Below are 56,679 nucleotides of genomic sequence, written 5' to 3' on the forward strand. Positions count from 1 at the left end.
GAGAAGGCCAAGGATCACTACCTGACCGCCGTCGCGCTCTTCGACAAGCTGAAACTGACCTGGCTGACCGAGGCGATCCGGTCGGACCTCGGTACGAAGCTCGGGCTGGTCAGCTAGGGAACGGGATCGGGGCGACAGCCCCGCCGCGCGTCAAGGGATCGCGCGGGATCTAGAGAGGGGAGTCCCGCATTCCCCTCCTCCCAAGGGTTTAGAGCTGGTCGCGCGGAGAGACCGGAAGCGCCGGCAGAAACATCGAGCTACACCCCCGAACACGGCCCGTCCACCGGCGTATTTAATCGAGGCGAATTCTCGTCAGAAAACAGGGCGGGATATACGCCCTGTATCCGTACGTGCAAGTGCGCACGAAAATCGGTTTTCTGTAATCGGTGATCTCGATCCGAAAGGCGCTCGTTCCTCGAGGATATCGCGAGAAAACACCGTCCCCTGCCCGCGCACCGGGTGCGCGTCGTTCACCCGCGTACGAACGCGTTCGGACGTGCGTTTCCACGCTGCTCGAGTTGCCCCGTGCCTCCCGGAGTCCGGGCCCTCGGTCCCGGACGAACTGCTCGTTCCGTAACCACCGAAGAGATTTGTAAACCTATCGTTGGCCCGCGAGCCCCCGGCGGAACGCGGAGGCCGGGCGACCGCGATTTCGGCCTAGCCGGGACCCTTTCGGATCCGTACCTGGTCGCCGGACCAGTCAAAGCGAAGCCGGGTGCGGGGTCGCCAGCGCTTGCGGCGGTCCCAGAGCGCGCCCACGAGCAGGGGCAGCCCGATCGACGCCTCCACATGCGCCATCGCGCGCGTGGCGGTCGCCGAGATCTTGCCCCAGGACTGGGCCTCGTCCAGCGTGCTCCCCGAGAGGCCCCCCCAGTGGGGCACGTCCGTGGTGATCTGGAGGGCGTAGTGGTGGCCCTCTCCCTCCCGACCGAAGGCGTAGTTGGCCATCACGATGCCGTCATTGATCCAGTTCTTGGGCGTCCCGCCCCCGATGTAGATCACGGCGGTGCGCGGCGAGTGGGCCAGGATCTGCACGAGCTCGTAGTTGTCGCGGACCGCGTCCAGGATGAAGCGGTCGGCGCGCTCCCGGTTCGCCTGATAGTACAGCGTCAGCCCGATCCCGATCGAGCTGTCGATCAGCGCGGGTGAGAAGACCGGGACACCCCGCCGCGCCGCGGTCGACAGGATCGACGCCCGGTCCGGGAACTTCGCCCCCAGGAACCCGAGGAACTCGCGCGAGGAGGCAGGGCGGCGCGGAAATCGCTCGGTGATCTTGCCGATCACACGGTCGGTGTCCTCGAATTTGAGCTCGTCCACGTAGGTGTCGTAGATCCGGTCGAGGTAGAGCTCCCGCAGCCGGACGTCGTTCGCGGTCGGCGTCCCGATCCAGTGCCGGCCGCCGATCGACTGGTACAGGTCCTGGTAGAGCACCGCGCCGGTCGAGACCACGACATCGACGAGCCCCCAGTCGACCAGGTCGCGCAGGACCTTGCGCAGGCCGGCCGCGATGAGGGGCCCGGAGAGTCCGAGCAGGATCGTGGGCCGCTTGGGATCGGACAGCGCGTTCTCCCAGACCTCGAGGCAGCGCGCGAGGTTCCGGGCCTGGATCGAGGTCGTGCGGAACTGTTCGAGGAGGCCGCCGAGGCCCCGGATCCGGGCCACGTCGACCGGTGCGACCGAGCGCTTCAGGAACTGCCGGCGCCCCGCGGCCAGGGACCGCGCCACGGCCGGCCGACGCCCGTCGGGCTCTTAACCGCTCGCGCGCGCGACCGGCCCGGCTGGGCGAGGATTAAATCCCGGTGCGCCAACGTTCTCTCGGGAGACGCCGGGTGTCTTCGCTTCCGTCGCCCGTGCTGCGGGCACTGCAGGGTCTGTCCGACCAGTCCGGCCGGACGGTCGTGATCGCCGGCCCGCCAGCGAGCGGCAAGTCCGCCCTCCTCGCCGAGTTCCGTCGGCTGGCGGGCGAGAAGGGTGCCCGCGTCATCGAGCTGCGCGGCAGCTACCGGGCGAGATCGACGCCCTTCGGGGCGCTCGACGGTCTGGACCCGGCCCCACCGATCGGCCCGACGAACGGCGCGTCCGCCGAACCGGAGGAACACGGCGACGCCGATCCGATGCCGGCGACGCCGGTGGCGCCGTTCGCCTATCTGCCGGAACGGATGCCGCGCAGCCGTCGCGGCCGGGGGGACCGCCCACGCGGCTCGCTGCGGGGTCCCCCGATGCGCGAGCGCTCGGCGAACGAGGGAGACCCCGAGGCGTTCTGGCAGCGGCTGCTCGTCGACTTCCGGTCCTCGCCCCCCCGGGCGGTGGCGATCCTCGTCGAGGACGGTTCGCTCTTCGACCCCGACAGCCGGGAGTTCCTCGTGGCGCTGAGCCGCAAGGCGCGGCTGCGACCGCTCCTGATCGTCTGCGCGCTCGATTCCTCGGTGCCGGGGTTCATGGCGTGGGAGGACTCGTTCCTCGGGCGGGGCGACGTGGACTGGATCCGCTTCGCCCAGTCGACCCCGGACGCCCGAGAGGCGCACCGGCTCAAGGGGATCTTCGACGACCTGCCGTCGGTCACGCAACGGGTCGTCGGGTACGTCGCGCTCCTGGGCGGCAACGTAGGGGAGGTCGTCCTCTCCCGCGTCGCCCGCCTGACCTACTCGCAGCTCGCCGAGGCGCTGCTACCGGCGACAGGCGTGGGCGTCGTCAAGGTCCAGGAAGGGCGCGTCGTCATCCCCCACCTCCCGTGGATCATGCTCGCGCGGGATCTGCTGCCCCCCAAGCAGCTGGCCGAGATGCACCTCGAGATCGCGAACGCTCTCGCCGCCCTCTCGCCCGAACCGTCGCTCGCCCGGCGCATCGAGGTGGCGCAGCACTACCTCGCCTGGTACCCCGGCCCGATGGCGCTCCGCCACCTGCTCGAGGCCGGTGAGCTGAGCCTGCACCTGCTCGCGTACGATTCCGCGGAGGAACTGTTCGCCCAGGCGATCCAGTGCCTCCCGTCCCTTCCCGCCGCCGAACGGGGCTCCAGCGAGGCCGAGCTGAGGCTGCTGCACGCGCAGGCCCTGTTCTGCGCGGGCCGACCCGACGAGGCCGTCGACGAGATGCGGGAGGGGCTCACCCGGGCGCTGGGCGCGGGCGTGCCGATCGAGATCGTCGGCGAGTGGATGGAGTTCCTCGTGCTGACGATGCGGCTGGTCGGACCTCGGCCGAACCTCGTGCAGACCCTCGGCGAGATCGCGGACCGGTGCCACGACGCCCAGTGGGTCGAGATCGAGATCCTGTTGCAGTCGCTCCTGGTCGAGTTCTACTGGGAGCGGGGCCAGACCGAGCGGGCCCGCGAGGAGTCCCGACGCTCCGGCGCGCTGGCCCAGGCGCTCCCCGCCGGACACCTGCAGGCGACCGCGCTGCTCGCCGTCGGACTCGCCCGCATCGACGGGACGCCGGAGGAGCAGGAGGTCGCGCGCCGGTTCCTCGCCTCGGGCCGACTCCTCCTCGGGCGCGCACGGCGCTGGGAGCTCGATCACATGGCCGGCGATGTCGAGGCCCGGCTGCTCGAGGCGCAGGAGGAGTGGGCGAAGGCGCTCCAGCTGCGCGAGCAGGCGATCCCGAGCCTGCAGCGGCAGAAGCTGCACAGCGTGGAGCTGTACCACCAGCTGGCGATCGCGAGCCTGCTCCTCGACCACCGCAACGGCAAGGGCGTCGAGGCCGTCCTCGCGCGGGCGACCGCGCTCGTCGAGTCGCTCCACCTCGATCCCCCGTCGCCGTCGCTCTTCCGCCTGTGGATGCTCGAGGCCCGGGTCCGGGCCCTCAACGGCGAGACGAGCGCGGCGCGCGACCGCTGGGAGGCCATCGCGGAGTCCCCGGCGAGCGCGCTGCTCCCGCGACAGCGCGCCGAGAGCCTGCTCCGCCTGGCCCTGCTCGAGCGCTCGGTCGACCGGGCGGACGTCGCCGAGGCCCGGGAGCGCGTCCTGCGGGCGCCCGACCTCCGCTCGGCGATCCCGACGGCCTGGGTCGCCCAGCTCGGCGAGCTCGCCAGCCTCGCATCCCAGAGCGATCACGGCGGCGCGCCGCTGCCGATCGTCGCCGTGTCAGGTCGGCGACGCGACGCTCAGGGCCGGGAACGCGCTCGGCGCGAGCCCGTAGGCGATCGTCAGCGCCCCGACGACCAGTAGGATCACGACCACGATCCGGTGCAGGAGCATCGGCTCGACGCGGGCCCCGAGGCGGCCCCCCAGCCAGGCGGCCCACGCGGCCACGCTCGCCAGGGCGAGCGCGCCGGCGGCGAAGACGACGAGCCAGCCGTACGTCGTCACGAACAGCACCTCGATGATCATCGTCGTGTCGCCGAGCTCGAGCAGGAGCACGGTGGCGAAGGCCGCGAGCAGCGCGGTCCGCGCGCTCGTGGCCCCCTCCGCGCCTTCCTCCGGACCGCGGTACCAGAGCCAGAGGGCGTAGCCGATCAGGAACGTGCCGGCGCCCGCACGGACCAGGCCGACGCGGCCGGGGCCGAGCAGGGCGACCAGCGTAGCCCCCACGCTGACCGCGATCGCGGTCGACACGACGAACGCCACGGCCGCGCCCGCCCACGACGCTACCGGCGGATGGCGGGAGGCCAGCGCGATGATCGCGAAGCTGGTCCGGTCGAACAGCTCGAAGCCGCCGGTGACGGCGAAGACGACGAGGAACCCGCTGAGGAAGGCGAGGTCCATCGCCCGGCCCGGCTACGAGAGGTGGTGGAGGAAGTCGTCCACCCGCCGCTCGCAGAAGACGCAGGTGAGCACGATCGGGCGGCGGGTCGTCACCTCGAACTCGCTCTCGATCGGCTCCGACTGGTTCGTGATGCAGTTCAGGTTCGGGCACACGAGCACCCCGAGGATCCGCTCGGGCAGGTCGACCGGGCGCTTCTCGCGGACCTTGAAGTCCCGGATGATCGAGATCGTCGCGGTGGGCGCGATGAGCGCGATGGCGTTGACCTTGCGGGGCGACAGCTCCATGTTCTCGACCTTGACGATGTCCTTCCAGCCGAGCTTGCCGGAGCGGACGTGCAGCGCGATGCTGACCGTCGAGTCCTTGTCGAGGCTCTGGACGCCCACGATCCGCAGCACGTCGAGCGCGAGACCGTTCGCGATGTGGTCGATGACGGTCCCGTTCTTGATCGGGGTGATCTTCAGCTCGCGCATCGCCTCACCGACCGCGGCGCGCCTTCGGCGGCGCGAGGATGGCGTTGAGCAGCGCCATCCGGACCGGGACCGCGAGGAACGCCTGCCGGAAGTAGGCCGCGTGCGGGGTCGAATCGACCTCCGGCGCGATCTCGCCGGCCCGGGGCAGCGGATGGAGGACGATGAGGCGCGACTTCGCCCCGGCGAGGACGGCGTTGTCGATGCGGTAGGAGCCCGCGACCTTCTGGTACTCGCTCTCGTCCGGGAACCGCTCCTTCTGGATGCGCGTGACGTAGAGCACGTCCGCGTCGCGGATCGCTCGATGGAGCTGGTCCTCCTCGGTCAGATGGACCCCCATGTGCTCGAGCTGGTCGCGAACCTCCTCCGGGAGCCGCAGCGTCGGGGGCGACGAGAGCACGAGCTCGGCCCCGAAGAGCGCCAGCGCGTAGGCGAGCGAGTGGACGGTGCGTCCGTACTTCAGATCCCCGAGCAGGACGACCCGGAGGCCGGACAGCGTCCCGAAGGCCTCCTCCATCGTCGCGAGATCGAGCAGCGTTTGCGTGGGATGCTGGCCCGCGCCGTCCCCGGCGTTGAGGACCGGTTTGTCGGAGGCGCGGGCGGCCAGCCGGGCCGATCCCTCGTTCGGATGCCGCAGCACGATCGCGTCGGCGTAGGCCGTCAGCATCCGGACCGTGTCGTACAGGCTCTCGCCCTTGCGCACCGACGACGAGCCCGGGTCCGCGATCGTCAGGCATCGGCCGCCCAGCCGGTGTACCGCCGACTCGAACGACAGCCGCGTTCGCGTCGAGGGCTCGAAGAAGGCCATCGCGACGATCTTGTCTTCCAGCGTGCGCGCGACCTTCGTTCCCTCGGCGTAGGGGATCATGCGACGCGCGTCGGCGACCAGGGATTCGATCTCCTCGCGCGAGAGGTCGCGGATGGAGATCACGTCGCGACCGTGGAGCGACATCCGCTGCGCCACGGAGGTCCCTTCCTTAAGTCCTTCTCGAGACGACCCGCGCCGGACCGCCCGCGCTCGTAACGGCTAAGCGAGCCGACCCGTGCTCCGCGCCATGGAGGCGGCGCCCTGGTCGTGGGGCTCCCGGCTCACGTTCCTGCTGGTCGTCGTCTTCTGGGGCCTCAACTACCCGTTCGTGAACCTGGGGCTCACGGCGGCCTCGCCGCTCTGGCTCGCGTCCCTGCGGGCGGGGATCGGCGCGCTCGCGACGCTGGGCGTCGTGAGCGCCCGGCACGCGTGGGGCTCCCTGGACCGGGCCGCGCGCCGGGATGCGATCGTGCTGGGGCTTCTCAATACCGGCGCGTTCTTCGGCCTGTGGTTCTGGGCGGCCCGGGAGGTCACTCCGGGCCTGGCGGCCGTGATCATCTACACCTTCCCGCTGTGGGTAGCGCTGCTGTCGCTCCCAGTGCTCGGACGGGGGCTCCACGGATGCCAGTGGGCCTCGGTCGGAGTCGGCTTCGCCGGGGTCGCCCTGATCTCGCAGCTCGGCGAGACGGGTGGCTCAAGCGTGAGCGTGCCGGCGGCCGTCGCCCTGCTGCTCGCCGCGCTCGCTTGGGCACTCGGCACGGTCCTTTTCCAGCGCCGATTTCGACCCTCGCAGCTGATGGAAGCGAACGCCTGGCAGCTGTTGGGTGGCACGTCCGGCCTCTTGGCCGCGACTCTCGCCATCGCGCCCCGGCCCCTGCCGACCGCGACCCCGAGCCTGGTGGCGTCGCTCCTCTGGATGGGACTGCTCGGAACGGCGGCCGCCTACCTGATCTGGTTCTCGCTGCTGGCGCGGACTCCAGCCTCGACCCTGAGCGCCTATACGTTCCTCGTGCCCGTCGTCGCGCTCGCGTTCTCAGCCGCGTTCCTGGGCGAGCGGCTGGATTACCTGCAACTGGTCGGTGTGGCGTTGGTGCTCGCGAGCATCTACGGAATCGGGCGTGCCTATGGGAACCGGTCCGAGCACGATGGCCCCCGACCTCAAGCGACGTGACCTCGAGCTGTCCTCAGCGCGTTGGCCTTCGGAGGGCGGGCCACCGGTCGGGGCGACCGTTTTTGCGGGTTGCCGGCGCCGATACGTCGAGCTGGGCCTCCCCGAGTGGGGGCGGCTGAGCCGTCGGCCGCGCCGGGACCACGTTCGCCCGGAGCCCCCGGGAGATCACCGAGGAGGGTCCCGGCGGTCCTCGCGAACGCCCCGCGCGAACCCGGACGCGTAGCACAGCGGAGCCAGCGCCGCGGTGGCCACGATGGCGCCGAGTCCCGCCTCCGCCAACGATGCGGTGGTCTCGGCCGAGCCCAGACCATACGCGAGCAACCCCGCCCCGGCAACCAGGAGGACCGCCGCCTCGACCCGAGCGTAAGCGACTATCCGACTCTGAGCTGCGTTGAGCGCAGGCGGGCGCCAGGACGCCGACACGGGCTTTTACCCGCCTTCCCACGTAGGAACGGCACCCGCCCACCCGACGACAGTCGGCGGGAGGGTTCTCCGTTGGGTCATTGGTCGTCGGGCGTACGAGTAACGCCCCGACGGTCACCCGCCGGGGCGGCCAGGTCGTGGTAGTAAGCCCCATTAGTGCGCTCACGTCAGAGAAAGTGCCCGGAATGAGCCAAAACCAGGCCGCGACTCGTCGCATCCATCGTCGAAGTGTGCCTTCGGACACCCCCTCCTCCACCGCCCAAAGCATAGTCCAACCCATTCGGGCCCCGGGAAACCGGGGCCGCCCATCTCTTGAGGGGGAACCACCTCGCCCGAGCGAATCGCGCTCACATGTCGAAGCGTCGCCGTCAGTCGCAACCTGGGGGTCCACCAGCAGTCGCGGCGCCATTCTCACCCCCGTCAGATTCGAAGGGGTACAGGGTGCAGATCGGCTGGAATCCTCTACCCGAGGGCGTTGAGAGTGTCAAGGTAGCGCTCAGTGCCGTGCTGACCGACTCAACCGTTGACTGGGGGAAGCGCGGGCTCGACGAAATCTACGAGGCGTGCGGGCCGGAGCCTGCCAAGGGACTTGCCGAGGGGGCGTGCAAGGTTTTGGTGAGGTCGGTTGTGCAGCCGGTAACGTTCCGGAAAGTGGGTGAAATCGAGCACTTCCGCGACGGACCCGATACTCCTGTTTCAGGAAAGGAGGAGGATTTCAAGGTCAGTCCCCCGAACGGGTCCTTCATCCGCCGATTCAGCGAGCCCGATCGGGCTCTGCGAATCGACCGATTGTTCTCGACAGCTGAACGAATCCGAAACTACTTGGCATACGCTTCGGCGCTCGCGCTCCCCGTAGTCGGAATACTTGTGAGCCGAGATTTTCTGTACCCGGTTCGAATGGAATCCTCGCCGAGTCAGTACATGCCGAACGTCGGCGTTCCTTTCTCCACGGAGCGCACGCAGGAATGGTACAAGGTCTTCGAAGAAGCGTACGCTCGAACGCAGCTGCTGCTGGACACCCTCTCCCCCTCGGAACCCTCAGGGCGTGCCGTTTCCTTGGTCGGTGAGTCGATCTGGACGGCGGACGTCGAGGAGCGGTTCTTCTACGCCTGGCGGGCCCTTGAGGTCATAGCTTCCAGCGACCTGTCCCGGGCACGAGGCGAGCTGAGCGCCGGCAACCCTAAGCCCCTCGAGCCGTATCTCGAGCGGGCATCGGCCGCGCTCTCTCAAGGGCACGAATTCCGAATCGACCCCCAGGTCAGAGTCGAGGTTAGCGTGACGTCTCGGCTATCGGCGGGCGACGCCAAAATCGTACCAAAGCTCTATGAGCTGAGAAACGCGATTGCGCACGGCGAGGTCACCCCGGCTCAGCACTTGGAGGTCTTGAATTTGAACCTCCCGATCGTCCGGTTGGCTCGCACGATCGCTGAGACGACTCTGAAGGTACAACCGGGGTCGAGCGGGTGAAGGCCCGGCCCGGAATGTCGGCGTTACTGAAAGAATCCAGGATTCTTGACCGGGAAGGGTCTCCCGCCGGGCGCGTCTATGCCGGTTGGCCAGCGCGCTCTCCCCTGATTGAGTCGAGTCGCGGCTACTGACGTCGCAGGAGCCTCGCTCCGAATTGGCCCGGCGAACTCCCTCGCAACCCAGCCCAGATTCGACTCGCTCCCAACGGGGGCGAGGACTTCCCGAACCAGCTCGACGGTTCTACGGCCCGAAGGGGCGCAACACCTACGAAGCGATCAATCCCAACGCTTCAGCGATCTCTGGCCTCTCAGACGCCCGCTGCGAATAGGGCCCGAAAATCTCGGGATCGCCTTCGTACTGGCCCTGACTCTGTCGGTGAAAGACTTGAGCGTTCGCCAGCCGCATAACCTGCGTTGTCGGATGCCCGTGAGTTGGCGTCCCGTAGATGCCCGAATACGATTCCTGAAGCCCCTTGAGACTCATGAGTGGCAGGCTGTTGGCCTCCAGCGCCCGCCAATAGTACGCGTTCGTCCAGCGAAGATAAGGGAGCATCATGTTCCAATGCAACACCTCGCGCATGTAGGTGCCACGTTGACGGAGGATGTCACCCATCATCCAATGGACGGCTGCGTATTCCTCGGATCGCTGCTCGCGCGCGGCACGGAACGCCGGACCGGGGACGAGCAGCCCTTCCTCCTTCGCCGCGTATCCCAGCTCGGTCAACAGACCGAGATACGCATCGAAGTTGGAGCCTGAGCGATACCGTCGCCTCGACTTTGTGACGTCAACCCGACCATCCGCCGACAGGTCGGTCAAAATGCTCTGGAGGGGCCCCATTGCGACCTCCACCACAGAAACATGAACCAGGCGCTCGAAAAGGTCGGGTAGCAGTGCGCTCTCGGCTGAACTCGCGAGTCGCCTGTAGGCACCGCGCGCGCTCACTGAAAGCTCCCTCGAGCCTGGGCCATGGACAACCCCGCGTCGACCTCGCCGTTGCACATGGTATACGAGTCCAGTATCGAGTACGAGACGTCTCGAGATCCCGCCGGGGCGGCGGGCATCCTCAACCTCCTCTTGCGTTTCCACGAAGCAAGACCATTCGTTGGGTGAACGACGCTTGATTCTGAGATTGCGAGCCACATTCCACCGCAGGAACGCTTGCAGCGAAACATCGGATCGAACGATCGACAGCGGGGCCGACAGGGTCGTCAAGACTTCCACTCCCGATCCAGGTCGAGCTGGGTTCCCCCACCAGCGGCGCGCTCAATCCAAATGACGTATTTCCCGGTTTTGGCCTGCTCCCAGAGCGTCACAAGCCTCGGCGTGGGTATCTGAATTACACCCCTGGCAGGCGTAGATGAACCTTTCTTTGCGCGCGCTTTGAAAATTCCGCGGCCGGCAAGCTTCGACGCGAACGAATCGAAGACCACCGATGTGATTCGATCGGACTGCATCAGTATCAGGTCGTGGTCCAGCCCGCGGTAGTTGTCCCCCTTGGTGGTTACCTGCGCCCAATACTCCGACGAGACTCCAATGATAGGATAGGAGGTATCCGGATTGCGAAGCACGGCCTGAACCAACGGCCACCGAGCTCTGTCGACGTCGCTCCGGGCCCTGATGCGGAAGGCTTGGGGGAGCTTCCGCTGGACCTTCGGTAGCCACTTCGCTGGCCCCGGCTGTACAGGTGCTGCAGCGTTGGGGAGGATCGCGGCGATCAATTCGTCGTAGGGAATTCGTAGTCCGGGAACAGCGAGGCGGTCCGAAAGTTCGTGAAGGATGTTGAAACATTGCGCAACCTCGCAGTCGGTCTCGACGTGTTGAAAGGAAAATCGACGTACAACTTGGCCCGGCGGACGGAGGCTCTTATCCTCGGAACCGATTCCGTCGGCCACCCCGACTTACGCTCCGGACTCTGGGAGAACGGTCTTGTGTTTGTACCTTCGCATGGCGGCGGAGTCGGAGCGGATCCCACTTGCTCCTCGTGACCGCTGAGAGATGCTCTCTTGGCGTGGATAGGGCGCTGCTAGAAGCCGGCCGGCCGACTCGGCAGCGCTGGCAAGCCTGCGGGACTCGAGGGCGACCGTCTGACCCGCGAGATGGTCGAGGCCTACGCCCACGACACGTCGCTCGCGCCCACGACCCGTGCGATGAACCTGGGCCTGGTCCGGTCGTTCCTGCGATGGACCGGAAACTCGCTGGCCGACAGCAAGCGCCTGTGGAAGGGACCGCGACCCGTCGCGACCCGCCGGTACTGGCTCACGAAGGAACAACTGGCCGCCGCGCTCGGAAACGCACGGGGGCGGGAACGCGTGGCGATCGCGTTGGCGGGGCTGAACGGCCTGCGCAGCGCCGAGATCCGAGAGCTGCGGGTCGAGAACTGCCGGATGGACCTGCCCGACCCGCGGCTGGTCTTCCGCGGCAAGGGCGACAAGATCCGCGACATCGCCATGAACCGGACGTTCGTCTGGCCCGAGCTGCTGCCCCCGGTGACCGGGAAGAGCGCCAAGGACCGCGTCTATCCGTTCGGCCGCACGACCCTGGACCGCGACGTGAAGGCGGCGTGCCGACGGGTCGGGCTACCCGCCCGATCGCCCCACGACCTGCGACGCAGTTTCGGTCGGATCGCCTACCAGGCAGGGGTGCCGCTGAACGTGATCCAGGGGATCTATGGCCACGCGGACCTGGCGGAGACCAGCTACTACATCGGAACCGACCAGGCCGAGCAGCGCGCCGGGATCGACCAGTTCTCGAGGGCGTTTGGGGTTCCCGGCCCGGAAACGGGTGTTTCCGGGCCGGCGGCCCGTCATTTTACTGACGTGCCGGCCAGGTCGTGGTAGTAAGCCCCATTCTGGTTCAGGCAGCATTCGACTGCGCGCTCTCCTCGACGGTCGGGGGAACGCTTCCTCCCGTCGGTCAGGGCTTGCTTCCGGGGAGACGGCCGTTTCATCACGTCCCGGCGGATCCTCCGGTGCAGCACCTTCACGGTGCCGCCGGGCTGTGTCGTGTCTGCTCCGTGGCTCGGACTCTCGCCCGTCGGGCTCCCACCCGACCCCGTGTTCCCCGAAGTGGGGACTTTCCTCAGCGGCCGGCCGTTGCCGGCGCGGACCACCGTCAGCTGCCCTCCACCTCCTGGCGCGCCGGGCAGCGCGCGGGCTTCCAAATAGCCTCGGGTCGGGCCCGGAAGGCGGAAGAACCCGCGACGGGTCGCTCGCGCGTGCCGCCCGCAGCCGAGGATCGCAGCGGCGCCGACGGACCGGCGCTCGTTCCCTGCCTTCTGCTTCGCAAGGGTCGGGTCTATCGTCCCGGGCCCGACGGTCCGGTCCCGGCGATGCGGTCGAACGGATCGGCCTTCGACATCTTCGACGTGATCGACGCCCTGAGTCCTCGCTACCCTCGACTGTACCTCGCGGACCTCGACGGCCTGGCGCACAACAACCCGCAGCTCGAGTACATCCAGGAGCTTTCTCGCGACATGCCGCTGTGGGTCGACGCCGGCCCTCGTAACGCCGACGGGGCGATCGACATCATCGTCGCGGGCGCAGAGAAAGCGGTTCTCTCCAGTGCGTACCTCGAGGGCCTGCGCGAGCTCAAGCGGGCGTGGCGTCTTTCCACCGAGCTCGTGTTCGAGATCGAGACCGGTAGCGGCGTCCCGGCGGCCGACGGTGAGCGGTGGCCGGGCGCCGACCCGATCTCCCTCGCGCGAGCCGCCCGCGCGGTGGGTCCCGCCCCCATCGTCCTTTCCCCTCGCGGCGTCGATCCCGACTGGAGCCTCGTCCGCTCGATCGCGGGCGACGGGCCGACCTGGGTCGATGGGTCGTTCGAGGTTCGAGACGCCTCCCGTCTCGCCGAGGTCGGCGCGGCCGGAGGTATCTTCCACATTGACTCGATCTTCGCGGAGCTCGACGCCCGATGAGCCGGGCCGCTCCGTCCGCCGACGCGCGATGATGAGAAACAGAACCAGCTGAACCGTGAGGAGTAATGGGCGGGCTGAGCGCGTCGGCCCCCGCGCCGGAGACCGAGCGTCCGCGGCCACGCGATCGCCCGGTTCGCACGAATCGTTTTAGACTCGCAGACGGTCGGCGGGCCTCGTAGGGCGGCGATGGCGGAACTGGCGACGATCACCGTCCGGTTCCCGGACGGGTCCCACCGCGCGGTTCCGCCCGGACGCACCGCGGGCGAGCTGCTCGCAGAGTGGGAGCCCGCCCGCGCGGGCGACTTCCTGGCGGCCGTCTGGGATGGCCGGACCGTCGACCTATCGAGCCGATTGGATCGGGATGCCGCGCTCGCACCGCTCACCTTCCAGGACCGAGCCGGGCGCGACATTCTCCAGCACTCGGCCGCTCACCTGGTCGCGAAGGCGCTCACCGAGACCATCCCGGAGGCGAAGCCCACGCACGGGCCGGCGACCGACGAGGGGTTCTTCTACGACTTCGACGTGCGGCCGCTCGTCCCCGACGATCTCGATCGCATGCGCGAGGCGATGGCCCGAGCGATCGACGCGCGCGAACCGTACGTGCGGAGGGAACTTCCTCGCCCCGAGGCCGAGCAGCTCTTCTCGAGCAACCCGTACAAGCTCGGCTACCTCGCGGAGGCCCCGGCGGACGAGCCCGTGTCCGTCTACGAGACCGGGGCCTTCGTCGATCTCTGCCGCGGGCCCCACGTCCCGGACACCGGCTGGCTGAAGGGGGTGCACATTCTCGGCTTCTCGGGTCTCGAACGTGGCGCCACCGAATCCGCCGCGCCCCTGCAGCGAGTGCGCGGCGTGGCCTTCCCGACCCGGCACGAGCTCGAGGTCTACCTCAAGCAGCGCGCCGAGGCCGAGGCGCGCGATCACCGGGTGATCGGCGCCAAGCAGGAGCTGTTCCTCTTCCTCGACGAGATACCGGGCTTCCCGTTCTGGCTCCCGAACGGGATGGCGCTCGTCCGCGAGCTCGAACGGTACGTGACCGAGCACTTGCGGCGGGCCGGTTACGCTGAGGTCCACACTCCGCTGCTGTTCCCACAGTCGGTCTACGAGACCAGCGGGCACTGGGAGCACTACCGGGAGAACATGTTCCTGACCGAGCTCGATGGCCGGACGTTCGGCTGGAAGCCGATGAACTGCCCGGGCTCGATGCTGATCTTCCGCTCGCGCGCCCGCAGCTACCGGGAGCTCCCGCTCCGCCTCGCCGAGTTCGCGCCGCTCCACCGCCTCGAAGCGAGCGGCACGCTCCACGGCCTGACGCGGGTGCGCGAGCTCGTCCAGGACGATGCGCACGTGTTCGTCACCGAGGAGCAGGTCGAACCGGAGCTGCGGATCCTCCTCGACTGGATCCGGGAGGCGTTCGCGACGTTCCGCCTCGAATGGTCGTGCGAGCTGTCCACGCGTCCGGCCAACTTCCTCGGCGAGGCCGCGGACTGGGATCGGGCCGAGGCGACCCTGGACAAGGTGCTCCGGGAGTCCGGGGTTCCCTACCGGGTCTCGCCGGGAGAGGGCGGGTTCTACGCGCCGAAGATCGACCTCCACGTTCGGGACTCGCTCGGCCGACCCTGGCAGACCGGCACGATCCAGCTCGACTACCAGATGCCGCGGCGCTTCCACCTCGAGTACCAGGGACCGGATGGGCAGCTCCACATGCCGGTCGTCATCCACCGGACGATCCTCGGCAGCTGGGAGCGCTTCCTCGGCGTTTTCATCGAACACTGCGCCGGGCGCTTCCCTCCGTGGCTCGCACCCGTCCAGGTCCGTGTGCTGCCGGTCACCGATCGCCATGCGGATGCGGCGCTCGGACTGGCCGAGGAGCTGCGCGCCGAGGGCCTGCGGGTCGAGGTCGCCGCGCCGGACGAGTCGATCGCGAAGCGGGTGCGCACCGCGGAGGTGGATCGGATCCCGTACGTGCTGGTCCTGGGCGACCGTGAGATCACCGAGGGCCTCGTCACGGTACGGAGCCGGGGCTCGAAGGAAACGAAGACCGTCTCGCGCGGTGAGTTCGCGGCGAGCGCCCGCGAGCGCATCCGCCGTCGGGAGTTCGACCCCTAGCGCGTCTGGGAGCGGCGGCTGCGGCGCGCCTCGATGCGTGCGGACAGATAGGCGGAGTCCACGTCCGCGCTCGTGGCCGAGTGCTCCGAGCGAAGATGCTCGCGCAGCCTGGCGAGCTCCACCGAGCGACCGCAGACGGAGCAGGTCACCCGGGCACGGCGCTCGCTCGTCTCGCCCGGCGTGGGCGCGGGGATCATGGCACGAGAAGCTGCGCCCTCTCGGAATATAATACCCGTGCCGGAGCGCGCGCGCGCGGTCCGCAATCCTTTATTAAACGCTCCGTTCAGCGGCCCTCGAATTTCGGGGTGCCGGGATGGGTCTTTCCACGACGCAGCTCGAGCTCTTGGTACTGCTCGCGGCGCTCGTCGCCCTCGGCTACGCCGGTCTTCAGACCGCGCTCGTCCTGCGAGAGGACGAGGGCGACGAACGGATGCGCGAGATCGCCGCGGCGATCCGCGAGGGCGCGATCGCCTTCCTGCGGCGCGAGTACACGGTCGTCCTCGTGGTCGCGGCGGTCCTCGCCGTCGTGATCGCGCTCGCCTTCGGCGTCACCGGCGAGGGCGCGCGCCTCGCCACGGGCTTCGTCTTCGGGGTGGCGGGAAGCGCCGCCGCCGGAGCCGTCGGGATGGTCGTGAGCATCCGGGCCAACGTGCGCACCGCCGCGCACGCCCGCAAGGGAAGTCTGCCGGCGACGATGGCGTTCGCCTTCCGTGGCGGCAGCGTCACGGGACTGTCGGTGGCGGGGCTCGCGCTCCTCGAGCTCGTCGTCTTCTTCTGGGCCTTCGGGGGCAACGTCCTCGACATGGTCGGACTCCTCTTCGGCGCCTCCCTCATGAGCCTGTTCGCGCGCGTCGGGGGCGGCATCTACACCAAGGGCGCGGACGTGGGGACCGACCTCGTCGGGAAGGTCGAGGCCGGGATCCCGGAGGACGATCCGCGCAACCCGGGGGTCATCGCGGACAATGTCGGCGACAACGTCGGCGACTGCGCCGGGATGGCCGCCGATCTGTTCGAGACGTACGTCGTGACCGCGATGGCGGCGATGCTGCTCGCCTACCTCGTGGGCGCACCCTCCGTCTATCCGCTCCTCCTCGCGCTCTTCCCGAACGCCGTGCTGTTCCCGCTCCTCGTCTGCGCCTGGGCGATCGTCGCCACGATCGTCGGGACCCTGTTCGTGCGGATGCGGGCGAGCGGCGGCACGATCATGGGCGCGCTCTACCAGGGGCTCGGCGCGACGACCGCCCTCGGTCTCGTCGGCCTCTACCTGCTCGACTACTACTTCATGAACGGGAGCCTCGGCGTCTTCGTTGCGACCGCCGTGGGGCTCGTGGTGATGATCCTGATCGTGATCATCACGGACTACTACACGAGCGCGAGCTACCGGCCCGTCCACCAGATCGCCGAGGCCTCTCAGGCCGGGGCGGGGCCGACGGTGATCAGCGGCCTCTCCGTCGGGCTCCAGTCGGCCTGGATGCCCGGGCTCGTCGTCGTGGCCGGCACGCTGATCGCCTACCTCGCGGCGGGCTGGACGGGCAGCTCGAGCGCCCCCAACGCCTACCTCGGGCTCTACGGGATCGCGCTCGCCGCCGCCAGCATGCTCAGCGTCACGGGCATGATCATCTCGATCGATGCGTTCGGGCCGATCACCGACAACGCGGGCGGGATCGCCGAGATGGCGAACCTTCCGGCGCAGGCGCGGGCGATCACCGACCCCCTCGACGCCGTCGGGAACACGACGAAGGCGATCACCAAGGGGTACGCGATCGGCTCCGCGGTGCTCGCGGCCCTCGCGCTCTTCGCGGCGTACACGTTCGCGGCGGCCTCCAACTGGGGCCAGCCCTGGGGCGCGTTCACGTCGCTGTTGACCCTGAGCACCCCCCTCGTCGTCGCGGGGCTCGTGATCGGCGCCGTGCTGCCGTTCTTTTTCACCTCGTTCCTGATGAACGCGGTGGGGATCGCCGCGGAGCGGATGGTCTTCGAGATCCGCCGGCAGTTCAAGGAGATCGCGGGACTCCTCGACGGCAAGGCGAAGCCGGAGTACGGCCGGTGCGTCGACATCGTCACGGTCACCGCGATCCGTCAGCTCGCGGTGCCGGCCCTGATCGCAGTGGTCACCCCACTGGCGGTCGGCTTCCTGCTCGGTCCGGTCGCGCTCGCGGGCCTGTTGCTCGGCACGATCATCTCGGGCTTCCCGCTCGCGCTCATGATGACGACCGGGGGGGCCGCCTGGGACAACGGTAAGAAGTACATCGAGAGCGGACACTTCGGCGGCAAGCACTCGGACGCGCACAAGGCGGCGGTCGTCGGCGACACGGTGGGGGACGCGACCAAGGACACCGCGGGTCCGGCCATCAACCCGTTGATCAAGGTCGTCAACACGATCTCGATCCTGTTCATCGCGATCATCGTCGCCCACTCCGTCATCGGGATCTAGGCCGGCGCCGGAGGCTGGCGACTCCCGCACCGCCCGGCAGCAGGGTTTTCCGCGGACCGGTCCATTCTAGCGCCGTGTTCGACCTTTCGGGGCGCGTCGTCCTCGTCACCGGCGCCTCGCGGGGGATCGGTCGGGCGATCGCGCTCGAGCTCGCGCGCGCCGGCGCCGAGATCGTCGTCCACTACCGGGTGAACCGGACCGCCGCCGAGGCCGTCCGCGCCGAGATCTCCCGACTGGGCGTGGAGTCGCTCTCGGTCGCCGGTGATGTCTCCGACTGGGAAGCGGCGGGCCATCTCGTCGCCGCCGCCGGCGGATGGCGGGATCGGCTCGACGGGGTCGTCACGAGCGCCGGCGTGTTCCGGGGGGACGCGTCGGACTCGGTCGGCGCCAAGGAGTTCGAGACCGTGGTGCGAACGGACCTCCAGGGCACGTTCCGGGTGGTACAGGCCGCGCTCCCGTACCTCCGGCGCAGCGTGCGGCCCGCGGTGGTCACGGTCTCCTCGGCGTTGGGCTCGCACGCGGGAGTCGGGGCGGTCGCCTACCAGGCGTCGAAGGCCGGCGTCGAGCAACTCACCCGAGCCCTGGCGATCGAGCTCGCGCCGCGGATCCGGGTGAACGGCGTCGCCCCCGGTTTCATCCGGACGGACATGAACCGCGCGGCGCACCGCGACGCCTCGATGCGGGCGCAGGTCGTGAAAGCGACCCCGCTCGCGCGCTGGGGCGAGCCCGAGGACGTGGCGCCGGTGGTCCGCTTCCTGCTGAGCCTGGAGGCGGACTGGGTGACGGGCGCCGTCCTCGGCGTCGACGGCGGAGTCCCGCTGCGATGAGCGAGCCACCGCTGCTCGCCGGCAAGGTCGCTCTCGTCACCGGGGGCTCGCGAGGGATCGGGCGGGCGATCACGGTCGCGCTCGCCGGCGAGGGAGCCGACGTCGCGTTCTCGTACCGGCAGGACGCGCGCGCGGCGCGCGAGGTCGCGACCCTGGTCGAGCGGCTCGGTCGGCGCGCGATAGCCGTCGCGAGCGACGCGGCGGTGCCGGAGCACGCGGAGGACCTCGTCGAGCGGACGCGGTCCGAGCTTGGGCCGATCGACGTGGCCGTCGCGAACGCGGGGATCGCCTCGAGCTCCGGCTGGGAGAACGTGGCCGCCGAGCACTGGCGGGAGCTCCTCGCCACCGACCTCATCGGTCCGTACGCGCTGGTGGACGCCGTCCGGAGCCGGATGGGCCCGGACGGCGGGTCGATCGTGATGATGTCGTCGATCGCGGGCCTCACCGGGTTTCCCGGCGAGATGGTCTACGCCGCGGCCAAGGCGGGGTTGCTGTCGCTGACACGGACCCTCGCGCTCGCGCTCGCCCCGCGGATCCGGGTGAACGCCGTGGCGCCGGGCTGGGTGCGGACCGACCTCAACGCCTCGCTCCACTCCGACCCGAGGGCCAACGAGGCCATCGTCCGCCGGATCCCGCGCGGCCGATGGGGCGAGCCGGAGGACGTCGCCGCGGCCGTGGTGTTCCTCGCTTCGGCCGGCGCGCGGTTCATGACGGGCGAGACGCTGGTCGTGGACGGTGGGAATTCGATCCGGAGCTCCGCCGCGGGGCTCTGAGGCGCTAGGCGTAGTGGGAGAGGCTCGAGCGTTCCTTCTTCGCGGCCTCGCGCTGCTCGCCGCGCTCCTCGCGCTTGCGCTCCTTCTCGCACTCCTCTTCGGTGACCCAGAGGAACTCGAGGTCCTCGGGGTGGTCGTGCGCGACGAACGCGCCGGCCTCGAAGGCACTCGACAGGAGCTCCTCGAGGTTGTCCGCGTCGGTGCCCTCGAGTCGACCGGCGAGCCTCCAGAACCAGTCCGGCGCCTTGCCGGCCGCCTGGAGGTACTCGGTCACGAGGTCGTAGATGGAGGAACGATCGTCGGCGAGCCGGACGTGGAGGTGGCGCTCCGGCTCGTCGGGGGACTTCGTCTCGGTGGCCGCCATCGGCCCGTCGAGACGGGTGGCCGCTATAACTCCTCGTCCCCGCCGCCGGGACACTCTTCAAAAGGGCGAGCGGATTGGCTGCGTCGACCGTGTACGGCAGCGGCGCCTCCGCATCCCCTCCCGCGCCGGCTTCGGACGCCTCCTCGGCGCCGGGCCAGCGGTACAACTACCTCGTCGGCCGCCTGCGGAACCGTCAGATCACGATGGAGGAGGCCACCGAGCTCTTCTCCCTCATGCAGGCGATGCTGGCCCGCGCGAACGAGACCGCGCGCCTGATGGCGACCCGCTCGGCGGCCGCGGCCGGGGTGCCGTCGCCGCCGATCCCCACGGGCGCGGCTCCACGGCTGGTCGCTGCGGGCTCGTCGTCCGACGACTTCCTGCTCATGGGACTGCTGGCGATGGGCGCCGGGGCCGGTCTGCTGGCGGCCCTGTCCAAGCGCATCGGCGACTCTTCGTCCTCGACCCCGCCGGCGAGCGCGCGCTCGAAGTCGAGCCCAGCGCCCCGGTAGGGGTCCGGGATGGCGGGGGACCGGTTCGTCTTCGCGCACCTCGCGGACGCCCACGTCGGCGCATGGCCGAGGGATCCGGCCGTGCGGGCCGCCCTGCGCGCGAGCGTGCTGCGGGCGCTCGAGGTCGTCCGGGAGCGCGACGCGGCGTTCCTGCTGATCTCGGGGGACCTGTTCCACGTCCCGGTGCCCGACCCCGGCGAGGTCGCCCCGGTGGCGGCCGCGCTGCGCGAGCTGGTCGACGAGGGCCGACGCGTGTACGCGATCTACGGTTCCCACGACTACGTCGCCCACCGGACGAGCTGGCTCGACGTGCTCGCCGAGGCCGGGGTCTTCGTCAAGGTGGCGCCCGAGGCCGTGCGCGCAGAGGGCACCCGCTGGACGCTCCCGTTCCACATCGACGCGCCGACCGGCGCGCGCATCGCCGGCATCTCGGGGCGCTCGCACGGCCTCGACCGAGACTACTTCCGGGCCGTAGACTCCGAGGCGTTCCGGGCCGAGCCCGGCTTCAAGATCTTCCAGTTCCACGCCGCGGTCGAGGAGTACCTGCCGGCATCGCTGCGCGAGCACGTGCGCGGCATCCGACGGGACGACCTCCCCGCGGGATGCGACTACTACGCGGGCGGGCACATCCATTTCACCTATTCCGGTGCCGGTCCGGAGGGCGGGCTGCTCGTGAACCCGGGCGCGGTCTTCGGGACGAGCCGCACCGACCTCGAGCACGCGGCCGGGGGACGGACCCACCAGGGCGTCGCGATCGTCACGGTCGACCGGGGGGAGCCGTCCGTCGAGTTCGTCGACACGGCCCCCCGCGACGCGATCCGCCTGGTCGAGGTCGACGTGAGCGGACGCACGGCGGCCGAGGCTCACGCGGCGGTCGCCGACCGGATCCGGGCGGCCGACGATCGACCCGGCGCCCTGGTCTTCACCAAGCTGACGGGCACGCTGGCGGACGGCACGATCGCGGGGCTCGGCCTCGGGCAGGTCGCCCGCGCCGAGGCGAAGTCGGCCGCGAGCGTGGTGTGGGACCTGAGCGAGCTCGAGGTGCCCCGGCCCGACGGCGACCGCCCGGCGGGCGAGACCGAGGTCGAATCATCGGAGATCGACCGGCTGATCGCCGAGTCTCCCGCCGACTGGTGGGAGGCGGGCGAGCCGGCGCGGGCGATCCGGGAGCTCGTGCGCGAGCTCGGGATCTCGAAGTCCGACGGGGAATCGCGGATCGATTACGAGAGCGCTCGGCTCGCCGGCGCGCGGCGCCTGCTCGGGCTGCCCGGCGAACCCGCTGCCTAGGGGTCCGACGTGCGGCTGCGCCACCTTTCGGTCCGCAACCTGCGCAGCTACGTGTCGGGGGCGGTCGACTTCGCCGACGGTACGACGCTGATCTCGGGGGACGTCGGTTCCGGGAAGACGAGCCTGCTCTACGCGATCGAGATGGCGCTCTTCGGCACCAGCGAGGTCGACGCGGCCTTCCTCGTCCGGCACGGGGCCGCGCACGCCGAGGTCGCGGTCGCCTTCGAGGATGCCGAGCACCGCTACGCGATCTCGCGGCGGTTCCGCCGCGTCCGCCGCAAGGGCAAGGAGACGTTCGAGCCCGAGGCGATCTCGTTCTCGGTCGACGGGTCGAAGACCGAGTACTCCGCGACCGAGCTGCGCCAGCGCGTGATCGAGCTGCTCGGCTTCCCGGACAATCCGAACCCGCAGGCGCACTCGGACCTGTGGCGCTGGGCGGTTTACGTGCCCCAGGAACGCATGCGCGACATCCTGGCCGCCAAGCCGCAAGAGCGTCTCGAGACCGTGCGCAAGGCGCTCGGGGTCGAACGCTACCGCATCGCGGCCGAGAACGCCCAACTCGTCGCCGCCGACCTGCGCCGAACGGCGACGCATCGAGGCGCGGAGGCCGACCGCCTGCGCCACCACGACGACGACTTCGCGACGTGGCGAGAGGAAGCGGACCGGCGCCGGATCGAGAGGGCGAGCCTCGATGGCTCCATCGAGCGGCGGGCCGAGGAGTCCGCCAACGCCCGGGATCACCTCCGCGAGGCCGAGGATCGGCTGCGGGGGATCGAAGCGGACCGCCGGGAGCTCTCGAGCCTGGATCGGGAGGACGCCGCCGATCGCGCCGACGAGGACGAGCGCACCCGGCTGCGGGGGAGCCGATCCGCGGAGATCGAGCGACTCGCTCGAGAGATCGAGACGGCGCGGGCGGCCGCCGCGGACCTCGAGGCCCGGCGCCGCGATGCGCGCGATCGGGAGGAAGCGATCCGGCGGTCGCGCGAGGAGCTCGATCGCGCGGCACCGGAGCTCGCCACGCTGATCGAGGCGCGCTCCCATCTGAGCGCGTCCCGCCAGACCCGGGACGAGCGACGGGCGGCGCTCGACGCGGCGACCCACCGTCGTGCCGCGGCGATCGCCGAGGTCGAGCGACGGGTCGGCGCCGGTCCGACGCACGAGCCACCGGCGCCGACCCCGGATTCCCTCGAGCGGCTCGATCTCCGGCTGGCGGAGGCGCGGACTCGGGAGGGGGCGAGCCTGGCGGCCGAAACGCGCGCCGAGTCGACGCTCCGGGAGTTCGAGGAGCTCCTGAGCGCGGGGGTCTGCCCCCGATGCGGTCAGGCCGTGCGCGCGAGCGACTTCGAGTCCCATCGGACGGAGGCGGCCGGCACGGCGACGGCGGCCCGTTCGGCGCACGCGCTCGCCGCGCGCGAGCGCGAGTCGGTCGAGGACGCGCGTCGCGCCCGCGAGCGCTACGAGCGCGCGCTCGAGCACTGGCACGAGGTCGAACGCGGCCGAGCCGAGGCTCGACGCGCGCTCGCGCGGGAGGAGGAGGCTGCCACCTCGGCGGGGTCGGATCTCGAGCGCGCCGAGGCGACGGTCCGCGCGGCGACCGAGCGCCTGGCCGCGAGCGAGCCGGTGGAGCCCCGCGTGGCGGAGCTGCGGGGTCGGATCGAGACCCTCGAGAAGGATCGGGCGAACGCGGCGCGAGAGGTCGAGCGCGCGGAGCACGCGCTCGATCGGCTGCGCACGGACAGCGCCGCGGTCGAAGCGCTGACCGCGGAGAGGGCCCAGATCGACCGGGAGTCCGTCGCCGCCCAGCAGCGCCGCGAGGCCCGGCAGGGGCGGATCGAGGCGCTGCGGAAGGCCTTGCAGGGGGAGGAGGGACACCGGGACGCGGCCCGGGCGGCCGAGACCCGTTGCCGGGAGGCCGATGCGGCGCTCGAGGAGGACCGGCGGGCCCTCGTCCGGGTCGACGGACGCCTCGACGAGGCGGTCCGGCGGCTGGCCGAGGCCGAGCGCGGCCGGAGCGAGCGTTCTCGGCGGGTCGCGGAGGCGCTGTCGCTCGAGGCGAGAGCCGCGTGGCTCGCCGGCCCGCTGCGCCAGGCGTTGCTCGTGATGGAGCGGCGGCTCCTGGCGCACGCGCAGGCCCTGCTGGAACGCAGCCTGACCCGCTACTTCGCCGCCCTCATCGACGACCCGGCGCTGGTGGCGCGGACCGACCCGGCCTTCGCGCCCGAGGTCGCCATCGACGGCGCCTGGACCCCCGCCGAGGCGCTCAGCGGAGGGGAGCGTACGAGCCTCGCGCTCGCCTTCCGGCTCGCGCTCGCGGAGGTCGTGCGGTCGCTCGGGCACCTGAACCTCGACACGATCCTCCTGGACGAGCCGACGGACGGCTTCTCGCCGGAGCAGGTGATCCGGATGGGGGAGCTGCTCGACGCGCTCGCGCTCCCGCAGGTGGTCCTGGTCTCGCACGAGGACGAGCTCGCGGGGATCGCGGACCGCGTCATCCGGATCGAGAAGGTCAACGGCCGCTCGCGCGTGCGCAGCGGTCCCTCCCGCCAGAACGACGATCCGCCGGACGACGAGCGCGAGCCCGACGGACCGGCGTGAGCCGGTCGGGGCGCTACGGCAAGAGCTCCCCGAACGCTCCCACGTCCCAGGGCGCGAGCGAGGCGACCTCGAGGTTCTCCGACAGGTGCTCGGTCGTCTTCTGCCCGACGAGGGGGGCGAGCGTTCCGGGCACCGATCGGGCGAACTGGAGCGCGGTCTGCGCCGAGGAGAGTCCCTGGCGCTTGGGGCCGGCCCGCGCGAGCTGTCCCTGGAAGAGCGGGACGCTGGTGAAGCAGGCGAGGCCGAGGCGGCGGGCCGCGGCGAACAGCGAGAGTCGCTCGCTGCCGACCGGCTGGTTGCGCAGGGCCGCGGCCTCCGGCATGGCGAGGTTGAACGGGAACTGGACGAAGCGGAACCCGTGGCCCTTCCCTCCCATCTTCTCGGCGATCGCGACGGCCCGGGCGAGCGAGAAGTAGCGGGGGTCGGTGCGGGCCGCCCGCAGACAGTCCCACGTCGCGAGGCCGTAGGCCCCCAGACGTCCCTTCGCCCGCTGCTCCTCGTAGAAGCCGAACGCCCCTTCGAGCCGGCGCTCGAACTCCTCGCGGCCGACGACGGGGATCTGGGCGTCCGGCCCGTTGTGCAGGTAGAGCAGGTCGACCGTCGAGAGCCCGAGGTTCCGGCGACTGCGCTCGAGCTGGTCCGCCAGGAAGCGCGCGCCCATCGCATGACAGTCGTCAACGATCTCCGCCGGGCGCACGACGCGGCGGTCGAGCAGCTCCTTGCGGACCCACTCGTCCGGTCCGATCCTCGACTCGCCGTCCGGTGCGAAGTACCCGCTCTTGGTCGCCACGAAGATCTCCGAGCGGTCCACCTCCCCCGCCTCGATCAGGTGGGCGAGCGCGCGGCCGATGCTGCGCTCGGCGCGCTGGTACCGGTAGTTGATCGCCGTGTCGATCACGTTCACCCGGCGCGACGTGAGGCAGATCGCGACCGCCTGCTCGACGGCGAGATCGGTCGACGCATCGGGTGGGCCAATGTACGTGCCGAGCCCGATCGAGCTCAGCGTCAGATCCCCGGGCGCCGTGCGGAAATGCTCGGGCGGGAGGTGGCGATCGCCGACCGCGCGGTCCCGGAACCGCGCGGTCCCCTCCGGCGTCGCGCTCCCGTCGATGAGCGCCACGGACCCTAGGGGGGCAGCGCCCTCAAAAGCCCGGCTCCGACGCCCCGGGCCCCGGCGCCCTGCGCCACCATGAAGAGGGGCCTTGGGTTGCGGACGGGACCCTCGCGATGCCGCGCCGCAAGTACGGGCGCATGCAGAAGCCGATCCCGCCCGTGCCCCCGGAGAAATGCCGGCTCTGCCGCCTTCACCGACCGTGCCCGGTCCATGGCCGCACGGCGCGCGGCTAGCCCGCGGGCTTCGTCGACCGACGACCGGACGCGCGCTCGCCCGTCAGTAGGGGGGTCGCGACCTTCTCGTGGAACCGATCGGCCACGTGCCCGATCCGTTCCACCACCCGCGGGGAGATACGCCCGCGGGCGCGCCCGAGCGCGCTCTCGAGCCCGAAGCGGGCCTGCTCCCACCGGTAGAGCGTCTCGGGATACGCCGCCTCGTAGAGAAGGGTCCGGCCGCCGCTACCGCGGGTCGGGCGGCGTCGACCGGTCAGCCGGTCGCGAACCGCGTCGTGGAAGCGCGTGCCCGGTACCGGCACGGCGATAGAGACCGAGTACTCCTCGGGGCTGAACCGGCGGAACAGACGGAGCGTCGCCTCGATGTCCTCGAGCGTCTCGCCGGGGTAGCCGAGCATCAGGAACCAGAACTGGCGGATCCCCTCCCGCCGCAGCGCTTCCGCCGTGCGCTCGACCTGGGCGAGCCGGGTGCCGCGGTTCATCAGGTCCAGCATCTTCTGGCTGCCGGACTCGACGCCGACGTAGACGCGCGCGAGGCCCGCGGCCCGCATCCGGTGCAGGAGATCCGGCTTGAGCAGGTCGACCCGCGCGAGGCACTCCCAGGCCAGGTGGAGTCGCTCCTCCTCGAGCAGGTGCAGGAGCCGGTCGATCCACGGCCTCGAGATGCCGAAGACGTCGTCGCAGAAGCGGACATAGTCCACGCGATAGCGCTCTTGGAGCGCGCGCAGCTCCGCGACGACCCGCTCGGGCGATTGCTGCCGGAACGTCCGGCCAAAGGTCGGCTTGGAGCACCAGGAGCAGTCGAACGGACAGCCCCGCGAGGTCAGGACCGCCGCGCGGCGCTCGCCGCTCGAGCGCTGCCACCGACCCAGATACGCCTCCATGTCGACCAGGTCCCAGGCGGGCAGTGGCAGCGCATCGAGGTCGGGGAGGAACGGGCGGGCGGGTCCGCGCACCAGCCGGCCCTCGCGCCGCACCGCGAGCCCGGCGATCCCGGACGGATCCTCGCCGGACGCGACCCGGCGCGCGAGGTCCACGAGAACGCCTTCGCCCTCGCCGGGAGCGACCGCGTCGAAGCCGGCCGCGAGGTAGTCGGCCGGGCGCGTGGCGGCATCCGGGCCGCCGGCGACCGCGAACGCACCTTCGCGTCGTGCCATCTGGGCGATCTCGATCGCCCGGTCACGAGTGAGGGTCTTGGTGTGGACGCCCACCACGTCCGGCCGGAACGAGCGCAGGCGCGCCACGACCGCACGCGCATCTCGCTCGAAGGTGAGGTCGACCATGGCGACCTCGAGGCCATGGTCGCGCAGGTAGGCACCCAGGGTGAGCAGACCGAGCGACGGGTACAGCTCGACGAACTTGCGCTCCATCGGATCGTCGCGCGCGACGTACGGGTCCACGAGCAGCACCCGGGGGGCGCGTGCGAGCGTCGCCGCGGACGCGTCAGTCATCGAGCCTCCGCCGCCGCACGATCGTGCGGCCTCCCGAGATCGCGCCGACCGGGCAGTAGGGAACGCACCAGCCGCAGTCGGTGCAGTTCGAGAGCACCTCGAGTCGCGTCGCGGTCAGCCGCATCGCGTCCGGTGGGCAGACCCCCGTGCACAGGCCACAGAGGACGCAGATGTCGGGATCGATCTCGACCAAGCTGGCGAACGGCCGGCGTAGCGGCCGCCCTCGGCCGATTCATCGCGCCGGCCTATTAAAAACGCCCCCGGACGCCCGCACCGGCTCACGGGGCGCCGGCCGGGGGGCCCGCCCGGGCCAGCTCGGGGTGGAGGGCCCTCCCCAACGCGACGAATCCGGTCAGCGCGCACTTCACTCGGACCGGCGAGAGCGGGATGCCGAGACTACGCAGGACGTCGTCGCGGGTCAGGTGCCCCGCTTCCTCCAGCGAGAGGCCACCCACGCGCTCGGTGAGCATCGACGCGCTCGCCATGCTGATCGCGCAGCCGTCGCCCTGGAAGCGGACCTCCTGGATCCTTTCCGAGCCCGGCGCGAGCTTCAGCCGCATCGTGATATGGTCCCCGCAGAGCGGGTTCGACTCGTCCCCCACCCGGTCCGCTCCCTCGAGCGGTCCGTAGTTCTTCGGCGAGCGATAGTGCTGGAGGATCACCTCCTGGTACATGTCGTAGGCCATCGCTGCCCCGGATGCGTCGAGGCGGCGCACGGTATAAATCGGCGCGCACCCCGGCGCCAGTGGGGCGCCGGAGCCCTTCCGCCGGGCGGCCGGTACGCCGGATCGGCGTGCTCGGCAGAGTACACCTTATAACCACACCCGAGTGTGTAAATTGAATGGCCGCCGGAGCACCGCGCTACGAGGCCTGGCTGTCGGCGGACGAGGTCCGGGGCCTCTCGGATGCGCTCGGGGACCCGCCGGAGTTCCGCGCCACACGCCTCGAGGCGTACGAGCGATTCCTGCGCCTGCCGCTGGAGCCGAACCCGCTCTACCGGGGATACGGGTACTTCACGAACGTGGACCTCACCGGCATCGATCCGCTCGCCTCCGCCCCGCCGGTCCCGCTGCCGCACGCCCTGCCCGGCTCCGTCCGGATCGTGCACGACGCGAGCGGCACGCGCGTCCAGGTGCCGGGAGAGCTACTCGACGCCGGCGTGCGCGTCGTGTCGCTCACGGAGGCGTGGGCCGGCGCCGACGGGGCGGCACGGGCGCTCCAGCGCGGCGGGGAGGAGCCCACCGACCGGCTGAGCGCGCTCGCGACGGCGCTCGTCAACCGCGGCTACGCCCTCGAGGTCCCCGAGGGACGGACCGAGCCGGTCCGCGTCCAGGACCTCACCGTCCTCTCCGCGGGGCGGCAGGCGCTGTCGGTTCGGCGCGCGATCCACGCCGGCGCGGGGACGCAGCTGCTGGTCAGCGAGGAGGTCTTCGCCATGCCCGGCGCGGTCGAGCATCAGCGGCTCTACGCGTCGACGACGCACGTCGATCAGGGGGCGCGCTCCAAGGCCGTCTACCTGGGCGTGCACGCGCCCGATCTCGCGACCGTGTCGATCTACCGTCGCTCGGCGACGACCGGGCCCGAGAGCCGGCTCGCCTGGATCTGGACCGGTCTCGGCGGCTTTCGCACCAAGAGCCGCAACGAGACGTCGCTGACCGGGCGGGCGTCCGTCGTCGACGACCTCCAGTTGTTCTTCGGCGCGCAGCAGCAGGCGTTCGACAGCTCCGTGAACCTCACCCACGTGGCGACCGACACGCACGGCCAATCGATTACGCGCGGGGTCTTCCGCGACGAGGCACGAGGGATGAGCCGGGGCCTCGTGCGGATCGAGCACGAGGCCCGCAAGACGGTGAGCTTCATCTCCGAGCACGCGATGCTGCTGTCGAAGGGCGCGCGCTCCGACACGATCCCGATCCTCGAGATCCTCTGCCGGGACGTCAAGGCCACGCACTCGACCTCGGTCGCACCGGTCGATCCCGAGCGGGTCTTCTATCTCGAGTCGCGGGGCCTGACCGAGGCCGAGTCGATCCGGGCCATCGGGGAGGGCTACCTCTCCTACGTCCTCGAGCGCGCGCCCGTGGCGGGACTGCGAGACCTGATGTATCCGGCGCTCGCCGCCCGCTGGGACGGCCGCCCGATCTCCTGGGGGCCCGAGGCGTTCCCGGCGCTCCCCGCGCTCGATGTCCGCGGGACCGAGGCCACGCCCGAGTGGCGGTTCGACACCAAGCTGCGCTGAGGCGTCGACCGAGCGCGAACGCGCTTCGGATGGGCGCGGCTACCCGACCGCGCCGGTCATCTCGAGCTGGATCAGCCGGTTGAGCTCCAGCGCGTAGTCGACCGGGAGCTCCTTCGCGAACTCGGCCAGGAAGCCCATCAGGATCAGGTGGATCGCGTCGGACTCGTTGAGCCCCCGGCTCATCAGGTAGAAGATCTGCTCCTCCCCGATCTTCCCGACGACGGCCTCGTGGGTGATGGTCGCGTCCTCCTCGTGGATCTCGTTGTACGGGTAGGTGTCGGAGCGGCCCAGCTCGTCGGGCAGGAGGGCGTCGCACCGCACCGCCGCCTTGACGCCGGTCGCGCCCGGGGCGACGTGGAGGAGGCCGCGGTAGCTCGTCTGGCCGCCGCGGATCGCGATCGACTTCGCGATGATCTTGCTCGAGGTGTCGGGGGCGGAGTGGACCGCCTTGGCGCCCGAGTCGATGATCTGGCCCTCGCTCGCGAAGGCGACCGACAGGATGTCGGCGCGCGCGCCGCGGCCGCGCAGGTAGACCGACGGGTACTTCATCGTCACCTTCGAGCCCATGTTGCCGTCGACCCACTCGACCAGCGAGCTCTCGTAACCGACCGCCCGCTTCGTGACCAGGTTGTAGACGTTCTTCGACCAGTTCTGGATCGTCGTGTACCGTAGCTTCGCGTACGGCTCGGCGACCACCTCAACGACCGCCGCGTGCAGCGAGTCGGTGGAGTAGACGGGCGCCGTGCAGTTGTGTACCGAGAATCCCTTGACGAGGTAGGTGTTGTTCGAGCCCACCACGTGGAAGTTGTGGACGTTCCCGCGGTACGGGGTCCGCCGGATCTTCCGGATCGGGACGAGGAACGCGTTCCCGGCGCGCCGCACGGCGTGCGCCCGCTTTCCGACCTGGTGGTAGACGATGTACGTCTTCCGGTGGTGGACCTTGCGGCCGCTCTTCATCGTCTCGTCGAACGGCTCGCGAACGTTGATCGTCGCGAATACCCCCTGGCGCGCCTGCAGCTCCTGAACTTGGAACGCGACCTGCCGGGAGATCGTCATGACACGGTGCACGGTCCCGCTCCGCTGGTAGACGTTACCGTCGCCGTTGTAGTACTTCTCGAGGAGAATGCGCTGCTTCGCCGGCGGCAGCTCCATCACGGCCTTGCTGAGACGCTTCTCACCGGCGTTCTTGCCGGCGTGCTCGACGCAGAAGCTGTAGAGCTCCCGAGAGTAGACGCCCACGGTCGCGGCGTGCTTCTTCGGTTCGGGATAGCTCCACGCCTGCTCGCCCGTGAGCTCCCGGATCGCTGCGGAGACCTCCGCGACGTACTCCCGCTCGTCGCGGTGGAAGGTGAACGTGACCGCGTCGCACCCGTTGATCTGCTGAGCGCACCCTTCGGCGAGGTAGTAGCCGAGCAGTGACAAGGCCGCGGGGCTGAACCGGGGGTCGTCGTGCTCGGTCCGGTTGATCGGGTAGTGGACGAAGTCGCCCGGAACGAGCTTGCCGGCCGGCACGAACTCGGGCTGAGCCGCCTCCAGACGCCGCGGGTCGACGTCCGAGAGCGCCCGGTTCGTCCGCCGGCAGACGCTGACCTTGCGCCGGGGGACGCAGAGAACCGGATGCTCCGGGGTCAACTGGAACGCGTTCCCGACCGAGACCGGAGTGACGCCGATCAGCTCGCCATCGAACGGTCGGACCATCGTCTTCTCGACCGTGGTCTCTGCGCCGTCGCTGTTGAGAACCGGCTGCCCCGCGGAGATCTGCTCGATCGGCGTGAGCTCGTCGCCGACAAGGACCTCCTCGCCGACCGGAAGGCAGCCCTCAAGGTAATGCACTTTCGAGCCTTTGTCACCGATGATCAGTGTCCGTTCAAACTGACCCACGTTCTTAGCGTTAATCCGGAAGTACGCCTGGAGCGGGATCTTGCAGTCGACGTTCGGCGGGATGTAGACGAAGCTTCCGCCGGACCATACCGCGCTATTGAGGGCGGCGAACTTGTTGTCGTTGTACGGGACGATCCGACCGAAGTACTTCCGGACGAGGTCCGGATGCTCGCGGACGGCCGAGTCCGTGTCGCAGAAGATGATGCCCTGCGCCGCGAGGTCCTCGCGGAGCTTGTGGTACATCGTGCCGCTGTCGTACTGCGCGCCGACGCCGCCGAAGTACTCGCGTTCGGCCTTCGGGATCCCGAGCTTTTCGAACGTGTTCTTGATGTCGGCGGGAAGGTCGTCCCAGCTGCGCTTGGTCTCGCCCTCGAGCAGCGGATTCGCGTAGTACGTGTACGCGTCGAAGTCGATGTCGCTGAGGTCGGGCCCCCAGTCGGGCATCGGTCGCTCGACGAAGTGGGCGTACGCCCGGAGGCGGTACTCCCGCATCCAGTCGGGTTCCTTCTTGAAATCGGAGATCTGCTCTACGACCTCGCGAGACAACCCCTTCGCGATCCGAAGGCGGTACGTCTCGGGATTCTTGAAATCGTAACGCGTGTAGTCGAGCGGCGTGATCTCCTGCGCCGTTTGCGCCATGAGCCCCTCGGGCAATTCGAGCACCCCGGCGTATTTAAATGAGAGGTCGCGACGGCGGCGACAGGGCGGTTCTCCTCGAAGACCGGTGACGGCCGGTGACGATTTTCGGCACGGACGCTACACCCACCGTCGGAGCGCGTGGGGCTCGCTCGACCGCCACTAGGCGAAGACTCCCGCCACCCGGACCAGGCCGTCGACGAGGCGGTCGATCTCGGTCTCGGTGTTGTACAGGTAGGGGCTCGCACGCGTGAGGGCGGGAACGTTCAGGCGCTCCATCAGCGGCTGGCAGCAGTGGTGCCCCGCGCGGACCTCGATGCCTTCGCCGTCGAGCAGCTGGGCCACGTCGTGGGGATGGGCGCCCCGCATCGAGAACGACAGGACGCCCTGGCGCTCCTCGGACGCCTCGGGACCGTAGACGCGGACCCGGTCCCCGAGACGCGACTCGAGCCCGGCGACCGCGCGCTCGAAGAGCCGACGCTCGTGGGCCGCGAGGTCCTGCCAGCCGGCCGCCTCGAGATAGTCGAGCGCCGCGGCGAGGCCGATCGCCCCGGCGACGTTCGGGGTGCCGGCTTCGAAGCGGCCCGGCGGCTCGCGGTAGCCGACCCTGTCCTGGTGCACCTCGCTGATCATCTCCCCGCCCCCGGCGGTCGGCGGCATCCGCGCGAGCAGTTCCCGGCGTCCCCAGAGCACGCCGATGCCCATCGGTCCGAGGACCTTGTGGCCGGAGAAGGCCAGCAGGTCCGCCCCGAGCGCGCCGACGTCCAGGGCTCGGTGCGGGGCCGACTGCGCCGCGTCGACCACAACGACGGCGCCCACCGCATGCGCCCGGTCGGCGATCTCCCGGACCGGGTTCACGGTGCCGAGGACGTTCGAGGCGTGCGTGACCGCCACGACCTTCGTGCGACGGTCCAGCAGCCGGTCGAGCTGGTCGAGCCGGAGCCGGCCGGCGTCGTCCACGTCCACGAACTCCAGGTCGATGCCCTTCTGTTCGCGCAGCAGGTGCCACGGCACGATGTTGGAGTGGTGCTCCATCACGGTGGTCACGACCCGATCGCCCCGCTGCAGCACGAGCCGCCCGAGGCTCGCCGCAGCGACGTTCAGCGCCTCCGTGGTGCCTCGTACGAACACGACCTCGTCGGCGTCCTTCGCGCGGAGGAACCGTCGGACGCGGTCCCGCGCGGCCTCGTAGGCGTCGGTCGCCTCGACGCTCAGGGCGTAGACCCCGCGGTGCACGTTCGAGTTGTGCTCCGCGTAGAAGCGGTCCTCGGCGTCCAGCACACACTGCGGCTTCTGGGAGGTCGCCGCCGAGTCGAGGTAGACGAGGGGCCGGCCGTTGACCGTCCTCCGCAGGATCGGGAAGTCCGCCCGGATCCGATCGACGTCCATGACCGTAGGAGCCCAGGAACGCTCGCGACGGCTACGCGGCGCCGACGAGGCCGACCTTCACCCAGTCGTACCCCTTCGCCTCGAGCTCCTGCGCGAGCTTCTGGCCGCCGGAGAGGGCGATGACGCCATCGACCATCACGTGCACGCTGTCGGGATGGAGGAACTGCAGAATCCGCTGGTAGTGGGTGATCACGAGGATACCGGCGTCCGGCCGGCGCAACTTCGCGACGGTCTCCCCCACCGCGCGCACGGCGTCGATGTCGAGTCCGGAGTCCGGCTCGTCGAGGACCGCGAAGCGCGGATCCAGCGTCGCCATCTGCAGCACCTCGACGCGCTTCTTCTCGCCCCCCGAGAACCCCTCGTTGAGGGAGCGCTTCAGCAGGGCCGGATCCATCCCGAGGTAGTCGAGGTGGGTCTTGAGGTCCGCATCGTACTGGGACATCGTGCTCGACGCGTCGGCGTGCCGCATCGAGTAGGTCGTCCAGAGGAACTTCGACAACGATAGCCCGGAGACCTCCTGCGGGTACTGGAACCCAAGAAAGAGCCCCGCCTTGGAACGCTGGTCGACGGGCAACGCGAGGAGGTCCTTGCCATCGAGCCGGGCGGTCCCCTGCGTCACTTTGTACTTGGGGTGTCCCATGAGGGCGTAGGCGAGCGTGCTTTTGCCCGAGCCGTTCGGGCCCATCAGGGCCGACAGCTCGCCCGAGCGGAGGCTCAGCGTGACACCCTTGAGAATCTCCTTGCCGGCGACCTCGGCGTGAAGGTTTTCTACGACCAGCGTGTGATGGGGGCCCACGGGTTCCGTCATGCTCCGAGGGAGAACGAGCCGATACCGTTATTTAAGCATGGCGCGGTGTGTAAATCCCGAACCCCGTCGGGACGCCCGCCGGCGTTCGGATCGGATCCGATGAGCGCCTCCGCGAGCGGCACGCTAGAAGGGACGCGGGGCCGGATCCTGGAGGAGCTCGCCTCCGCCCCCCGGACCGCGCGCGACCTCGCCAAGAAGCTCGGGATCCAGGAGAGCGCCGCCCGAGGGCATCTCGAGCGGATGGAGGACAAGGGGCTCGTGGTCCCCTCCTTCCGGCGGGAGGGGGTCGGTCGCCCTCGCAAGCGCTACCTGCTCACCGACCAGGGCCAGGACCTGTTCCCGAAGAAGTACGACCTGATCCTCGACAGCGTGGTCGACGAGCTGCTCGCCCGCGAGGGCGAAGGGTTCGTGAGCGCCCTCTTCGCGGAGGCGGCTCGCCGGATGGCCGGCCAGATCGCCAAGGAGATTCCGAAGGGCGGTTCGACCGAGGAGAAGGCGCGCCATCTGGTCGCGGCCCTCAACCACCTCGGCTTCCGCTCCTCGACCGAGCGCAGCGCGGACGGCCACCTGAGGATCGTGCGCGCCAACTGCATCTTCCGCCACAGCGCGCTCACGCATCCCTACCTCCTCTGCGACGTGTTCGACAAGAACCTCACCGAGGCGCTCCTCGGCGAGGTCGGGGTCGACCTCGAGGACTCGATCGGTCGCGGGGGGATGCGCTGTACGCATCTGATCCAGCTCCGCTGAGCGGATCGGCGTCCGCGCTGCGACCCCGAGGACCGGACCCCGACGACCCCCTCCTCGGCGCGGTCGGCGGCACGCCGCTCGTTCCGCTCGCGCGACTGCCCGAGCCGTGTCTCGGCCAGTTCGAGCTGTGGGGGAAGGCCGAGTTCCTCAACCCGAGCGGCTCGGTCAAAGATCGCGCGGCGCTCGAGATCGTCCGGTCGGGTCTCTCGAGCGGCACCCTGGCGGAGGGCCGGACCCTGATCGATGCGTCGAGCGGGAACACGGCCGTCGCCTATGCGATGCTCGGTGCGCGGCTCGGCTTTGCGGTCGAGCTGTGCCTCCCGCGCACCGTGAGCCCGGAGCGGCTCGAACGGATCTCCCGCTACGGCGCGACCGTGGTCTTCACCGACCCCGCCGAGGGGACCGATGGCGCGCAGCGGGAGGCGAAGCGTCGCGCCGCGGCCGCGCCGGATCGCTACTTCTACCCCGACCAGTACAACCATCCGGCGAACCCGCTCGCGCACTACCGCGGCACGGGGCCCGAGATCTGGGAGCAGAGCCGCGGGCGCCTGACGCATTTCGTGGCCGGCGTCGGGACGGGGGGAACGGTGTCGGGCGCGGGACGATTCCTCAAGGAGAAGCGGGCGGACCTGAGGGTGATCGGAGTGGAGCCGTCGGGCCCGCTGCACGGCCTGGAAGGACTCAAGCACCTTCCGACCGCGCTACGACCGTCGACGTACGATGCGCGCGTGGTCGACGAGACCGTCCGCATCGAGACGGAGGCGGCCCAGCGGATGCAGCGGCGGCTCGCGACCGAGGAGGGACTCGCGGTCGGGGTGTCGTCCGGCGCCGCGGTCCTCGCCGCGCTCGATGTCGGCGCCCGGGCGCCGGGTGCGGTGATCGTGACGGTGCTGCCGGACGCCGGGCACCTCGCCGGAGGCGCGACCGCGTGAGGGCGATCGAGCTGCCCTCGCCGCTGGTCGAGGCGATGGGCCGCCATGCCCGTGCGAGCTACCCGGAGGAGTGCTGCGGCTTCCTGATCGGCGCGCTCGATCCCCCCGAGCCGACCGGGCGGCGCCGCCTCTTGGAGGTCGAGCCGGCCGCCAACGAGTTCGACGGCGAGCGAAGTCGGCGCTTCATGATCCGGCCACGGGACCTCCTCGAGGCCGAGCGCCGGCGCGAGGGTACGGACCGGATGGTCGCCGGCTTCTACCACTCCCACCCGGACCACCCGGCCCGCCCGTCGGCGTTCGACCAGGAGCACGCGCTCCCGTGGTACACGTACATCGTCCTCTCGGTCACCGCGCAGGAGGTGCCGACCCTGGGCGCGTTCGAGCTCGACGAGGCCACCCGCATCTTCCACGAAGTGCCGGTCGTCCCGCCCGCGGCACTGGACCGCGGGTAACGCAGAGCCTATGAGGAGTGTCGGTCCGGTAGGGTCGATGGGGCGCGTCACCGTCCGCCTGCCCACGCCGCTGCGCGCGTTCGCGGGCGGCCACGCCGAGGTCGCCTCGGAGGGAGCGACGGTCGGCGCGGTCGTGCAGGGGGTCGCGAACGCCTACCCCGGGCTGCGGCCCCACCTGTTCACGGCGGACGGCGCCCTGCGCAACTTCGTCAGCGTCTACCTCAACGACGAGGACGTCCGCTACCTCGAGCGGGACGCGACGCCGGTGAAGGACCGGGACGTCGTGTCGATCGTCCCGGCGATCGCGGGCGGGGCACCGAGCTCGGTCCAGCGCGCGCCCGCGCCGAACCCGCTCGCGGTGCTCCCGAACGCGCCGGCCGACACGTTCGGCCGGGACGAGCTGCGCCGCTACAGCCGTCACCTCCTCCTGCCCGAGGTCGGCGTCGAGGGGCAGAAGGCGCTGCGGCGGGCCAAGGTGCTGCTCGTCGGCGCGGGCGGCCTCGGCTCGCCCACCGCGCTCTACCTCACGGCGGCCGGCGTCGGCGAGATCGGGCTCGTCGATTTCGACGAGGTCGATCTCTCGAACCTGCAGCGCCAGGTCCTCTACACGACCAACGACCTCGGGCGGCCCAAGACCCAGGCCGCCCGCGAGCGCCTCGAGGCGCTCAACCCGGGCACCCGGATCGTGCCGGTCGCCGCACGCCTCACCGCGGAGAACGCGCTCGACGTCCTTGCGCCGTACGACGTGATCGTCGACGGGACCGACAACTTCCCGACCCGCTACCTCGTCAACGACGCCTGCGTCCTGCTCGGTAAGCCGAACGTCTACGGCTCGATCTACCGCTTCGAGGGCCAGGCGAGCGTGTTCGATGCGCGGACCGGTCCCTGCTACCGGTGCCTCTACGCCGAGCCCCCGCCCGCCGACCTCGTGCCCTCGTGCGCGGAGGGCGGCGTCCTCGGCGTCCTGCCCGGGCTGATCGGCCTGATCCAGGCGACCGAGACGGTGAAGCTGATCCTGGGCGCCGGCGAGCCGCTCGTGGGCCGACTGCTGCTCTACGACGCGCTCGCGATGCGCTTCCGCGAGCTCACGCTCCGCAAGAACCCGGCGTGCGTGATCTGCTCCCCGAACGCGACCCAGCACGGGCTGATCGATTACCCCGCCTTCTGCGGTGTCCCCGCCCCGGGCGCCACGAGCGAATCGGCGGGCCTGCCCGAGATCTCGCCGGAGGAGCTGCGCGACGAGCTCGCCGGCCCGAGCCCGCCGATGCTGCTCGACGTGCGCGAGCCGAACGAGTGGGAGATCGTCCATCTCCCGCAGGCCCACCTGATCCCGCGCGCGCAACTGCCCGACCGGCTCAACGAGATCACCAGCGCCCAGCGGGTCGTCGTCTACTGCCGGACGGGCGGCCGTTCCGCCCAGGCGACCCGCCTGCTGCTCGACCTCGGATTCACGAACGTGCGCAACCTCTCCGGCGGCATCACCGCCTGGGCGCAGCGGATCGACCCGTCGCTGCCGACGTACTAGGCGCGGGCCGCGGCGGCCGGCGCGCCGTCATCCACCTCGAGCGGCCCGGCGTACGAGCGCACTCGCCGGGAGAGCTCGCGCGCAAACGCGGCCGGGTCCCGGGGCGACACGAACAGCGGGATCTCTCCCGCCGTCACCAGGACCCCGGCGGAGTCGGTGTGGATGGCGTCGAACGCGCCGACGCGCGGACTCCACATCCGGCCCCGCCAGCCCCATCCCCCGAAGAAGCCGACCGGCGAGAGGTCCCGGAAGCTCAGGATCTCGATGCGGCGCACGTCCCGCAGCGCGACGTTCCGGGAGCCGAACAGGCGCAGGGCCGACATCGCGGCCCGATCGATGCGGTAGGTCGTGGAGAGGTACCGGGCGAGCAGCACGAGGGTCAGCACGATCACGGCCTCGATCAGCCACGGATACATGACGACCGGAGAGCGGACGCCGAGGAAGTACAGGATCAGCACGACGAACGCGTAGACACCGATCGTGGCAGCCGAGAGGTGGCCGTGCATCCGGAACGGCCGGCCGGGGACGGCCGCGCCCGCGCCCGGCTCAGGCGGCGGCTTCGTAGTAGTACTCTCCCCGCGCCCGCTGCTCGCGGTCGAGGGCCGAGCCCTCGCGGTTGATGCGGGGCCGCAGCGTCTCCGCGTCCCGTCGGAACGTCACGCCGACCTCCGCGAGCAGCCGGTTCATCCCCTCGCGCATGGCGAACGGTCCATCCCCGCGCCCGGCGCGCCCGTCCGGCGCGTCCGGGCGGAAGACCATCAGCTCGTCGCAGGCGAGGTCCAGGAAGTAGACGTCGTGGTCGACGACCAGAGCGCTGACCGCCTGCCGCTCGACCTGGCGTCGGACGAGCCGGGCCATCGCCATCCGCTCGTCCGCGTCGAGGTACGCCGACGGCTCGTCGAGCAGGTAGAGCGTCGCGGTGCGCGCGAGCGCGAGCGCGACGGCGGCCCGCTGCAGCTCCCCGCCCGACAGATCCGGGAGCGCCACGTCCAGGATCTCGTCGAGGTGCAGCCCCGGCACGAGCTCGCGCTCGAACAGCTTCCCGTCGAACGTCGGATCCGCCGCGAGCGCGACCTGGCGCTCGCGCAGGCTCGCCGGTTGCGTCGCCTTCAGGTACTGGGGTTTGTAGCTCACGGTGACGTTCGCCGGCGGCGCCCCGCGCGTCGGCGGCTCGACGCCCGCGAGCATCCGCACGAACGTCGTCTTGCCGGTCGCGTTCGGTCCGACGATCCCGACGGTCTGGCCGGTGCCGAGGGTGCCGGCGCCGACGCTGAGGCGGAAGCCCGGGAACTCCTTCTCGAGCTCGGGGAACGCGACGAGGGCGTTCGCTCGGGCCGCCGGCTTCGGAGGATGCGCGACGAAGCGGACGGGATCGGTGCGGAAGCGCACGTTCTCGTCCTTGAGGTAGCCGGTGAGGTACGTGTTGATCGCCGACCGCATCGGGATCGGGTGGCTCACGACGCCGAACGCGGCCGGGGTGCCGTAGATCAGGTGCGCCGCGTCGGCGAGGTAGTCGAGCAGCGCGAGATCGTGCTCGACGACGATGACGCCCTTGGACTCGCCGAGCCGCCGCAGCAGGCGCGCCACGACAAGTCGGTGCACGATGTCGAGGTAGCTCGACGGCTCGTCGATCAGGTAGAGGTCGGCGTCGGTCGCCAGGGTCCGGCCGATCGCCGCGAGCTGGAGCTCGCCGCCGGAGAGCTCGGCGAGAGGGCGGTCCGCTCGGGCCCCCAGGCCGACCGCGTCCAGCGCCGCGCGTCCGCCGGCGCCGCCGGCCTCGACGTACTCCCGGACGCTGGACGGCTGCTCGGCGATCGCATCGACGTACTGCGGCTTGACGACCGCCTTCAGTTCCCCCCGGGCCACGCGCTCGAAGTGCGCGAACAGCGCCGTGCCGCGGTAGTGCGAGAGCACCTTCGCCCAGTCCGGTGCCTCCGCGTAGTCGCCGAGATTCGGGACCAGTCCTCCCGCGAGCAGCCGCAGGGCCGTGGACTTACCGGTCCCGTTGGGTCCCAGGAGTCCGGTGATCCCCTGCGACGGCGGGATCGGCAGCCGGTACATGCGGAAGCCGTTGTAGCCGAACCGGTGGACGATCTCGCTCGGGTCGGCCTCGGGCGTGTTCAGGATCTTGATCGCGTCGAACGGGCACTTGTGCACGCAGATGCCGCAGCCGATGCACAGGGTCTCGGAGATGATCGGCCTGCCGTTCGGCCCCTCGACGATGCACTCCTGGCCCATGCGCACCGGCGGGCAGTAGGCCTGGCACTCCCACTGGCACTCCTTGGGATGGCAGCGATCGTCGAGCAGGATCGCGATCCGGGCCACGACTAGGCCTCTCGCGCGTCGGAGGTCACGCGTCCGTCGCGCATGGTGAGGTGGCGCTGCGCCCGCCCGGCGACCTCGGGATTATGGGTCACGAGGACGAGCGTCGCCTCCCGGCTCCGCCGCACTCGCTCGAGCAGGTCGAGCACCGCGGTCGCGTTCGCGCTATCGAGCTCGCCGGTCGGCTCGTCCGCCAATAGCAACCCGGGCCGGTTCGCGAGCGCCCGCGCCACCGCGACGCGCTGCTCCTCGCCGCCCGAGAGCTGGTGGGGGAACGCGTGGGCCCGTCCGTCGAGCCCCACCTCGCCGAGCAGCTCGCCGGCACGGCGGCGGCGCTCGGCGCGCGGCACGCCCAGCGCCCGGATCGGCAGTTCGACGTTCTCGAGGGCGGTCAACGTCGGGAGCAGGTAGAAGCGCTGAAAGATGAATCCGACACCTTCGAGCCGCAGGCGGGCGCGTTCCCGGTCCGGGCGCGTCCCGACCGCTCGACCGTCCCAGCGGATCTCACCGCTTGTGGGGGCATCGAGCAGGCCGAGCAGGTTGAGGAGCGTCGTCTTCCCACAGCCGCTCGGCCCCTCGACCGAGACGAACTCACCGGGGGCGAGCTCGAGGTCGATCCCCTGCACGGCACGCACCTCCTCCGGCCGGCCGCGCCGGTAGGTCCGATCGACGGCGGCGAGCTCGATCCGCGGCGGCCGGCGGGCGCTCACCGCAGCGCCTCCGCGATGTCGACGCGCAGCGCGGCCCGAACGGCCACGACGCTCGCGAGCAGCGAGAGGCCGACGATCCCGGCCACCACGAGCGCGAGCGTCGTGGGAACGAAGATGGCCAGGCGCGCCGCCTGCTGGACCGCGGCGCTGCCCCACGCGGCGAGCGCCTTCACGATCAGGAACCCGCCGAGCACGCCGGCGAGCCCCCCGCTGACGGCGAGCGCGAGCCCGTCGATCGCGATGCCGCCGGCGATGGCGCCCGCCGGTATCCCGAGCGCCCGGCGGATCCCGATCGAGCGTCGGTCCGACTCGACGCGGCGGACGAGCACGAGCGCGAGGAACAGCAGGCCGATCGTGAGGGCGATCGACGACAGGGCGAGGTAGAAACCGGTCAGAACGCCGCTGGCCGCCTGGAGCTGCTGAGCCTCCTGGTCGAGCGACGAGACGCCGTAGAACGGCACCATCGCCTGGATCTCCGCCCGCACGCCCTCCAGCGCGGACGGGTTGGTCGCGACCGCGCCCGAGACGCTGACTTCGATCGTGTCGGCCGCGTCGATCAGGGCGCCGGTCGCGTTGCGGCCGAGTCCGCTCATCACCTGGAGGTCGGAGAGCGGGAGCAGGACCGCGAAGGCGCCGGTCGGGCCGAGCGCGGTCGGGGGCACGCCGAACGTGCCGGTGACGTTGTAGGCGACGCCGAGGCTGCGGTTGGCGGCCGGGCTCAGGAGGAGCGTCGAGCCGACCGAGATGTGGTTCGCGTCCGCGAGCGGGCTCGAGACCAGCACGTCGTTGCTCGCTGGCCCGTCGTAGGCCCCCCCGGCGAAATGGGCCGCGTCGGTGGGATCGCCGAGCGGCAGCGGGTGCGGGAACAGCCCCGCCTCGGCCGGACCGAGCGTCGCGAGGAACGCTCCCGGCAGGACGCCCTCGGCCAGGACCGGCGTCGGGCCCGTACCCGCGCCGAACGCGTCGATCGCCACGCTCAGCACCGGCGACGCGGCGGTTACCGACGATAGTCCGTCGAGCCGGGCCGCGACCGCGTGCGCGTCGCCGATGCCGTGCTCGCCGGCCGCGCTGACGACGATCTGGTAGCCGGCGTTCTCGAGCTGGGCGAGCTCGTGCGAGGAGACGCCGCCGCCAACGCTCAAGAGGACCACGGGGAGCGCGACCGCCGTGGCGATCGCCGCGATCGCGAGCGCCTGCTGCAGCCGAGCGTGGCGCAGGGAGCCGCGGGGCCGGGCATCGGTCATGGGGCGCGCAGCTCCTCGGCGACCGGCAGCCCCATCGCCCGAGCGGCCGGCAGGAACGCCGCGACGAGGCCGATCGCGAGCACGAGCCCGATCCCCGTCAGGATGACAGTCGGATCGAACGCCACGAACGAGAAGCCCACGGGAAGGCCGGGGATCAGGCCCAGGAGGAACCGGTTGAGCTCCGCGGCCCCGAGCACCGCGAGCGGCAGGCCGACCGCGAAGCCGAGGACCGCGAGCAACAGGCTCTCCTCGGCGACGAGCGCCCCGACGCGGGCCCGGCGGTACCCGACGGCCCGCAGGAGCGCGAACTCACGGCTGCGGTCATCCACGGACATCTGGAGCACCGTGGTCGCGAACAGGGCCGCGACGACGATCCCGATGACCCCGATCAGGACGCCGAAGGTGCGGTAGAGGTTGACCACGGACTGGACCGCCCCGAGCACGTCCGACAGCGTGAACACGGTGAGCGAGGGGAAGGCGACCTCCAGCCGCGTCTGGTCGCTCGCGGCGGTGGTGGGGTCGTTGAGATGGATCAGCACGAGCGAGGCGTAGTCGGTCCCCGGCGTGCCGCCGCCGACGATCGCCTGGAGCTCCGAGAGGTAGAGGAACGCGAGCAGGGCCGAGGGGATCAGCCAGAACGGACCCGAGATCCCGACGACCCGGAACGGCGTCGCGCCGGCGTACCAGCCCGGAAGCGCGGAACCGTTCGGCGGGCTGGTGGTGCCCGCCCAGACCAGGCCCCCGACGCCCACGCCGAGCACCGACGCGAGGCCCTGGTCGAGGACGATCTCGTGGGTGAACGGTCCGAGGTACGTGCCGTTCGCGTAGTGCGGATCGCCCGGATAGCGCAGGCCCGTGCCGTTGTAGAGCGTCGGCGTCTCGATGCCGGTGTTCTCCGAGGGGATCCACCCGACCGACCCGGCGCCCGTGGGGCTCCAGCCCGACGGCACGTCGCTGCGGTTGGCGGCGGCGAACAGTGACGCGTTCCCGAAGACGAGCTCGCTCACGAGCCAGGGGCTCGCGACCGCGACGTTCGGGTCGGCCGCCGGGATCTCTAGCGAGAGGTTGTGGGCGTGGAGGACCGGCGGCACGCTGCCGGTGGTGATCGTCGTGTTCGCGCTCGCCGCGATCAGGTCGACCCCGCTCGCGGTCGCGAGCTCGGTCGCGCTCGTCTGCACGCCGGCGGAGATCGCGAGCAGGAGGACGACCAGACCGACCGCGAGGCCGATGCCGAGCGAGGTCAGTGCGGCGCGCCCCGGTCGGCGCCGAAGGGCGCCGAGGGCGTAGCGCACCACCGCCGGCCTCCCGCCCGCGGGCTATGCCGCCGCGGCCCGGCGCAGCTCGCCGAGCGAGACGGTGTGGGCGGCGTCGACGTTGTACTTGTGGATCGACTCCTCGCTGACCGTCGACGCTCGGACGACGACTCGGTCGGAGAGCGTCGGGAAGCGGGCCGGCAGGCTCGCCAGCAGGTCGCGCAGCACGTCCTCCACGAACTTGGGATGCCGGTGGGCGTCGAGGACCACCTGCGCTTCGTCCCCGCGTTTCAGGATCGCGTAGGTCGGGCTCGACTGGGCGGCCTCGATCGCGTCGATCAGGTCGTCCACTTCGACCTCCTCCCCCTCGCTGAGCTCGAAGACGAGGCGCGTGCGGTTGCGCTGGTTGTGCGAGATCATCGGAAGGTCGCGGAACTGGGGGTCGGCGAGCAGCGGATACTGCGCGGTGAGCCGCTCCCGGCAGGTCTCCATCGCGCACGGACAGGCCGTCATGCCGACCGCCTCGGCCCCCACCGCCCGGCGCACGAGCACCGCCTGGGTCCCGTTGCGCTCCGCGCTCGCCTCCGCGATCAGGCGGAAGTCCTCGAAGCTGCGCTTCGTCTCGGCAATCCCGCGCCGCACGAAGTACTCCGCCGAGGCTTCCACCTCGGCGCGGGTCGCGTACGGATGGCGGACGAGGAGCTCGCAGGCGATCGCGGAGCACGCCGATTCCAGGCTCGCCACGGGCTTGAGCGCCGTCTGGTCGATGACCTCGGCGAGCACCTCGGCGTTGCGCGAGAGGTCGGAGCCCTTGCGCTCCGACGGGAGGTCGACCGCCACGCGGAAGGTGGCGGCGAGTGTATGGACCCGCTCGGAGCGCTGCACGGCAAGCGGCTTGCGGACCCCCGTCACCCCGACCGAGCGGAGCGTCAGCCGCCCGCGGGCCGGCGCCATCGCGTGGACGTCCGTCATCGGCCGAGCTACCCGGGGGCCTCCTTAAACAGTTGCGAGCGCGAGCGGTGGCCGGGCGACCGCGTCCGTCCACCTTATAGGCAGTCCACCGGTCGTTCTCCCGATGACCGAGCCGGCGCCGACCCCCGCCGCCGCCCCTCCCGCGGGCCCGTACGCGGAGCGCGAGCGGCTGATCACGGAGAACCTCAAGCAGATCTACGACCCCGAGATCCCGATGAACATCGTCGACCTCGGTCTCGTCTACGGCTTCGAGTGGAGCGGCGACGACGTGACGCTCAAGATGACGCTCACCGCGCCGGGCTGTCCCGTGGCGGGGATCCTCGCCGAGGAGATCAAGACGGCGATCGAGAAGGTCCCGAACGTTCACTCGGCGAAGGTCGACATGATCTGGGACCCGCCGTGGAGCCCGGAGCGGATGAGCGAGTTCGCGAAGCGCCAGTTCGGCTACGCCTAGAGGCGGTCGGCCGGGATGCCCGCCGCGACGCCCGCGGCCCGGGTCGTGGTGCGCGAGCTCCGCTGGGCGGACTTCGACCCGATCCGCGAGATGTACTGGACGCTCTACGAGGAGCGGCCCGCGAACCCCGATCTCGGCATCACGCTCTTCCCGGAGCGCCCGGCCTACGCGGACGAGGTGGACTGGTTCTCGCGCCTGTACCGCGCGGTGCTGCGCGGCGACACGGTCGCGCGGGTCGCCGAGATCGACGGGACCGTGGTCGGCCACTGCGACGTGGTGCCGGTCGGCCCGGGGACGCGGAGCTCCGAGGTCGGTCACGTCGGATCGCTCGGTATCGTCGTCCACCGCGACCATCGGGGCCGGGGCGCCGGCGAGGCGCTGATGCGCGCGACGATCGCGGCCTGTCGGGGCCATTTCGATCTCGTCCGGCTCAGCGTGCTCGCGACGAATCCGCGGGCGCGGCGATTGTACGAGCGCCACGGATTCGTCCCCTACGGTCGCCTGCCCGGGGGCCTCAAGCGGAACGGCCGGTACACGGACGAGGACCTGATGGTCCTCGATCTGCGGGATCGGACCGAGAACCGTTAAGGCGCCCCGGCCCTCGGCGGGCCGATGGCCTCCGACCGGACCTGGCGCGACGAGCTCGAGGAGGAGCGCCGGATGAAGGACGAGTTCATGGCCCGCCACCCCGAGTCGCCCTTCGTCGCCGGTCGCGTGCCCTTCCACGAGCTCCGCTACTTCTCGCCCGATCCGGCCTTCCGAGTCCGGGCCACGCTGCGCCGCCGCTCGGTCCCGGAGGAGGCGTACCTGCGGACGAACCGGGACGGGCAGGCCGTGATGCGCTACCTCGGCGACCTATCGTTCTCGGTCGAGGGCCGGACCGTCGGTCTCGCGGTGTATCACGCCGGGGAGGGGGTCGGCACCTCGGTCTTCGTCCCGTTCCGGGACCGGACGAGCGGGCGGGAATCCTACGGGCCCGGCCGCTACCTCACCTTCGAGCTGAACGAGCGGGACGTCTACGATCTCGACTTCAACCGCGCGTTCAACCCGTACTGCGCGTACACCGACGAGTACGAGTGCGGCTTTCCGCCGGCGCAGAACGACCTGCCCGTCGCGATCCGGGCCGGCGAGAAGGTCTGGGCCGCAGACCGCAACCCGGCGACCCCGTCGTCCGTCGTGCTGGAGCGCCAGCGTCGGGCCGCGGGCGGGGCCCCCGTTCGGCGGCGCGCCCGGCGTCCGCGTCCCGCTACAGGTGCGGGAACGCCGCGAAGATCCCGTTGATCACGAACTGCACGCCGACGGCGGCGAGCACGAGCCCGAGGACGCGGGTGAGCGCCATGATGCCGACGCGGCCGAACGAGCCCAGGATGCGGGGGCCATAGCGCAGGATGAAGAACGTCGCCACGGTCGTGATCGCGATCGCCACGAAGGTGGCGACGATCGCGACCGGGTTGTTCGACGCGTTCCCTTCGAAGATCATCACGGTGGAGATCGCTCCCGGGCCGGCGAGCAGCGGGATGCCGAGCGGGACCACGGACAGCTCGTCGCGGCGGGCGATCGCCTCCGCCCGGTCCTCCGCCGTCAGGCGGACGCGGGCCACCTCGCCGCGCAGCATGTCGTACGCCACGAAGAACAGCAGCAGGCCGCCGGCGATCTCGAACGCCGCCAGCGTGAAGCCGAAGATCGCGAAGAGGAAGCGGCCGAAGAGCGCGAACACGCTCAGCACGACCCCCAGGACGAGGACCGAGCGGTGGAGGATGACATCGCGGTCTTCCGCGCTGAAGCCGCTCGTCAGCGCGACGTAGAACGGCAGCGTGCCGATCGGGTCGACGATCGCGAACAGCGTGCCGATGATAGCGAGGTAGAGGTAGAGATCGCTCACGGCGTTCGGGCCCGGGCAGGGCGGGACGCCGCCGGCGCTTCAAGGCTTCGGCCCGCCGCGACCGCTATCGGACGGCCGCGAGGACGCGATCCTGCCACCGGGACCAAATGACCTCGACCTCGCGGAAGCCGGCCGCCCGGAGCCGACGGACGTGTCCGGCGAGATCGGGGGTCGGCGTCGCGGAATGGGCGTGCGGGAACCGCTGGCGGCGCAGCGCGATCTCGCGCGCGAATCGTGGGTCACGCTCGACCGCGAGCCACCAGGCTTCCCAGGATTCCCCCGCCCGACGCGGGCTCCCGCGACGCTCACCTCGCGCGGACTCGTGGGCCGTCCGACGCAGCGTCGTGTGCTCGGGAGCGAAGGCGATCCCGTCGGCGTCGAGGAAGAGGCCCGAGGGTCGGAGCCGGCGGTGCAGCTCGGCGTAGAGGTGGGTCAACTGCGGCCCGGTGAGCCAGTGGAGCGCGGTCGAGCTGACGGCCGCATCGTACCGTCGAGCGGGAAGGCCCTTCGCCCAGTCGCGGCGGCGCAGGTCGGCCTCCACCCATCGGAGGCGGCCTCCTCGGTCGCCGAGCCCGATCCGGCCGATCCGCAGGATCACCGGGTCGAAGTCCACCGCGATGCCGCGGGCCCGGGGGAACCGGGCGAGGATCCGCTCCGACAGCGAGCCGGTCCCCGCGCCGAGGTCCAGGAATCGGAACCTCGGTCCGGCCCCGGCGCGGAGCGCCTCGAGCATCACGGCGAAGCGCTCCTCGCGGCGCGGCAGCAACCGGGACTGCTGCCGGTCCCACCGGCGTCGCCAGCTCCGCGCTCCGGCGGCCGTCAAGAGTGCGGAGGCGACCGCCGCGTTCGTCGCGGGCCCATCGCGTGCGCCGGTCGGAGCCATCCCGCGCCCCCCTACTCCGCGCGGCCCCGAGGCCCGGCTCGCGCGTGGCGGCGCGGGGCCGGTCGATGCCGCCCCGGCATCGCTGTGCGGGACGGGCGCGCGGGGCGCGCCGCCGACACGCTCCGGGACAGCGCCGCGGGCCGGGCGGAGGTCGCCCGGACCTCGCGGCCCCGAAGATGCAGGACGAGCGGCTCGCGCTGGGGGTTCGCGAGGAGGAGCTCGTAGCGACCCGGCGTCTCGGGGTCGAAGAAGATCCGCGCGCGGCCCGAGAGGCGCACCCGCTGGGCGAACGGGCCCCCGGGCGGTCCCAGCAGCAGCACGAAGGAGCGGCCCGGCATCGGCTGTTCGAGCTCCACGTCGATCTCGCAGGCCGGCGCGTCGAGACCGAGGTCGATGCGCACGGTCGAGGCCGGCTCGAGCACCAGGTAGCGCGGCAGGTCCCGGAGCGCGGTGGCCACGTCGCGCGAACCCCGCCCGTCCACAAAAGCTGTCGCGCCGAGCGGCGCCCGCGGCGCCGTTAAATCGGCCCGGCCGTTCGGTCGGCGATGGCAGCGAAGCGAACCGCCGAGGCAGTCTGGGAGCACGACCTTCTGCACGGAAGCGGCCGGGTCAAGGGCACGAGCGGAGCGCTGCCCGAGATGCCGATCAGCTGGTCGGCGCGGACCGAGGCGCCCGGCGGCAAGACGAGTCCGGAGGAGCTGCTCGCGGCCGCGCACGCCGCGTGCTACTCGATGGCCCTGTCGGCGGGTCTCAGTCGTATGCAGAAGCCGCCCGAGCGCATCCTCGCGAGCGCCACCGCGACCTTCGACAAGGTGGGGGACGCCTGGAAGGTGACCACGATGGAGCTCCTCGTCGTCGGGAAGGTCCCCGGCATCTCCGCGGCGGAGTTCGAGGCCGCTGCGAAGGCCGCGGCCGACGGCTGCCCGATCTCGGGCGCCCTCAAGGGCAACGTGGCGATCTCGGTCACCGCGAAGCTCGGTTGAGACCGGCGGGCGCGAGGTCCGCGAACACGAACCCGTCCCGGGCGACGACGGGTCCGGGTTCCACGGCGATCGGCGCCGTGAACATCGGTCCGGCCACGACGCAGGTGTGGAACTCTCCCCGCTCGCCGCACGGATCGACGGTGGGGGGAAGGTCCGCCAGCAGCTGGCGATCGAAGCGACGCCCCGCGAACGACGGTGGGAGCTGGCGCGGGTCGAGCGCGACGAGGCGGGCATCGAGTCCCGCGTCGATCATCTCCCGCGCGAGCCGGTCGGTCGGGCGCCCCCAGAGGGGGAACACGGGGTCGATCCCCGTACCCCGGAGGCGTTGCTCGCGGTAGGCCCGCACGTCCTCGAGGAACAGGTCGCCGAAGACCATCCGGCTCACCCCTTCGCGGCGCAGCCGCGCGAGCGCCCCCGCCATCGCCCGCTCGTAGACGTCGTTCGGGCACGGCGACGGGATCGGCACGGTCAGGAGCGGGAGGCCCACCGCGCTGGCCTGGAGCGTGAGGAGCTCCTCCCGGACCCCGTGCATCGACACGCGAGCGAACGTTTCCGTCACCGTCGTCAGCAGACCGGCGATCTCCAGGTCGCCGGCGCGTCGAGCCTCCCACAGGGCGAAGGCGGAATCCTTGCCGCTGCTCCACGACACGTAGGCCTTGGGGAGCCGCCGGCCCCCCGCGGACCCGGCGGTCACCTCCCCCCGAACTCCGAGAGATCCCGCTGGACCCGGCGCGGCCCCCGTCGCTCCCGGCTCGTGGGGGTCTCCCGAGGTCCCTCGACCTCGGAGGGGGCGAGGACGCGCGCGACGACCGGGGCCGATGGATCCGCACGGGCGAGATACGCCACCTCCTCGGGTGTGAGCGCGAGCTCGTGGGCGAGCGCCCGGGCTACCGAGAGCGCGCGGGCACTGGCGCGGCGGTCGGAGGCGACGGCGAACAGCTCGTCGAGCAGCGGGAGCACGGACTCCCGGGCCTTCGCCCGCGAGAGGTGCAGGTGTCGACCGGCCTTGCGGGCCACCGCGTCGCGCACGCCGCGGGTGGCACGCGAGCGGCCCATCTCACCGAGGAACCCGGGAAAGTAGGCGCGTCGCTCCGACGGGGCGGGCGCTTCACGGACGGCGAGCCCGACCCCGCCCGTCAGCACCTCCGACGCGTAGCTCCAGAGCCCCCAGATGCGCCAGCGCCGGGCCCGGGCGAGCAGGTGCTCGGCCGCCGCGAGCCGGTCGAGCGCCGCGGCCCGGTGCTGCGGATCCGGCGCGAAATGCGGAACGTTCTCCTCGATCCAGGGCAGCAGATCGTCCGGCGGCGCGTCGAGCCGGTCCCGGATCTCGATCGACCGGTAGAAGCGAGCCGAGGTGAGGACCTCCTCGGTCACCGCGGCGAAGTCGGACGCGAGGTCCCGTCCGGCCAGCACCTCGAGCTGCCGCGGGCCCGCGGGGAGCGGAGCGATCGCGTCGAGGTCGTTCACCGCGGCCCGCAGGTCGCCTCGGCTGCGCTGCACGATCGACTCGAGCGCGCCCGGCGCTAGCTCGATCCGCTCGCGTCGCGCGATCGCCGACAGGGCGCCGCCGAGCTCGCGATCGCGCAGGGGGTAGAAGCGGATGCGGGCAACGCTCGTGCGGAAGACCGCCGAGTAGCGGGTCAGGACGCGCTCGTCGTTGACGATCATCACGATCGGCTGCCGCGTCGAACGGACGAGTCGGGCCATCGCGGCCATGCCGCCCCGGTCCGACTCGTCGCGCGGTCGCGCGGCTCCCCGCCAGTCCTCCAGGTCCCGGCGGGCCGCCGACCGTCGTGCCCAGGCGTGGTTCCCCGGAGTGCGGGGCACCGCGTCCCACGATTCGAAGGGCAACGGCTTCTCCTTCGGCACCAACCCCCAGGCCGCGTTCAGCGCCTCGATCCCCCCGTACCGTCCCCGCAGGAACTCGCGGAGCGGGAGCGGCGTGGGGGCGGGGCGGGGCGACTCGGTCGCCCGTCCGCTCAGCGAGTCGGCCTCGTCCAGGACGATCAGCGTGCGGGAGGGGCCATCGCCCGTCGTTCGGTCGAGCAGCGGGTGCGTGATCGACGCCCGACCGGCGACGCGCTCGATCGCGGCCTCGTTGCGGGCATCGGAGGCGTTCATCTCGACGACGGGCCAACCGAGCTCCGCGGCGAGCGCGAGGGCCGCGCTCGTCTTCCCGACGCCGGGAGGTCCGAACAGCAGGGCCGCGCGGTGTCCCGCCGGTAGGCCGGATCGCCAGCGATCGGCCCACGCGCGGAGCTCCGCGACCGCGCGTGGATTCCCGACCACGTCAGTGAGCCGGGTCGGCCGGGTCCTCTCGGACAGCGGCAGCCGTGAGGCGAGGGCCATCACGGCGGCAATCCCTTCCGGGCTTAAGCGGCGCCGCCGTCGGGGTCCGGAGGGCCCCAAAGGCTGAGTACGTGGCCCCCCTCCTTCCGCTCGCGGAGGTCGCCGTGAACGCGCGAGCGACCATAGAGGGACGGCCGCTCCCCGGCACGACACGCTGGGCGTCCGGTATCGGGCTTTCCTTGGCCTTGCCGACCGGCCCCGCACCCGGCGCGGAACGTCAGCTCGCGACGCTGGCGCGACACGCCCGGTCCCGGGGGGTGACGGTCTTCGAGATCGGAGAGGGCAGCGTCGGAGCGCGGGTCGAGCGGACCCTCGCCGCGGCGTTCCCAGCGCCGGATCCGGAGCTCCTGCTCATCGGGCGACGTACGGGCCCGACGGGGGAGAGCCCACCGGTCCCGCGCGGCGGTGGGACCGGCGCGAGCCCGAGCGAATCGCTGCGACGCTCGATCGAAGAGAGCGGGCGTCGCCTGGCCCCGCACCGACTTGGACTCGTGATCTGGGAGCCGACCGGCGAAGGGACGGGCTCGCCCGCCGCCATTGCCGGCGAGCTGGAGGACCTCCGCCGGTCGGGCGATATCCTCGGGGCGGTCCGGTGCGTCGCGCCGGCGGCCGATGGGGAGGTCGTGCTGGATCCGCCGGACGGACCGGCGCTCTTCGCCGGCGCGTTGTCCCCCCTGGACCACCGCCTGGTCGGTCCCCTCGCCGGACGCAGCGCCCGGGCGCCGACCGGTTTCTTCGCGCTCGATCCGATGGCGGCCGGTCGGCTGGACGGTCGCCGTCTCATCGCCGCCGCCAGCGAGCGTCGGCCGGAGGCCGGACCGGTGAGCGTCCGGGACCTCCACCGGGAATTCGACCCGGTCCTGCGGCTCGGCTTCCTGACCCAGGGCGGCCGCCGTACCCTGGCGCAGGCGGCCATCGGCTTCGCCCTTCACTGGCCCTGGGTCACCTCGGTCCTCGTTCCCCTGCCGTCGCCCGAACGGCTCGAGGAGGTCCTTTCGGCCGGGTCCGTTCCCCCCATCACCGACGCGGACGCGGACCGGATCCTCGGGGCCGCGCCCGACGGCGACCCTCGGCGGGACCCGGGCTCAAATAGCCCCGCTCGCTCGAAGCCCGGATGATCGCCGAGGGCGAGATCGCGCCGTCCTTCCAGGGCACGACGCAGCACGGCCAGCCGATCGACCTCGAGAGCTACCGCGGCCGTCCCGTGGTCGTCTACTTCTACCCGAAGGCGAACACCTCGGGCTGCACGATCGAAGCGCGGGGCTTCGCCACCCACTACCCCGAGCTCCGGGCCGCGGGGATCGACGTGATCGGGGTGAGCGTCGATAGCGTCGACCGCCAGCGCGGCTTCGCCGAGCGGTGCGGCGTCCCCTTTCCCCTGATCGCGGACCACGACCGGGCGATCTCCCGCCGCTACGGCGTGCTCGGGGTCTTCGGGATGGCCAAGCGCGTGACCTTCTTCATCGGCGCCGACGGCCGTGTCGAGGAGGTCGTCGCCGGCATGATGCCGGGCCCGCACGTCGAGCGGGCGGTGGCGCGGGCCCGGTCGGCCCGATCCGCGGGTCCGCCGACCTAGTCGAGGTCGAAGTACAGCTTCACGGTCGCGTGGTACTCCGCGACCTTCTGGTCCTTGATCAGGCCCTCGAGCTCGGTGACCCGGAACCACCGCAGGTTGCGCACGGTCTTGGCGGCCGTCGTCACCGCGTTCTGCGCGGCATGCGCGAATCCGTCGTTCGAGATCCCCACCACTTCCGTCACTTTCTGGACCATGGGCCCACCGGCCGCGGGGACGCGCCCCCCCGCTATAGCGCCAGCGCCCGCCGCACAAGCGTCTAATCGGCCGCGGGGTTCGCGGGCCCCGAGGTCCCCGTGAAGATCCGCCGCGTCGAGCCGATCGAGGTCGCCGCCCCCGCCGACGAGCTCTCCTCGCCCTGGAGCTCGACCGTAATCCTCGTCAAGGTCACCACGGCGAACGGCGCGGTGGGCTGGGGCGAGGCCCCGACCACCCTGATGACCCATCCGGTCGCGGCCAGCGTCGCGGAGGTGGCCCGTTTCTACGAGGACCGCGAGCTCTCCGAGCAGGCGGCCTGCCTGCGCGAGTTCGAGCGCTACTCGTTCTACCGCTCCCGCTCGATGGAGGCGACGAGCGCGCTCAGCGCCGTCGACATCGCCTGCCATGACCTGATCGGCCGGGAGCTGGGAACGCCGATCGCCACGCTGCTCGGCGGCGCCATCCGCGACCGGGTGCGCGCCTACTCCAACGGGTGGTACTCCGACTGCATCGAGCCGTCGGAGTTCGCGGCGAAGGCGCGGGCGATGGTCGCCGCCGGCTTCCGGGCGTTGAAGTTCGACCCGTTCGGCCCGGAGTACCGGACGCTCTCGCCCGAGGGGCTCGCGGCCGCGATCGCCCGGGTGCGGGCCGTCCGGGAGGCGGTGGGGCCGCTCGTCGATCTCCTGATCGAGTACCACGGGCGCTTCCTTCCCGAGGCCGCGATCCGCGCGGGCCGGGCGCTCGACGAGCTTGCCCCGCGCTTCGCGGAGGAGCCGGTGCTGCCCGAGCTGTGCGACTCCCTGCGCGAGTTCCGCCGCAAGGTGCGCACCCCGGTCGCCCTCGGCGAGCGCCTGCTCACGCCCGCCGACTTCGAGAGCTTCCTCTCCCGAGGCCTCGTCGACATCCTGCAGCCGGACATCACGAACTCGGGCGGGTTCACCTACGGACGGGAGATCGCGGGCCTCGCGGCCGCGCGCGGCGCGCCGGTCGCCTACCACAACGCCTTCGGGCCCGTCCAGACGGCGGCGACGCTCCAGATCGACGCGGTCCTGCGGACCTTCTTCCTCCAGGAGAGCTTCGAAGCGAGCTGGCCGGACTGGAAGCGCTCGCTCGTCCGGGGCTACGCCATCGAGGGCGGCGAGTTCCGCATCCCCACCGGCCCCGGGCTCGGCATCACCGTCGACGAGAAGGCGGTCGAGCGATTCCGCTCCGAGGCGATCGAGCCGATCGGCCCCGAACCGCCGTGGGTGATCGCGGGAACCTGGGTCCGTCGCGCGTCACCGGGCTCGGCACCGGCCCCGGCCCGCCGCGCGCGCCGGTGAGCGGGCCGCCCCGCTAGCCCGGTCCCACCGCGTTGATCGTCACGTAGAGCACGAGGTTCGAGCCCGGCGTGGACGGGGCGATCAGGAACAGCTGGAGGCCGGCGTCGTCCTGGCCGGCGGTGACGGTCGCGGGCAGCGTCGGGATCGTCTTCGCGAGCGTGAACGGCGTCAGCGACTGCGCCGAGTAGAGGGTGTGGCTCTGCGTGTCGAAGTTCTGTAGGATCACCCAGATCGAGAAGTTCTGGCCGGGGCTCAGCGAGATCGGGTAGCCGTTCGCCCCGCCCGTGATGTTGAAGACGCTCGGGCCGAACCAGGGCTGGCCGGACGCCGTCGTGCCCTGGACGATCTGCACCTGGGTCCGGGCGATCGTCACCGTGGGCGGGGCCTTCCCCGGAAGGGTGAGGACCCCGAAGGCGATGAGCGCGAGCAGCACGATCAGGACCGCCGCGCCGATCGCGATCAGGATCGTCCAGAAGTGACGACGCAACCGCTTCACGGCGACCTCCCCCGCTCGCCCGAGCCCGCCGCGGCCCTAGTGGGGCGGGGCGAGCGAGTAGACGGGGATGGACGCGAGCAGCGTCGAGGGACTGCCCGTGTACTGCAGGTAGATCGTGCAGGCGCCCGGGTCCGTGAAGCACCAGGGCGGGGCGCCGTGGTAGTCGTCGGAGTCCAGGCACTGCGTCACGCCCATCTTGCAGTCGTCGTAGTCGAGCGGGTAGCCGCCGTTGTGGATGTAGAGCAGGTAGGTGTCGCCGGCGGCCAGCGTGGTGTTGTCCCCCGTGATCGGGATGAACATCCCGAGCCGGTTGTAGGCGGTCCCGAACGCGCCGCCGCCGTAGCCGCCCGCGTGGAAGCTCGCGCACCAGCCCAGCTCGGGCGCGCCCGCGGGGGGATCCGAGGTGAGGCCCGGGAACCAGGTCATCTGCGCGAGCGTGCCGGTCACGAGCGTGGTGATGTTGCCACCGCTGCTCGCGTTGTCGCAGATGAAGGTGAGCGTGATCTGCGAGAGCAGGATCACGTTGGGCGAGTAGGTCGAGACGATGATCTGGCTCGTGTTCATCAGCGAGTAGCCGCCGTGCGGAGGCGTGTCGGTCGGGTCGCCCCAGACCGGGTTCGACCCGCCCGTGCGCAGCACGAAGTTCACCGCGGGGTACGCCGGCGGGGTCGTGATGCGGAACGTCCAGAGCACGACGCCGGCCGTGAGCGTCATCGCGACGAGCAGGATCGTGGCGATGATCGCGGCGACCCCCCGGGGTCCGGCGCGCCGCCACCGACGACGGTACATTCACGCATTTATCCGCATCGGGAGTTATCAACCTTGTGGGCCCGCCGGCGCGGGCCGACGCTCCTGAGATCCCTCGACAGCCGCCAGAGAGGATCGAACTCCCGACCTGCTGATTACAAATCAGCCGCTCTCCCAACTGAGCTATGGCGGCACCGTCGGACGGCGCCGGAGGTCCCGGCGCGGGACTTATAGGGTTCGGTCCGCGCGCGCGATGCACCGGGGGCCGGCGGCCCGGCCTAGGCGCGCACCGGCGGCGCGGTGTCCGGCCCGGCCCCGGCTGTGCGCGCGGTGGCCGGAGCCCGGGCCGTGGGGGGCGCGCTCGCGACCATCGGGAGCGGGACGCCCCGGTCGATCGGCCGGTCCGAGCTCGGACCCCGGCGCCCGACCCACCAGCGCCGCAGCCAGAAGCGAACGTCCTGGTGGTACATGTTGCCGTAAGGGCACGCCCCGACGCAGTCGCCGACGCCGCAGCACTTCGTGCTCCGGTACTCGCCGTCCCGCCGGAAGTACAGCGGCATGTCGACCAGGCCGACCGGGCAGGCCTTGGCGCAGTCGAACGTCGTGCACTGCTGGCAGACCTTCTTGTCCTTGACCTTGAGCCGGAACAGGCCGATCCGGGCGAACGGCAGCGTGAGGGCGCCCCAGTGGCAGAAGCCCGTGGTCGCGCAGTTGTACGTGCCGATGAACGGCGTCGTGACGAACATCGCGAACCAGACGCCGCCGAAGTAGAGCTCGACCGGGAGCGGCAGGGCCGCGGTGTCGAACTCTCCGTTGGCCACCTGGACGGCCGGCAGGAGCTTCAAGAAGGCGAGCACGGAGATCGCGAAGAGCGAGGCGAGGGCGACTCCGGAGGCGACCACGTAGCCGGTCGACAGCCGGCTGCCGAGGAAGTACTGGCCGACCTTCGAGCTCTGGTTGAACCCGCGCATCTCGCTCATCGCGGTTCCCTGGTACATCAGCGCCGCCCCGCACATCACCGAGCAGACCGCCTTGCGGCCGAAGAGCACGGTCAGGACGCCGACCGAGACGTACATCAGGATCACCGCGAGGAAGAGGCCGGACTCGAACGGCCCGCCGGTCCTCAGCCCGAACCCCCAGCCGATCACGGGCAGCGAGGCGAGCCAGGAGGCGCTCAGCAGCGGCGTGGACGAGGCGAGGCTCGGGATGTAGATCGCGGCCAGCGCGTACGCCGCGATCGTCAGACCCAGCCGGTACTTCTGCGAGCGCTCGTGGGCCTCCCGGATCTTCAGGACGACGAGCGGGCCCATCGTGAAGCCGAGCAGGACCAGGAACCAGGCGGAGGCGAGGATCGCGCTCCCGAACCAGAGGCCGTTGTACGCCGCGATCCCGACCTGGTGGAGGGCCGAGCCCGTGTACGCAACGAACGGGATGTACTGCAGGAACGTCCGGCCGGCGATCTCGAGGTCGAGGAGCGCACCCAGGAAGAACTCGCCGAGGAACGCGAAGAGCAGGAACTCGAAGATCGCGGTGGGCCGGAGGAGCCAGGGAACGCGTTCGCCCGCCGGGGGCCGGGCGGCCTCCAGGACCGTCACGATCGCCACCGCGAGCTGCAGGAGGAGGCTGGCGCCGAGGACGTACGGCGAGCCCTCGAACTGCCAGAGGAACCAGCCGGCGGCGCTCACGAGCGCGGCGAAGGGCCAGCGCACGATCCCCCCGAGGACCGACGCCTCGAGCTGCTTGTGCCGGTAGAGGAACTGCAGCGCGACCACGAGCGACGCGACGATCACCGTGGCGCCCAGCAGCGCCGAGACGAGCCCCCATTCGGGCCGATCGACCAGTGTGGGCGTGGCGGCGACGACCCCGGCCTGGGCGGCGAGCAGGAACCGGAGCCCGGGCGCGAGGGCCGACGCCGAGAGAACGGCGAGCAGCAGGATCTCGAGCGCCAGCGTCGCGACGAACAGCGGCGCGAAGAACAGCGCGTCGAGCGCCGTCCCGGAGATCGCCAGCAAGAGCGCGAGGGCGGCGTCGCCCGCGACGATCAC

Annotated in this window: 54 protein-coding genes, 1 tRNA gene and 1 other RNA gene (1 of these 56 only partly in view); 24 read left to right on the forward strand and 32 right to left on the reverse strand. The window is 71.2% G+C overall.

All coding sequences use genetic code 11. The features are described 5' to 3' along the window. Window positions 1-657: 657 nt before the first annotated feature. Entirely contained in the window at window positions 658-1,725 is a 1,068-nt protein-coding gene (locus tag VEL82_01975; GenBank protein HXW66638.1) for a deoxyhypusine synthase family protein, read from the reverse strand. Window positions 1,726-1,829: 104 nt separating this feature from the next. Between VEL82_01975 and VEL82_01980 the strand changes: the two genes are divergently transcribed. After that, a complete protein-coding gene (locus VEL82_01980) occupies window positions 1,830-4,160 on the forward strand; it encodes an ATP-binding protein (GenBank protein ID HXW66639.1) in 2,331 nt (776 codons plus the stop codon). Here the strand turns inward: VEL82_01980 and VEL82_01985 are convergent. The 3 genes from VEL82_01985 to pyrB are packed head-to-tail and all read right to left on the reverse strand — an operon-like array spanning window position 4,077 to window position 6,117. Beyond that, window positions 4,077-4,697, reverse strand: coding sequence for a TMEM165/GDT1 family protein (locus VEL82_01985; protein HXW66640.1), 621 nt, complete (start codon window positions 4,695-4,697; stop codon window positions 4,077-4,079). The two genes, VEL82_01980 and VEL82_01985, sit on opposite strands and share 84 nt — an antisense overlap. A gap of 12 nt (window positions 4,698-4,709) precedes the next feature. Then, window positions 4,710-5,168, reverse strand: coding sequence for an aspartate carbamoyltransferase regulatory subunit (gene pyrI, locus VEL82_01990; protein ID HXW66641.1), 459 nt, complete (start codon window positions 5,166-5,168; stop codon window positions 4,710-4,712). A 4-nt stretch (window positions 5,169-5,172) separates the two neighbouring features. Then, entirely contained in the window at window positions 5,173-6,117 is a 945-nt protein-coding gene (gene pyrB, locus VEL82_01995) for an aspartate carbamoyltransferase (GenBank protein HXW66642.1), read from the reverse strand. 91 nt (window positions 6,118-6,208) lie between these two features. Here pyrB and VEL82_02000 point away from each other — a divergent pair, with 91 nt between their 5' ends. Continuing rightward, entirely contained in the window at window positions 6,209-7,144 is a 936-nt protein-coding gene (locus tag VEL82_02000; GenBank protein HXW66643.1) for a DMT family transporter, read from the forward strand. 864 nt (window positions 7,145-8,008) lie between these two features. Then, window positions 8,009-9,034, forward strand: coding sequence for a hypothetical protein (locus VEL82_02005; GenBank protein ID HXW66644.1), 1,026 nt, complete (start codon window positions 8,009-8,011; stop codon window positions 9,032-9,034). 264 nt (window positions 9,035-9,298) lie between these two features. On the opposite strand, the gene VEL82_02010 is transcribed toward VEL82_02005, so the two are convergent. Then, window positions 9,299-9,883 (reverse strand): hypothetical protein, encoded by a 585-nt coding sequence (locus VEL82_02010; protein ID HXW66645.1) that lies wholly within the window; start codon window positions 9,881-9,883, stop codon window positions 9,299-9,301. A 359-nt stretch (window positions 9,884-10,242) separates the two neighbouring features. After that, window positions 10,243-10,926 (reverse strand): hypothetical protein, encoded by a 684-nt coding sequence (locus tag VEL82_02015; GenBank protein ID HXW66646.1) that lies wholly within the window; start codon window positions 10,924-10,926, stop codon window positions 10,243-10,245. 204 nt (window positions 10,927-11,130) lie between these two features. Here VEL82_02015 and VEL82_02020 point away from each other — a divergent pair, with 204 nt between their 5' ends. Then, on the forward strand, window positions 11,131-11,871 hold the full coding sequence (locus VEL82_02020; GenBank protein ID HXW66647.1) for a tyrosine-type recombinase/integrase: 741 nt from the start codon (window positions 11,131-11,133) through the stop codon (window positions 11,869-11,871). Here the strand turns inward: VEL82_02020 and rnpB are convergent. Then, an RNA gene (rnpB, locus tag VEL82_02025) (RNase P RNA component) lies at window positions 11,860-12,165 on the reverse strand. The two genes, VEL82_02020 and rnpB, sit on opposite strands and share 12 nt — an antisense overlap. An 83-nt stretch (window positions 12,166-12,248) precedes the next feature. Between rnpB and VEL82_02030 the strand changes: the two genes are divergently transcribed. Continuing rightward, window positions 12,249-12,947: a HisA/HisF-related TIM barrel protein gene (locus VEL82_02030; GenBank protein HXW66648.1), complete on the forward strand. Its 699-nt coding sequence runs from the start codon at window positions 12,249-12,251 to the stop codon at window positions 12,945-12,947. Window positions 12,948-13,133: 186 nt separating this feature from the next. Continuing rightward, the gene (gene thrS / locus VEL82_02035) at window positions 13,134-15,053 is read left to right on the forward strand and encodes a threonine--tRNA ligase (protein ID HXW66649.1); all 1,920 of its coding nucleotides are present in this window, start codon (window positions 13,134-13,136) and stop codon (window positions 15,051-15,053) included. Here the strand turns inward: thrS and VEL82_02040 are convergent. Then, on the reverse strand, window positions 15,050-15,250 hold the full coding sequence (locus tag VEL82_02040; protein HXW66650.1) for a hypothetical protein: 201 nt from the start codon (window positions 15,248-15,250) through the stop codon (window positions 15,050-15,052). The two genes, thrS and VEL82_02040, sit on opposite strands and share 4 nt — an antisense overlap. 116 nt (window positions 15,251-15,366) lie before the next feature. On the opposite strand from VEL82_02040, the gene VEL82_02045 reads away from it, so the two are divergent. From VEL82_02045 to VEL82_02055, 3 genes are all read left to right on the forward strand, one after another. Continuing rightward, window positions 15,367-17,487, forward strand: a complete 2,121-nt coding sequence (locus VEL82_02045) for a sodium-translocating pyrophosphatase (protein HXW66651.1) — start codon at window positions 15,367-15,369, stop codon at window positions 17,485-17,487. A 74-nt stretch (window positions 17,488-17,561) separates the two neighbouring features. Further along, the gene (locus tag VEL82_02050) at window positions 17,562-18,314 is read left to right on the forward strand and encodes an SDR family NAD(P)-dependent oxidoreductase (GenBank protein ID HXW66652.1); all 753 of its coding nucleotides are present in this window, start codon (window positions 17,562-17,564) and stop codon (window positions 18,312-18,314) included. Beyond that, on the forward strand, window positions 18,311-19,087 hold the full coding sequence (locus VEL82_02055; GenBank protein ID HXW66653.1) for a glucose 1-dehydrogenase: 777 nt from the start codon (window positions 18,311-18,313) through the stop codon (window positions 19,085-19,087). The genes VEL82_02050 and VEL82_02055 overlap by 4 nt, the downstream gene beginning before the upstream one ends. Before the next feature lie 4 nt (window positions 19,088-19,091). Here VEL82_02055 and VEL82_02060 read toward each other — a convergent pair whose 3' ends face one another. Continuing rightward, complete coding sequence (locus VEL82_02060; GenBank protein ID HXW66654.1) at window positions 19,092-19,451, reverse strand: hypothetical protein; 360 nt, start codon at window positions 19,449-19,451, stop codon at window positions 19,092-19,094. Window positions 19,452-19,540: 89 nt separating this feature from the next. On the opposite strand from VEL82_02060, the gene VEL82_02065 reads away from it, so the two are divergent. Genes VEL82_02065 through VEL82_02075 form a run of 3 tightly spaced genes read left to right on the forward strand, consistent with a single transcriptional unit; the run spans window position 19,541 to window position 23,842 of the window. Further along, complete coding sequence (locus VEL82_02065; protein HXW66655.1) at window positions 19,541-19,960, forward strand: hypothetical protein; 420 nt, start codon at window positions 19,541-19,543, stop codon at window positions 19,958-19,960. Window positions 19,961-19,969: 9 nt separating this feature from the next. After that, window positions 19,970-21,247: a metallophosphoesterase gene (locus tag VEL82_02070; GenBank protein HXW66656.1), complete on the forward strand. Its 1,278-nt coding sequence runs from the start codon at window positions 19,970-19,972 to the stop codon at window positions 21,245-21,247. Window positions 21,248-21,256: 9 nt separating this feature from the next. Further along, on the forward strand, window positions 21,257-23,842 hold the full coding sequence (locus VEL82_02075; GenBank protein HXW66657.1) for an SMC family ATPase: 2,586 nt from the start codon (window positions 21,257-21,259) through the stop codon (window positions 23,840-23,842). Between the two features lie 13 nt (window positions 23,843-23,855). On the opposite strand, the gene VEL82_02080 is transcribed toward VEL82_02075, so the two are convergent. The 4 genes from VEL82_02080 to VEL82_02095 form a co-directional block, all read right to left on the reverse strand. Beyond that, window positions 23,856-24,962 (reverse strand): aldo/keto reductase, encoded by a 1,107-nt coding sequence (locus VEL82_02080; GenBank protein ID HXW66658.1) that lies wholly within the window; start codon window positions 24,960-24,962, stop codon window positions 23,856-23,858. 223 nt (window positions 24,963-25,185) lie between these two features. After that, entirely contained in the window at window positions 25,186-26,640 is a 1,455-nt protein-coding gene (locus VEL82_02085) for a radical SAM protein (protein HXW66659.1), read from the reverse strand. Next, the gene (locus VEL82_02090) at window positions 26,633-26,833 is read right to left on the reverse strand and encodes a 4Fe-4S binding protein (GenBank protein HXW66660.1); all 201 of its coding nucleotides are present in this window, start codon (window positions 26,831-26,833) and stop codon (window positions 26,633-26,635) included. The genes VEL82_02085 and VEL82_02090 overlap by 8 nt, the downstream gene beginning before the upstream one ends. Window positions 26,834-26,918: 85 nt before the next feature. Next, complete coding sequence (locus tag VEL82_02095) at window positions 26,919-27,326, reverse strand: SUF system NifU family Fe-S cluster assembly protein (GenBank protein ID HXW66661.1); 408 nt, start codon at window positions 27,324-27,326, stop codon at window positions 26,919-26,921. Between the two features lie 155 nt (window positions 27,327-27,481). On the opposite strand from VEL82_02095, the gene VEL82_02100 reads away from it, so the two are divergent. Next, window positions 27,482-28,876: a SufD family Fe-S cluster assembly protein gene (locus VEL82_02100; GenBank protein HXW66662.1), complete on the forward strand. Its 1,395-nt coding sequence runs from the start codon at window positions 27,482-27,484 to the stop codon at window positions 28,874-28,876. 39 nt (window positions 28,877-28,915) lie between these two features. Here the strand turns inward: VEL82_02100 and VEL82_02105 are convergent, their stop codons facing one another. The 3 genes from VEL82_02105 to sufC all read right to left on the reverse strand — a co-directional run bounded on the left by VEL82_02105 (window position 28,916) and on the right by sufC (window position 33,590). Continuing rightward, complete coding sequence (locus VEL82_02105) at window positions 28,916-31,396, reverse strand: SufD family Fe-S cluster assembly protein (protein ID HXW66663.1); 2,481 nt, start codon at window positions 31,394-31,396, stop codon at window positions 28,916-28,918. Window positions 31,397-31,555: 159 nt separating this feature from the next. After that, the gene (locus tag VEL82_02110; GenBank protein ID HXW66664.1) at window positions 31,556-32,782 is read right to left on the reverse strand and encodes a SufS family cysteine desulfurase; all 1,227 of its coding nucleotides are present in this window, start codon (window positions 32,780-32,782) and stop codon (window positions 31,556-31,558) included. Window positions 32,783-32,813: 31 nt separating this feature from the next. Beyond that, complete coding sequence (gene sufC / locus VEL82_02115) at window positions 32,814-33,590, reverse strand: Fe-S cluster assembly ATPase SufC (protein HXW66665.1); 777 nt, start codon at window positions 33,588-33,590, stop codon at window positions 32,814-32,816. Window positions 33,591-33,689: 99 nt separating this feature from the next. Here sufC and VEL82_02120 point away from each other — a divergent pair, with 99 nt between their 5' ends. The 4 genes from VEL82_02120 to moeB are packed head-to-tail and all read left to right on the forward strand — an operon-like array spanning window position 33,690 to window position 37,246. Beyond that, entirely contained in the window at window positions 33,690-34,337 is a 648-nt protein-coding gene (locus VEL82_02120; GenBank protein ID HXW66666.1) for an ArsR family transcriptional regulator, read from the forward strand. Between the two features lie 17 nt (window positions 34,338-34,354). Then, window positions 34,355-35,269: a PLP-dependent cysteine synthase family protein gene (locus VEL82_02125; protein HXW66667.1), complete on the forward strand. Its 915-nt coding sequence runs from the start codon at window positions 34,355-34,357 to the stop codon at window positions 35,267-35,269. Further along, window positions 35,266-35,721: a M67 family metallopeptidase gene (locus VEL82_02130; GenBank protein ID HXW66668.1), complete on the forward strand. Its 456-nt coding sequence runs from the start codon at window positions 35,266-35,268 to the stop codon at window positions 35,719-35,721. The genes VEL82_02125 and VEL82_02130 overlap by 4 nt, the downstream gene beginning before the upstream one ends. A 37-nt stretch (window positions 35,722-35,758) precedes the next feature. Next, window positions 35,759-37,246: a molybdopterin-synthase adenylyltransferase MoeB gene (moeB, locus tag VEL82_02135; GenBank protein ID HXW66669.1), complete on the forward strand. Its 1,488-nt coding sequence runs from the start codon at window positions 35,759-35,761 to the stop codon at window positions 37,244-37,246. Here moeB and VEL82_02140 read toward each other — a convergent pair. From VEL82_02140 to mptA, 6 genes are read right to left on the reverse strand one after another with little or no spacing between them, the layout of a single operon-like run. Further along, window positions 37,243-37,752 (reverse strand): hypothetical protein, encoded by a 510-nt coding sequence (locus tag VEL82_02140; GenBank protein HXW66670.1) that lies wholly within the window; start codon window positions 37,750-37,752, stop codon window positions 37,243-37,245. The two genes, moeB and VEL82_02140, sit on opposite strands and share 4 nt — an antisense overlap. A gap of 40 nt (window positions 37,753-37,792) precedes the next feature. Then, on the reverse strand, window positions 37,793-39,571 hold the full coding sequence (locus VEL82_02145; protein HXW66671.1) for a ribosome biogenesis/translation initiation ATPase RLI: 1,779 nt from the start codon (window positions 39,569-39,571) through the stop codon (window positions 37,793-37,795). 2 nt (window positions 39,572-39,573) lie between these two features. Further along, window positions 39,574-40,278, reverse strand: a complete 705-nt coding sequence (locus tag VEL82_02150) for an ABC transporter ATP-binding protein (GenBank protein ID HXW66672.1) — start codon at window positions 40,276-40,278, stop codon at window positions 39,574-39,576. Next, window positions 40,275-41,522, reverse strand: a complete 1,248-nt coding sequence (locus VEL82_02155; protein ID HXW66673.1) for an ABC transporter permease — start codon at window positions 41,520-41,522, stop codon at window positions 40,275-40,277. The genes VEL82_02150 and VEL82_02155 overlap by 4 nt, the downstream gene beginning before the upstream one ends. Beyond that, a complete protein-coding gene (locus tag VEL82_02160; protein HXW66674.1) occupies window positions 41,519-42,817 on the reverse strand; it encodes an ABC transporter permease in 1,299 nt (432 codons plus the stop codon). Before VEL82_02160 ends, VEL82_02155 begins: the two co-directional genes overlap by 4 nt. A gap of 21 nt (window positions 42,818-42,838) precedes the next feature. After that, window positions 42,839-43,747 carry a GTP cyclohydrolase MptA gene (gene mptA, locus VEL82_02165; protein HXW66675.1) on the reverse strand — a complete coding sequence of 303 codons (909 nt, stop codon included), beginning with the start codon at window positions 43,745-43,747 and terminating at the stop codon, window positions 42,839-42,841. A 103-nt stretch (window positions 43,748-43,850) separates the two neighbouring features. Here mptA and VEL82_02170 point away from each other — a divergent pair, with 103 nt between their 5' ends. The 3 genes from VEL82_02170 to VEL82_02180 are packed head-to-tail and all read left to right on the forward strand — an operon-like array spanning window position 43,851 to window position 45,482. Beyond that, complete coding sequence (locus VEL82_02170) at window positions 43,851-44,201, forward strand: iron-sulfur cluster assembly protein (protein ID HXW66676.1); 351 nt, start codon at window positions 43,851-43,853, stop codon at window positions 44,199-44,201. A gap of 15 nt (window positions 44,202-44,216) precedes the next feature. After that, on the forward strand, window positions 44,217-44,789 hold the full coding sequence (locus VEL82_02175) for a GNAT family N-acetyltransferase (GenBank protein ID HXW66677.1): 573 nt from the start codon (window positions 44,217-44,219) through the stop codon (window positions 44,787-44,789). A gap of 24 nt (window positions 44,790-44,813) precedes the next feature. After that, a complete protein-coding gene (locus VEL82_02180) occupies window positions 44,814-45,482 on the forward strand; it encodes a DUF1684 domain-containing protein (GenBank protein ID HXW66678.1) in 669 nt (222 codons plus the stop codon). On the opposite strand, the gene VEL82_02185 is transcribed toward VEL82_02180, so the two are convergent. The 3 genes from VEL82_02185 to VEL82_02195 form a co-directional block, all read right to left on the reverse strand. Next, window positions 45,448-46,083: a MarC family protein gene (locus VEL82_02185; protein ID HXW66679.1), complete on the reverse strand. Its 636-nt coding sequence runs from the start codon at window positions 46,081-46,083 to the stop codon at window positions 45,448-45,450. The genes VEL82_02180 and VEL82_02185 overlap by 35 nt on opposite strands. A gap of 64 nt (window positions 46,084-46,147) precedes the next feature. After that, window positions 46,148-46,966: a class I SAM-dependent methyltransferase gene (locus VEL82_02190; protein ID HXW66680.1), complete on the reverse strand. Its 819-nt coding sequence runs from the start codon at window positions 46,964-46,966 to the stop codon at window positions 46,148-46,150. A gap of 11 nt (window positions 46,967-46,977) precedes the next feature. Next, window positions 46,978-47,424 carry a hypothetical protein gene (locus VEL82_02195; protein HXW66681.1) on the reverse strand — a complete coding sequence of 149 codons (447 nt, stop codon included), beginning with the start codon at window positions 47,422-47,424 and terminating at the stop codon, window positions 46,978-46,980. 87 nt (window positions 47,425-47,511) lie between these two features. On the opposite strand from VEL82_02195, the gene VEL82_02200 reads away from it, so the two are divergent. Continuing rightward, window positions 47,512-47,949 (forward strand): OsmC family peroxiredoxin, encoded by a 438-nt coding sequence (locus VEL82_02200; protein HXW66682.1) that lies wholly within the window; start codon window positions 47,512-47,514, stop codon window positions 47,947-47,949. Here the strand turns inward: VEL82_02200 and VEL82_02205 are convergent. Together VEL82_02205 and VEL82_02210 are read right to left on the reverse strand one after the other, a co-directional pair. Then, window positions 47,930-48,643: an ATP-binding protein gene (locus tag VEL82_02205; GenBank protein HXW66683.1), complete on the reverse strand. Its 714-nt coding sequence runs from the start codon at window positions 48,641-48,643 to the stop codon at window positions 47,930-47,932. The two genes, VEL82_02200 and VEL82_02205, sit on opposite strands and share 20 nt — an antisense overlap. Continuing rightward, window positions 48,640-50,298, reverse strand: coding sequence for an AAA family ATPase (locus VEL82_02210; GenBank protein ID HXW66684.1), 1,659 nt, complete (start codon window positions 50,296-50,298; stop codon window positions 48,640-48,642). The genes VEL82_02205 and VEL82_02210 overlap by 4 nt, the downstream gene beginning before the upstream one ends. Before the next feature lie 257 nt (window positions 50,299-50,555). Between VEL82_02210 and VEL82_02215 the strand changes: the two genes are divergently transcribed. Beyond that, window positions 50,556-51,416 (forward strand): aldo/keto reductase, encoded by an 861-nt coding sequence (locus VEL82_02215; GenBank protein ID HXW66685.1) that lies wholly within the window; start codon window positions 50,556-50,558, stop codon window positions 51,414-51,416. Continuing rightward, window positions 51,413-51,874 (forward strand): peroxiredoxin, encoded by a 462-nt coding sequence (locus tag VEL82_02220; protein HXW66686.1) that lies wholly within the window; start codon window positions 51,413-51,415, stop codon window positions 51,872-51,874. Before VEL82_02215 ends, VEL82_02220 begins: the two co-directional genes overlap by 4 nt. On the opposite strand, the gene VEL82_02225 is transcribed toward VEL82_02220, so the two are convergent. Then, window positions 51,871-52,068, reverse strand: a complete 198-nt coding sequence (locus VEL82_02225) for a dodecin family protein (GenBank protein ID HXW66687.1) — start codon at window positions 52,066-52,068, stop codon at window positions 51,871-51,873. The two genes, VEL82_02220 and VEL82_02225, sit on opposite strands and share 4 nt — an antisense overlap. A 99-nt stretch (window positions 52,069-52,167) precedes the next feature. On the opposite strand from VEL82_02225, the gene VEL82_02230 reads away from it, so the two are divergent. Then, window positions 52,168-53,391, forward strand: coding sequence for a mandelate racemase/muconate lactonizing enzyme family protein (locus VEL82_02230; protein ID HXW66688.1), 1,224 nt, complete (start codon window positions 52,168-52,170; stop codon window positions 53,389-53,391). A gap of 13 nt (window positions 53,392-53,404) precedes the next feature. Here VEL82_02230 and VEL82_02235 read toward each other — a convergent pair whose 3' ends face one another. From VEL82_02235 to VEL82_02250, 4 genes are all read right to left on the reverse strand, one after another. After that, window positions 53,405-53,887 (reverse strand): hypothetical protein, encoded by a 483-nt coding sequence (locus VEL82_02235; protein HXW66689.1) that lies wholly within the window; start codon window positions 53,885-53,887, stop codon window positions 53,405-53,407. Between the two features lie 36 nt (window positions 53,888-53,923). Further along, the gene (locus VEL82_02240) at window positions 53,924-54,676 is read right to left on the reverse strand and encodes an archaellin/type IV pilin N-terminal domain-containing protein (protein HXW66690.1); all 753 of its coding nucleotides are present in this window, start codon (window positions 54,674-54,676) and stop codon (window positions 53,924-53,926) included. A 78-nt stretch (window positions 54,677-54,754) separates the two neighbouring features. Continuing rightward, window positions 54,755-54,827: transfer RNA gene (locus VEL82_02245), tRNA-Thr, on the reverse strand. Window positions 54,828-54,912: 85 nt separating this feature from the next. After that, window positions 54,913-56,679, reverse strand: partial view of a hypothetical protein gene (locus VEL82_02250; protein HXW66691.1) — the 3' portion only. The gene runs 195 nt beyond the window's last position; only the last 1,767 of its 1,962 coding nucleotides appear in the window; its start codon lies beyond the right edge, outside the window; the stop codon is at window positions 54,913-54,915.

The sequence above is a fragment of the Thermoplasmata archaeon genome (genome assembly GCA_035622275.1).
Taxonomy (GTDB): Archaea; Thermoplasmatota; Thermoplasmata; order Lutacidiplasmatales; family UBA184; genus Lutacidiplasma.

Coding starts and splice junctions, on each gene's coding strand:
- VEL82_01985 (HXW66640.1), bottom strand. CDS start 4,697: ATGGACCTCGCCTTCCTCAGCGGGTTCCTCGTCGTCTTCGCCGTCACC.
- pyrI (HXW66641.1), bottom strand. CDS start 5,168: ATGCGCGAGCTGAAGATCACCCCGATCAAGAACGGGACCGTCATCGAC.
- pyrB (HXW66642.1), bottom strand. CDS start 6,117: ATGTCGCTCCACGGTCGCGACGTGATCTCCATCCGCGACCTCTCGCGC.
- VEL82_02020 (HXW66647.1), top strand. CDS start 11,131: ATGGTCGAGGCCTACGCCCACGACACGTCGCTCGCGCCCACGACCCGT.
- thrS (HXW66649.1), top strand. CDS start 13,134: ATGGCGGAACTGGCGACGATCACCGTCCGGTTCCCGGACGGGTCCCAC.
- VEL82_02040 (HXW66650.1), bottom strand. CDS start 15,250: ATGATCCCCGCGCCCACGCCGGGCGAGACGAGCGAGCGCCGTGCCCGG.
- VEL82_02045 (HXW66651.1), top strand. CDS start 15,367: ATGGGTCTTTCCACGACGCAGCTCGAGCTCTTGGTACTGCTCGCGGCG.
- VEL82_02055 (HXW66653.1), top strand. CDS start 18,311: ATGAGCGAGCCACCGCTGCTCGCCGGCAAGGTCGCTCTCGTCACCGGG.
- VEL82_02060 (HXW66654.1), bottom strand. CDS start 19,451: ATGGCGGCCACCGAGACGAAGTCCCCCGACGAGCCGGAGCGCCACCTC.
- VEL82_02070 (HXW66656.1), top strand. CDS start 19,970: ATGGCGGGGGACCGGTTCGTCTTCGCGCACCTCGCGGACGCCCACGTC.
- VEL82_02085 (HXW66659.1), bottom strand. CDS start 26,640: ATGACTGACGCGTCCGCGGCGACGCTCGCACGCGCCCCCCGGGTGCTG.
- VEL82_02095 (HXW66661.1), bottom strand. CDS start 27,326: ATGGCCTACGACATGTACCAGGAGGTGATCCTCCAGCACTATCGCTCG.
- VEL82_02100 (HXW66662.1), top strand. CDS start 27,482: ATGGCCGCCGGAGCACCGCGCTACGAGGCCTGGCTGTCGGCGGACGAG.
- VEL82_02105 (HXW66663.1), bottom strand. CDS start 31,396: ATGGCGCAAACGGCGCAGGAGATCACGCCGCTCGACTACACGCGTTAC.
- VEL82_02110 (HXW66664.1), bottom strand. CDS start 32,782: ATGGACGTCGATCGGATCCGGGCGGACTTCCCGATCCTGCGGAGGACG.
- sufC (HXW66665.1), bottom strand. CDS start 33,590: ATGACGGAACCCGTGGGCCCCCATCACACGCTGGTCGTAGAAAACCTT.
- VEL82_02120 (HXW66666.1), top strand. CDS start 33,690: ATGAGCGCCTCCGCGAGCGGCACGCTAGAAGGGACGCGGGGCCGGATC.
- moeB (HXW66669.1), top strand. CDS start 35,759: ATGGGGCGCGTCACCGTCCGCCTGCCCACGCCGCTGCGCGCGTTCGCG.
- VEL82_02140 (HXW66670.1), bottom strand. CDS start 37,752: ATGCACGGCCACCTCTCGGCTGCCACGATCGGTGTCTACGCGTTCGTC.
- VEL82_02155 (HXW66673.1), bottom strand. CDS start 41,522: ATGACCGATGCCCGGCCCCGCGGCTCCCTGCGCCACGCTCGGCTGCAG.
- mptA (HXW66675.1), bottom strand. CDS start 43,747: ATGACGGACGTCCACGCGATGGCGCCGGCCCGCGGGCGGCTGACGCTC.
- VEL82_02170 (HXW66676.1), top strand. CDS start 43,851: ATGACCGAGCCGGCGCCGACCCCCGCCGCCGCCCCTCCCGCGGGCCCG.
- VEL82_02175 (HXW66677.1), top strand. CDS start 44,217: ATGCCCGCCGCGACGCCCGCGGCCCGGGTCGTGGTGCGCGAGCTCCGC.
- VEL82_02180 (HXW66678.1), top strand. CDS start 44,814: ATGGCCTCCGACCGGACCTGGCGCGACGAGCTCGAGGAGGAGCGCCGG.
- VEL82_02190 (HXW66680.1), bottom strand. CDS start 46,966: ATGGCTCCGACCGGCGCACGCGATGGGCCCGCGACGAACGCGGCGGTC.
- VEL82_02200 (HXW66682.1), top strand. CDS start 47,512: ATGGCAGCGAAGCGAACCGCCGAGGCAGTCTGGGAGCACGACCTTCTG.
- VEL82_02210 (HXW66684.1), bottom strand. CDS start 50,298: ATGGCCCTCGCCTCACGGCTGCCGCTGTCCGAGAGGACCCGGCCGACC.
- VEL82_02220 (HXW66686.1), top strand. CDS start 51,413: ATGATCGCCGAGGGCGAGATCGCGCCGTCCTTCCAGGGCACGACGCAG.
- VEL82_02225 (HXW66687.1), bottom strand. CDS start 52,068: ATGGTCCAGAAAGTGACGGAAGTGGTGGGGATCTCGAACGACGGATTC.
- VEL82_02240 (HXW66690.1), bottom strand. CDS start 54,676: ATGTACCGTCGTCGGTGGCGGCGCGCCGGACCCCGGGGGGTCGCCGCG.